Consider the following 57,671-nt stretch of genomic DNA (forward strand, 5'->3'; position numbering starts at 1 on the left):
TTTCTAGAATTATTAGGGAATTGACTAATTTCAACTGGAATATTCTTTTGAAATAATAAGGGGTGTAATGATGAATAGGAAATACAGGTGGTCAATATGCATTATCTCCGCATTTCTGACGCTCCCATTGAGGTGGCAGCGTTATACGAAAAACTGAAAGATCCAAAGTATGGTGGCATTGTCACCTTCGTTGGGACTGTCCGTCAGTGGACGGGTGAGATCGAGACGAAGTATATCGACTATTCTGCATACCATCCAATGGCTGAAAAACAGTTGGAAAAACTCGCTGACCCAATTGAAGCACAGGGCGCTCGAGTGGTCATTGCGCATCGAACCGGTCACCTAGAGCTCACGGATGAAGCGGTCTTTGTCGGTGTAGCAGCTGCCCACCGTAAAGATGCCTTCCGCTGGTGCGAGTATCTGATTGACACGCTTAAAAAAGACGTCCCGATCTGGAAAAAAGAAACGGACACCGACGCAGTAAGGTGGGGTGATTAGTGATGGAGATTCAAGTGAAACTGTTTGCAATGTTACAAGAACAGCTTGGGGATTCAGTGGCTGTCGAAGTGCCAGCGCAGCCAACCGCAGACCAGATCAAGGGTGCCGTTGGTCAATTGGCGCCAAACGTTCGGCAAATGGTCAGTACGGCGCGGTTAGCTGTCAACCAAGAATTTGCCGGTAACGGGCAATTAAAGCTCAGTGCGGCTGATGAAGTGGCGCTGATTCCACCGGTAAGCGGCGGTTAGGAGGAATAATATGGAAAAACTTTATGATAAGTATGATCGTTTGCACGATTACGTTCGACTTTCAATCACGGACCGTTGTAACTTACGGTGTGTCTACTGCATGCCCAAAGAAGGACTACCATTTTTCCCGACGGATAAGGTCTTATCACAAGACGAAATTGTTCAACTGATTCAAAACTTTGCTGAAATGGGCGTATCCAAGGTTCGAATCACGGGTGGTGAACCGCTGTTGCGAACCGATGTCGTCGATATTGTGCGACGAATTAAAGCGGTACCTGGTATCAATGATTTGTCGATTACCACGAACGGGTTATTTCTTGCCAAACAGGCTAAAGCACTTAAAGAAGCGGGCTTAGACCGCCTCAACATTAGTCTGGATACTTTCAAAGCTGATCGGTATAAGGAGATTACTCGTGGTGGCAACATTAATCAGGTATTGGAAGGTATTGAAGCAGCCAGCAAACTGCATTTTAAAAAAATCAAGCTTAACATTGTGCTCATTAAGGGTCAAAATGATGACGAGGTCTTAGATTTTCTGCGTTACACTAAAGACCACGACGTCAACGTGCGTTTCATCGAATTCATGCCAATTGGGAACTCCTTAAAAACCTGGAAGAAGGAGTACGTTGGTCTAAAGAACGTGTTTGACGTGGCGGATGAGAACGGAATGGTCTATCACCCCATCGAGTTAAGGGGCAACGGGCCCTCGGATAATTACCAGATCGAAGGGTACGAGGGTAGCTTTGGCTTGATTCACCCCATCAGTTCAAAGTTTTGCGAAAATTGTAACCGCCTTCGAATTACGGCGGATGGTTACGTGAAGGCCTGCCTATACTGGAACGAAGAGATTGATATCCGCTCAGCAATTCCGGATAAAAAAGCATTTCGTAAGCTGATTCAAAAAGCGTTGGATAACAAGCCGCTAAATCACGAGATGGCGATGTCTGAAACGGATCGAATTATTGACAAAGCACCCACTTGGCGTCATATGAGTCAAATAGGAGGATAAATTATGGCAACTCAACAAGATGTGGCACACGGCAGTCGTTACAACGCGTACATGGCGTTGTTCATGGCGACGGTAGCAATGATCGTTTGTTTTATGTCCTGGTCAAACTTTGCACCATTATCAGCACAGGTGGCAACCATGTTCCACTTGTCAGTCGGCCAGAAGACGTTACTGCTGGCAACACCAGTGTTATTAGGTTCGATTATGCGGATTCCAGTAGGGATTTTAAGTGACAAATACGGTGGCAAAAAAGTTTATATTATTCTGATGGTCTTTATCTTGATTCCGCTATTCATGATCACCAAAGTCCACACGTTTGGCATGTTACTGGTCGCAGCATTGTTAGTCGGAATGGCAGGGACGTCATTTGCGGTTGGTGTTTCGTACGCGTCCGTTTGGTTCCCGCCAGAACAGCAAGGATTCGCGTTAGGAATCGTGGCCATGGGGAACATGGGTAACGCTGTAGCCGCGTTGACTTTACCGAAGATCTCAGCATCGTATGGCTTCACAGCCGTTTACCATTTTCTGATGGTACTCACAGTGATCTTGATTATCCTCTTCGCCATTTTCTGTAAGGAGATGCCGACGAATAAGGAAAAAACGATCTCTGGCGCCCTGTCAGTGGCTAAGGAGAGCAGTACCTGGTACTTATCACTGTTTTACTTCTTAACTTTCGGGCTGTTCGTGTCGTTTACCAACTTAACACCGGTCTTTTTGGGTGATATTTTTGGGGTAAATGCAGTTACGGCGGGTCTTTATTCAGCCTTATTTGCCGCTTTATGTACCTTGATTCGACCGGTCGGCGGCTCAGCAGCTGACCATTTGCGGCCGATGTCGATGTTACAGTGGGTGTTCATATTAATTGCGATTTTTTCAGCCGTAATTATGTTATCATTTAAGTCACAAGCCATCTTTATTATTGGAATTGTTGGCACTGGCTTAGCAGCCGGTTGGGGCAATGGCGTTATCTTTAAAATGGTACCCTACGTTTCAAAGGGTAATACCGGAGCGGTTACGGGCTTCGTTGGCGCAGTTGGCGGTTTAGGTGGGTTCTTCCCGCCGTTGGTCGTTGGCTGGATCAAAGGCTGGACTGGCAGTTATGAAATTGGGATTGCACTGCTGATCATCACCGCATTAATCTGCTGGTACGTGTTACGCCGCCGCTTTATCAAGGGTGACGTGCACATTGTTCAATAATTCTGAATATATTTTGGAGGCACATAGTTATGGAAGTCTTATCACCAGATACAACCGTTTCAGAAGGTCCAGATCGGATGCTTTCCGAGCGTCATTTATCAATTGTTCGCTTGGTCTTACCTAAGGGGAAAACAATTAAACGTCACCGCTCAATGATGACAGTTACCGTTGTCGCCATTAAGGGTTCGATTCAGTTTCACACCGATGACGACGTCACCACTTTGACGCCGGGTAAGGCGGTGGTAATGCGTCCCGGTGAGTTTCACTGGTTAGAGGCACCGGATGAAGACGGTGAAGTAATGGTCGTCCATGGCGTACTGGCACAATAATTAGGAGGCAAAAATTATGGCAGAAGAAGTTGGCGAAAAATTTTCTCCCATTGAAAATAAAGTCATGACTGCACTGGAAGATGTGATCGACCCAGAACTGGGTATCGACATGGTCAACCTAGGTTTGATCTATGACATTAACGTTGATGATGATGGTAATTGCGTGGTGACGATGACGCTGACGACAATGGGTTGCCCACTGGGGAACCTGCTGGCGGATTCGATCACCGAAGCGGTGACTTCGGTAGACGGGGTTAAGACCTGTGATATTAACCTTGTCTGGGAACCTGCCTGGGACATGGATCGGATGAGTCGGTTCGCGAAGGTTGCTTTGGGTATTCATGGTTAAACAAGCTTTAAGATGGGATTGATTTCAAATGGACATCGCAAAATTTGTGGCGCGACGCAAATCGTTACGCATCTCACAGGTTAAAATGTGTGAAGGTATTTGCACACAATCAACACTTAGTAAGTTTGAAAGCGGCGGTCACGTACCGTCGCTGGCGATTCTAAGTAAACTTTGTGCGCGGATCGGCCTCACGATTGATGATTTAAACGACAGCAACTCGGTAAATGCTAATCAGTTACAAAGCGAGTTAGATGATTTAGAGCAGCGGTTAGTCATGGAAGACTACCGGGGCGTTTTGGCCGGTCTCAAAGAAATTGATGACCAGCAGATGGATTCAATCCTCTTAAAGATGCAGTTTTACTATCTCCGAGGCTTTCTGGGCGCCATGATCAATCAGCCACCAGAAGAAGTCCTCTACGATTTTTCGCAAATCTTAAACGAACTGGACGAATCTCATGAAACGATTTTTACCCAGTTGGTCTACGTGGGCTCAGGCGTGATGTATAGCCGGATGAATCAAGCTGACCGCGCGAATTTCTATTTCAAAAAGGTTCATGCCTTCATTCGAAACGTGCTGAAGGATGAGAAAATGTATTTTAATCGGGTCGGTGACAACTACCTCCGATTGTTAACGCTGGTGTTTTTCTCCGCAAGCTATTACAACGAAACACGGAAATTCAAACAGAGTGAGCAACTGGTCAACACCGGTGTGAAAATCTGCGCGCAACACCACGTCACCTACTACTTACCGCGACTGAAATTTTTAGCGGCTAAAAATGCGATTGAAGAAAAACAGGATAAGGCCGTTGTTGAGCGCTTGATCAATGAAGTGTTGGCCTTTGCCAGAATTAATGACAGTCAGGTGATTCAGGTCAAGGCTGCGGCTTTGAATACCAGATACGAAAAGGGTGAATCACTGACTGATTTAATCCCTTAATAGGGAGTTGAAGGACGCACTTGCTTGTTGAGTGCGTCTTTGCTATCTAGGGATTAAAAATGATGAGCACTTTAAAAATTAAAATGAGTCATTCAGGTTGTCGGTTGCCATCAGCCATTATGATTGCAATGGTTATTACACAGCTCTAAAATAATCAAATTTTTATGACTCAAAAAACGCCTCAGCTTATTGCTGAAGCGCTTTTGATATGTAGCTTGTTCACTAGAAATAACTTTGCCAAAATAGAAAGCCTGCTAATCCAAAGGCGGCAAATGCAATCAGTGTTCGAATCGGTTGAACGGGAACGTGGCGTACAACAACCGGTCCTAGATAGCCACCAATAAACATCCCCAAGCCTAATGGCACCACCATCCACCAGTAAACTTTAGTGGTGAAAGCGTAGATGAAAATCGACATGATATTCGTGACAAAGGTCGTGAAGTTTTTGATGGCATTGGTCACGGCAAAGTTTTTCTGTAGTGTGAAGATTAAAATTGCCAGCAGGATCATGCCAGCAGAAGCCCCGAAATAACCAATGTAGACTCCAACCAGAAAAATGGCCAGGTAGCGTAGAAAATTTTTCACGGGGTGCGGTTTTGACGTGGTTCGTTTCAGTGGCTTCTTTCGGAATTGAGACCAGAGCATTAAGATGCCAGCACCAAAAATCAAAAACGGAACGACTCGTTCAAAGGTCGACTCCGGCGCAAAAGCGAGGATCAAGGCACCCACGATGCCACCACACAAGGCGACCAAGGAAACCCTGGTCGTAATTCGACCGTTACCGTGCAGTTCCTTTGAAGAGGATAAAAGGGAACCGATCCCGGTGAATATTAAAGCAGCGGTATTGGTCGTATTAGCACTGACCGCTGGAAGTCCCAATGCCAGTAGGGTTGGGTAGGAAACTAAGGAGGCTAAGCCGGCAATCGTTGAAAGTAGTCCGGCAATAATACCCGCGATAATTAAAATGAGAATAATGAGCCATAATGACAAGTTACTGCCTTCCTTCAGTGGATGATTTATGTATTTAAATGCATACTGTTTATTATAAGGTAGGCATTAGCGAGTATTCAATAGTAATATTAAAAAATAGTTAGAAAATTAGAAAAACTAGATTAATTTGCGGATACAACGCCCAAAAGAGCCTCACTTTAAAATGAGACTCCTTTTTGCCATTTCTAAGAGGACTTATCAATACTATTCAAACGGGAATGATGTTTACCGATAACTCTGCCAAAATAAGTAGCCGGCTAAGCCAAAGGCAGCAAAAGCAATCACCGTTCGAACTGGTTGGACCGGAACGTGTCTGATGACTACGGGACCGGAATAGCCGCCAATAAACATCCCTAAGCCTAATGGAATGACCATCCACCAGTAGATTTTAGTAGTGAAGGCGTAGATGACTAGTGACAAAACGTTGGCTGAAAAGGAAGTGAAATTTTTGATTGCGTTAGTGACGGCAAAGTTTTTCTGCAACATTGCCAGTAGAATCGCTAATAGGATCATCCCAGCAGAGGCTCCAAAGTAGCCAATGTAGATTCCTACCAGGAAAATTGCGATGTAACGAAAAACGTTTTGAACCGGATGATGAGGCACAGTGGCTGTGATCACCTTTTTCTTTTTAAACTGAGTCCACAGCATCAGTGCGCCGGCGCCAAAAATTAGGAATGGCACGACCCTTTCAAACGTTTTTGCGGGGGCGAACGCTAGGATCAGGGCGCCAAAAACACTTCCAATGAGTGCCGTTGAGGCAACTTGAAGAGTAACCTTACCGTTACCTTTAAGCTCCTTGGTTGATGACATTAATGAACCGATTCCCGTAAAAATAAGTGCGGCGGTGTTGGTGGTATTGGCGCTGACTGCGGGCACCCCTAAGGCTAGCAGGGTGGGATAAGAAACTAATGAAGCTAGACCCGCAATGGAAGCCAGCAGCCCAGCAGCAATTCCAGCAACAAATAAAATTAGGACCATGACAAATAATGACAAGACTTCAACTTCCCCTTTAAGATATTTGATAGAATAATAATGATTATTATAGTTGAGAGCAGTCGGATTCTCAAATCGTTACCCACCGGAAGAACGAGGTTAGAAGCCAACACGATTCTATTTTTGAGGGAAGGTGAAAGCATGGCAGTTCAGAAGCAATCAGACAACTTAAGGCGTCAAAAAAGAGCCTTATTAGCTAAAATACAAAGTGTGCAAGCTCGGTTATCACTGACTAACCGGGCAGTGCTAGCCATGGAACATATATCACCAGAAAGGGAAATGACTTTTTACAAGGCGAGCGCTGATCTAGAAATATATACCCGAATACTGAGCACTCTTGAATTCATTTCACAGCAGCTAAAACGTTCCCCGGTCGACTTACCTGCTTATACCCAGCAACAGCGACAGCTGACTCTCCATAACATTTACCTGCGAAACCGGTACGCTTTTTGGCTGAGTAATTTTGTTACTGCAGGTGGTACGGCTGATTTTTTACGCCTGGAAGCACAGCAAAATGGCGATGCAATTATCAAACAAATCGTCTGGAGTGGTAATTTATTGATTAGTCGAAAAAAGGTGCGCCATTTACTAACTCACGCGAAACAGTTAAAGCCCATTTCTGATGCTGAATATGACATGATTGTTAATGTTATGAAGGAAGATTCGAATGCCCCGACGTTGTTTTACACGAACTTGGAGTTGATCCATTTGCAGCATAAGTTAACCGATGTTAAAGTCCATGATCAGTCTTGGGATAAGTTGATCGTGCTTCAGGCGGGTAATTCTCATGCCTGATCAGCCCGCGAGCTAAGTTGAAACAAATCGTCCAAGGCTATTTAGTACCCACCAACCGAATTCTACGATAAACTAAAACAAATAATAATATTTACCGGGGGCGGGTAGCATGGCTGAACTTATTTTTGATATTCAAGAACTAAATTATGTGGTTGGAGATCACCAGATTCTGCACAGTATGACCACTCAAATTGAAAAGGGGGCTAACCTGACCATTGAGGGACCATCTGGTTCAGGGAAGAGTACCTTTTTAAGACTATTGGCAACGTTATTAACACCCACGTCTGGGACGATTCTCTTCGAGGGTCGAAACCAGTTGGAATACCCGAAAATCAAGTATCGTCAGCAGGTTTCCTACTGCTTTCAACAGCCAACCCTTTTTGGAGAAACTGTTCGGGACAATTTAAAGTTTCCGTTCGAGATTCGCAATGCTGCATTTGACGAACAAAAGGTTTTAACATCACTAGAATCTGTTGAACTGAGTGCAGACATGATCGACCAGCAGATCACGAAGTTATCTGGCGGGGAAAAGCAGCGCGTGGCCCTCGTTCGCAACCTCCTTTTTACGCCTAAAGTGTTGTTACTCGACGAGATTTCAGCTGGCTTAGATGCGGATACAAAGGGCGTGGTTCACCGACTGATCCAATCCTATCGTGCTAGTGGGGTCACCGTGATCTCAGTGACCCATGATGAAACTGAAATTGCCGCAGCAGATGACCTGATTGAGATTCGTAATGGTCAATTGGGGGTGCCGAGCCATGAATAACAATCTGATTGTCAGTCCAACGGCGCTGGCCTTTGCGGTGGTGCTGGTCGTGATTGCCTTAGCCATTAATTTAAAGGAAAAGATCGGCCTCGAGCGTGACATGATCATTGGCGTTGTCAGAGCCATTATTCAGCTTACCATTGTTGGCTATGTGCTGACTTACATCATCAAATTTAATCGGGTTTGGCTAACGGCACTCATGGTGGCCATCATTATCTTTAATGCCGCTCAGAACGCAAAGGGGCGCGCGGATGGTATCCCACACGCCTTCTTGATTAGTTTACTGGCGATCGCCACGTCGACACTAGTCACGATTGCCCTGCTGATTTTTGCTGGGGCGGTCAAATTTGTGCCCAGTCAAATCGTGCCGGTATCTGGGATGATCGCTAGCAATGCCATGGTAGCGATTGGGTTATCCTACCGCAGTATGAATACTAGTTTTCATGATCAACGCCAAGGGGTTTTAGAACGATTGGCACTCGGGGCGACTCTAAAGCAAAGCTCAGCCCACATCGTGCAAATGGCGGTTCGAACCGGGATGGCGCCAACAATCGACTCGGCCAAAACGGTCGGTATTGTGAGTTTACCTGGAATGATGTCTGGTCTAATTTTTGCTGGCGTTGATCCAACCAAGGCCATCATGTACCAGATCATGGTCACGTTTATGCTGTTAGCGGCCACTAGTATTGGCAGCGTGATTGCGTGCTACCTTGCTTATCCACGGTTTTATAATGCGGATATGCAGTTGCGCTAGAGAGGGATCTATATTTTTTAAAATTCAGTTGTAGACAGATAAAGAGCTTGGCTCATTTCGAACCAAGCTCTTTAAATTGTCTCATCCAGTGTTGTCTGTCAATAAGGCCAACAGGTTAAAGGCTTTAACCCGTTACTATGTCAGAATTTGTTAATTAATTTTCGACTGGTACCCCAGCGTACAGCCGATCCATAATTGTTGCTACGGATTCAATCTTATTGATCTGTGAGATTCCCAAGCCAAACGAAGCATATCCCTGTGTTAGATCTCCGACCAGCATGCCTAAGCGCATCCCATCAAAAGCGTTGCTGGCTTTATAGATCTCCTCGCGGCTGGCACTGTCATTATCCATCTGAACCAGCTTATTTGGCAATTCACCTGGAAGGGAACGGTAATAAGCAGGTTCAGTGCGGTACATCACCAGATCATCTGCGTCTTCATCTAATGCTTGCTGCTTAATATTATCAGCCATTCGACTCTCTTCAGACATCATAAAGGCTGTACCAACGTAGAGGCCTTCTGCACCCAAATCAAAGACCGCCTTTGCGGTTCGAGCATCCACAATGCCACCTGCTGCCATCACTGGGACGTCTCCAGCTGCATCGACGATCATTGGGGTGACAGATAAGGTACCAATAACTTTATCAGGTACGGTCCCACCCTCGTCAAAGCCGGTGGCAACAATGATATCAGCACCAGCAGCCACAGCACGCTTAGTGATTTCTACCGATGGATTGAGTGGTCGGTAGACGATCGTGATGCCAGCGGCCTTGAGCTTATCAAATGCGGCTTGCGTGAAGTCACCTGCAGCGACTGCAACAGGCACTTTTTCGTCGATCATGACTTGCAGGGTTGGTTCAAAGAAGTCGTCGTCAATTGCTAGAATGTTGAGGCCAAATGGTTTGTTGGTCAGTGCCTTTACCTTTTGAATTTCAGCCCGTGTGCGATCCATGGTAACGTCAATCGAACGGGTCATTTCGGTTTGACCAGCATTAAAGCCTAAAGTTCCCAGTCCACCAGCATTACTTGCTGCGGCGACTAGCTTATCATCGGTCAACCAGAATAGTGGCGCCTGAATGATTGGCTTTTCAACTTTCAAAATTTCGGCAACTCGATTAGTCATAATTATTCACTCCAGTTATAGTTTAGTTACATTTAAATTGATTCATGTGCTATTATATTGTCATGTGTACATTATCTCCAATAACAAATACAATGTGAATTATTACTATTTAGATATAATTTTTAAAGGAGCCAAACATGAGTACTAATCGGACGCTACTGCACATTTTAAAAACGGTGGATTATTCACAAACTATCTCGGATATCGCTAATCGACTTTATTTAAGCCAGCCCTACATCAGCAAGCTTTTAAAGGAGACTGAAAGTCGCCACCATGTGGTGATGGTGAAACGCAGTAAGCCAATTGAATTGACGGAAGCAGGACGAACCATGATTCACGGGTTACAGTCAATCGTTGATGAAGAAGACCGGCTGAATGAAAATCTGACTGCAGTTGCCAATCCTGTGAAGCAACCCATTAAAATTGGGGTGACCGACCCCTTTATCAGTGGGACAATCAGCGAAGCGATGACGGATTATTACGTTAGCCACGATGAACAGCGGTTCAGTATCCGAATGCTGACGGATCTCAATGACCATCAGGAAACCATGAACAACACGGATATTTTAATTGGCAGGCGATTGACTGGTAGCCAATTTGAAAAATTGGACGTTCCAAACCGACAACTTAGTCTGTTTGTTACTAACCATTGCCGTGGGTATCAACCCGAACAGCTCTATCAGAAATTCAGTCCTGATATGATGGCAAATTTGGACCTGTCGACTTATGTGGGCCTGGCAGGGTGTAACGCATTCGAGTGCTATGTTGATTTGAGTTTTAGAAAAGAAAACATTGATTTAATTCGAGCCATCACCGTTCCAACCGCTGCAGATGCTTTGCGGACGGTTGACCGGTTACCGAAAGCAACGACGATCACAACGTTAACGACTGCTAAGCAAGTATTTCCTGAACTGGACTTTAATTTGATCCCACTGCCAGCTAGTTTTATCAGCTTGGAAACGAGCATTAACTATCGTCAAAATGCAAGTGCCAACGTGATCGACACGGCAGCGTATTTGCAGCGAGCCCTGGTGCATTTGGATGCCAAAGTGACGGTTTGAATTCCCAGAAATCTCAATCATTGGCGTAGTAAAGTGTCATTGGTTGAAACCTTTAGGGCTTTGAAAGCGTCATTACGCAAAAGACTAATCCTCTAATTTTAGGTTGTCAGAAGGGAGAATGATAGTGTCCCAAAAAGTTAAACTAACTTTTCAGTCTCCAGAGATCCAGTATCTTTGTCGTCAAGACAAGCACCTTGCAAAAGTGATTCACATGATCGGGCCAATTGAGTACGAGATCCAGCAAAACGGCTATGGCTTTTTGGTTGGCGAGATCATGGGTCAAATGGTGTCAAATAAAGTCGCCGCTATCTTCGTCCAACGGCTAAAGGCTAAGTGTGATCAAAGCATTACACCTGAACGAATTGAAACGCTATCAGACAAAGAGCTGCGTGACATTGGCATTTCCAATTCAAAAGTTAGCTATATTCGCAACGTGACGAAGGCTTTTAACGATGGTGAGATTTTAGCGACGAACTTTGAAAATAAAACTGATCAGGAAATTTTGGCTACCTTAACGTCTGTCAAAGGTATTGGCAACTGGTCGGCTAAAATGTACCTCATCTTTGTGCTAAATCGTCCCAATGTTTTGCCATATGAAGACTTGGCGTTTCTTCAGGGCTACGGTTGGATGTGGAATACTGACGATTATAGAAAACAGTCAGTCAGCAAAAGGTGCAAAAAATGGTCGCCCTATGCTTCAATTGCAGCCCGGTATATGTATCAAGCGCTAGACCGAGGGTATACTAAAGAGAAGTTTCATTTATTTAAAAAATAGGGCATGGTATTTTCGTAAAATAGACACGGAATTTGGTAATTAGGCTCAGTTTGCTTTTTTTTTAGTAGTCGGATTCAGATATTATTGACTTGTGGGGTGGGGTTGCCAATTGCAGGTTTTCTGAGGGAGTTTGGACAAGCACTTAAAGGAGTGGTTTTTAAGACTGACTAAACTGCGGCACATACTAATTAAATTGACAGTAAGCAGTAGGGCTCGTCATTTCTAACAATTTTGTGCTATTCTGAAAATAATCCGGGTAATTGCAGGCGATACCTGAACCAACATTGCCGTTGAAATGGAAAGGAATAATCATGAGAATTAACGTACTTCAACATACACCGAGCGAAGGTCCTGGTAGCATTGCAGACTGGGCTGCAGAGCGCGGTCATGATCTTTACATCTACCATCCCTACCAATTTAACGGTATCTTGCCAACTGCGGATGAAACTGATCTGCTGGTTGTACTGGGCGGACCAATTAGTCCGAATGACGATCTTGACTGGATCAAAGCAGAACGAGAATTGATTGCACAACTACTTAAAGCACATAAACCGATTTTTGGGGCCTGCTACGGTGCACAACAAATCGCTAAAACGCTAGGGTATCAAGTCGGGAAAGCCCCGCATAAAGAAGTTGGCTGGGCGCCAGTTTACCGTCAAAGCGATGTGATTCCTAACTTACCGGAGCAATTAACAGCGTTACACTGGCATGAAGAAATGTTCGAAGTTCCCAAGCAAGCTCAGTTGCTGTTTACCAGTGACTTAGTTCATAATCAAGGCTTTTTGCTGGGCAATAACGTGATCGGTCTACAATTTCACTTGGAGCCGAAGTTATTAAATGTCCGCACAATGACCATTAACGATGGGGCTTATGCGTTGACTAACAATGCGTTGCACCAAACCCCAGAAGAAATTAGAAATTTACCAGTGCCAAAGGAAAACCGTGAGATGATCTACCAGATGTTTGACTATATCACTAAAGCTTAGCGGAAATCAGAATTATATGTCATCATTATAGTAGGAACGGGCTGATGAACTGGTTTAATTCGTCCGTTTGTTGGTCGTTTAATGGTTAATCATTTAAGTTGCGTTAAAGAAGCGTACCTCACGAGTGGGTACGGCTTCTTTAACGTTTTTTGTCTTTTATTAGAAAGTCTATTGAGAAAAAGTCGTTAGTTAATTAAAGAGACTTTTGTCACGGCCTCATTTTGAGAATTTTAAAATGCGACGATTGCCAAATTGTTTTATTAACAAGAAGAACAATAACAAGCCCCAAAAGATACCGGTCGAGAAGCTTAATGCAGCGGTGAAAAACGTCGGGCGGTACGTTAATCGAAAGACGTTAACCCCTTTATTTAGGTGAATGATAGGTTGCTTCAAGGGGTTAAATTTAATCTTAGTCTTCGGTACTTGGTGGTTATTCAAAAATAGGCTAGAACGTCGGTACATGACCAGTGGCAGAATTTGATATTTTGCCTTCTTCATTTTGAATTTGACTAAGAGATTTCCCTTGGATGTGACCCTTTTAGTGAAGTGGCTATTGTCCACCTTGACTAGGTCCCAATACAAAGGATAAGCAAATCGAAGACTCTTTCCTGGGTGAGACGGAGTTAGCGAGTTAGTTGTGGGAAGATAATCTACGGAATTCTTCTTAATAGTAGTTAATCCTGCTTGGAGGTTTTGACTATTGAAAGCTTTCTTGATCGCGGCGTTATTAGCAAATTTCGTTACATTGTGTGAGTAGGACAGCACAGTATGCTCATTCCATGCCATGCTTTGTGTATTTACAAGGTAAGCGGCAACGCCAAGGTTAGCAAAACTGATGGCCAGTGCGATCGAATAAAAGGACTTTTTGAAATGAACATGGTTGTAATTTAAGCCAACCAAGATTGGGGTTAACAGCTCAGGAAGCACGTTTAGTCTCCTTGGAAATTGAAGTAAGACCTGTAGTGCGGGTAGATGATGACTAACCCAAGTCCAAGGAAAAATTGGCGAGGCAACTACGATAAAAACGACAATTGTTACTACAACGGATTTCGCTAATATGGAAGTTTGCTTCCAGTTCAGTATGCTGATTATTAATTGAGTGGTAATAAGTACCCAAAAAACGATACCGTGAGTGAACGCAAAATTAATGGTATTAGGTAATGAAAGGTTGAAAGTTGAGGTATAGTCTGCCATGTTGGCGTATGGCCACGGGGTTAAAAGGGTATTGGCAGGCATAATTTCCAACATAACACCCCAAACATTACCGGTTAGCAGAATAGTTTCAATGACTGCTAAAAGGCCATAACTTAGGCTTTTCTTGGTGTTTTTCTTTTGAAATAGGACCCCTATGATGATGGGCACGAGGGCAATTGTTGTGATGATTGCACTAAGGATATGCGTTTGAATTAAAATGGCCATGGGTATCGCTAATGCTAAGCTGTTTTTCCAGTTGATTTTTTGGTTGAAGAACGTGAAGGCACCTGCGAAGACGTACGGCATGAGTGCCGCTCCCCAACCAGTAAATTGTTGCGCTGTAATCCAAACAATGACGGCAGGACTGGTTGCGTACAGTGTAGCGGCTACGAGTTGTAGAAGCCTATTGAACTTTAGTTGTCGGCCAATCACCATCATGCCAAAAAACGCGACAACCATGAGCATGGCGCTCGACAGGACTTCATAGTGAAACCATGATCCAGCCATTAGCAACAGTGCGCCCTGAAGGTAAGCCATAACCGCACCATAGAGTGCATTAACAATTCGCCCCGTTTCATCGAAGCCAAAGTTCATCAAAAAGTAATTGTAATGACCGGTCTTAATTTGAGCCATCGTGTCGTAGAATCGATTGAAATGAAATATAGAATCGACGCCTAAAATCACACTGTGGGTATGAACTTGTGGCCAAAGCGTTATACAGATGACAATCGCCAGTACCACCACTGTTTCAATGAGAAATCTAAAATTTGACTTTGAAAGTGTCAATTCAATTCCTCCCGTTTTTGAGCCGGAGTTGATGTTTTTTCTCTAGTGGTGAAGGAAAGAGAGAACCATAAAGGCCATAGAACGAGTAAAATTTGAGCTGGCTGAAAATGCCAAACTGGACGGAAAAGCCAAGCAAATATTCCAAAATATTGTTGCTGTGGTGTAAAAAGGTTACCATTTGCTAAGCTAAACGTGTTACCAATGACACGCTTATCCAGCCAAATGAACCACCAATAGTAGAAACAGTTAGGGTACAGTATGAGACCAATGATCAGATACAATACAAAAATTGTGGCCACCAACGGATTGTACGGAATCAAAATCACGTGCCAACTGATCCAATGGTAAGTATTAACCCAAAACTGAGCAGTGAGTAGCAGAAATATCGGCACGCTTAGAAACTTTTTGAATATATCCCAAGGTGATCGATTTATCCAAAAATATTTCAACCAAAGCACTCCAAATTCAGCAATAGTTTTCATTATAATCCTCCCAAGCCCATGACATGTGTGCTACATCTCTAAGGCTCTGTGGTATCTCAAGTGCATTAACAGCAGTTTCTGTCATTGTATTCCATAAAAGAAGTTTTTCCAATTTTTCGTCATGTATTAATTAGACTAAATAAGTATTTGATTGTGGCAACATTAAATAGAAGTTATTAACCACACAAATGCAGGCTTATAATTCTGGCCTGAAGATCATAGAGGACACTTGTAAAAAAACGTCTAAAGTTAAAAATACCATTTAAGGTAAATTTTAAAAATTAATTTTGTAAATTGTGCATGAATGAGCTAAATGATTAGAAAAGAATCGCAATATCTGCTCAGTTGTATGCCTATCATGAAGCGATTTTCATGCTATATTTCATAGGATGAGACGGAAATTGCGGTCTGTTTACTATGTGAGAAAAATAACAATCACTAAGAATCTAACCAAAATTTAATTATTTATTTTACTGAAACCGCTTTATTTCTGCGTCAAAATGGTCTATAACAGAGTTGTTGAATGAATGAGAAGTAATTCACAAGTAATCAGATTGTTTCGGTGTTCTCATAATCGCCAACTAATGGAGGTTAAGCCCATAATTACTTGCCAATTAGTTTTCAGGTTGATTTTCAACAGATGTTAATTGGTTAATTAATTTTATGGAGATGACATGTTATGCGGATCAAAGCAGCAGTTGTTGATAAGCAAGGAAGTAATTTCGATATCAGAGATGACATTGAATTAGCAGACATGGGGGCTGATGATTTACAAGTCCACATGGTTGCCAGTGGGATTTGTCACTCAGATGAAGCTTTACGTAAAGGTGATGCCGTAATTGGCTATCCAATTATTTTAGGGCACGAAGGTTCTGGGATCGTTGAAAAGGTTGGTCCTGAAGTTAAGAACTTCAAGCCTGGTGATCACGTTGTTCTATCATTTTATAGCTGTGGTGCCTGTGACAATTGTCTGCAAGGTATTCCAACCCAATGCTTGAACTACGCTGCAAACAACCTGTCTGGTGTTCGTCCAGACGGCAGTGCTCACTTTACTGAAGGCGGCAAGCAGGTTGATGATATGTTTGATCAATCATCATTCACAACTACCACCATTGTTCGTGAAAGCAACGCCGTTAAAGTTGACAAAGATCTTGATCTTCGTAAGCTTGGACCTCTGGGCTGTGGCTACGTAACTGGTAGTGGTACTGTTTTGAACACCTTGAAGCCAAAGCCAGGTCAAACAATCGCCGTCTTTGGTACTGGTGCCGTTGGTTTAGCAGCCATGATGGCCGGCAAGATCTCTGGCTGCACCACTGTTATCGCTGTTGATGTTGTTGATTCACGGTTGGAGTTGGCTAAGGAATTAGGTGCCACTGACGTTATCAACAGCAGCAAAGAAGACGCCGTTGAAGTTATCAAGTCATTGACTGGTGGCTATGGTGTTAACTTCGCTGTTGACACAACTGGTGTTACCAAGGTCATGGAAGATTCCATCCAAGCCTTAGCACAAGGTGGGACTTCAGCTTGCATCGCCGTTACTCCTAACCACGTTGATTTGGATACTTGGAACGACCTTTGTGTCAGCGACCGTTCAGTAATCGGTGTTAACATGGGCGATTCAATTCCACAAATTGACATTCCTCGTTTGATTAAGTTCTACAAGGCCGGCATGTTCGACTTCGACAAGACCGAAAAGTTCTACGACTTCGATCAAATCAATGAAGCTAACGCAGATTCTGGTAGTGGTAAGACCATCAAACCAGTTTTGATCATCGACAAGGACTACGTTCCAGGCAAATAATTGCTTAGTTGGTTGATTTAATTTTAAAAATAAACTTGCATTTTGAAAGGAAGTAAATCTCATGTCACAAACAGTGAACAAGTTAAAGCATTATCAAATGTATGTTAACGGTGAGTTTAAGGATTCAAAATCAGGTAAATTATTAACGGTCATTAACCCATCGACTGGTGCAGAAATTTCAACTGTTCCTAGTGCAACCCGTGAAGAGACACAGGAAGCTATCGATGCCGCTTATGAAGCAGAAAAATCATGGAAGTTCGTTCCAGCCGCAACTCGTGGCCAGTACTTACATGAAGTTGCCGAAGCTGTTCGTGCCGATTCAGAGCACCTGATCGACATGCTGCAAGAAGAACAAGGTAAGATTCGTTCATTAGCACAAACCGAAATTTTGTTCTCAGCAGACTACTTCGATTACATGGCAGCCGCTGCACGGACTTATGAAGGTGAAATTCTTCAATCCGACAACGCTAATGAAAACATTATGATTACGAAGCAACCAATCGGTGTTGCAGCTGGGATTCTCCCATGGAACTTCCCATTCTTCCTGATTGCTCGTAAGATGGGCCCGGCTTTGGTAACTGGTAACACCATCGTTATGAAGCCAAGTTCAGACACACCAAACCTTGCTTTGGAATTCGCTAAGATCGTTGACAAAGTTGGTATTCCAAATGGTGTTGTTAACATCATTACTGGACCAGGTTCGGTTGTTGGTGACGAACTTTCCAAGAACAAGAAGATCGGCATTATTAGTTTGACCGGTTCCGTTGATTCTGGTAAGCGTGTCATGGCATCTGCATCAACTCACATGGCTAAGGTTTCACTGGAATTAGGTGGTAAAGCACCTGCCATTGTATGCAGCGATGCAGACATTGACTTGGCTGTTCAATCAATCATCGATTCACGTGTTGATAACAATGGTCAGTTGTGCAACAACTGTGAGCGTGTTTACGTTCAAGAAGATGTTGCCGATGAATTCATCAAGAAACTCAGTGATAAGATGTCAGCCATCAAAGTTGCTAACCCAATCGCTGACAAGGATTCAGGTATCGGCCCGCTGATCAACCAAGGCGCTTTGGACAAGGTTGCTGGCATGGTTGACCGGGCTGTTAAAGCAGGCGGCAAGGTTACTGCTGGTGGTCACAAAGTTCAGATCGAGAATGGCTACTACTACGAACCAACTGTTATTACCAACGTTAAACAAGATTCTGAGATTGTTCAGGACGAAATCTTCGGACCAGTTCTGCCAATCGTTACCTTCAAGACATTGGATGAAGCCATTGACATGGCTAACGACAGTGACTTCGGTTTGACAAGTTCAATCTTCACTAACAATATCGATAACGCACAACGTGCCGCTAACGAATTGGAAGATGGTGAAACTTACATCAACCGGTTCAACTTCGAAGCAATGAACGGTTCTCACTCCGGCTGGAAGGAATCAGGTATCGGTGGCGATGATGGTCGTCATGGTATCGATGAATTCTTGAACACCCACGTAATTTACTTACAAGGACACCCAGAAAAAGCTAAAGGTTAATCTTTAATTAGCTTTCACCTGTGAAAAGGCGCGTAGAGATGATTGTCTCTAGGTGCCTTTTCTGTTAAGATACGGGTGGAACCGTTTTCACAAACTGTATTTTCAAGGCTATTCTTCACAAGGGTGAAGGCACTGAAGTGGGAGAAGGCTGTAAAATGCAGTTTGAACGGCATTATCGAAATTGTTCAAATTGATAATGGAGTGGAGGAATGTGTTATGAGTATTGTGGTTTCTGCCTTAAAGGAAGAGCAGCCGCACGAAAAACGCGTTGCCATCGACCCTGAGGTGACTAAGCGATTAGTCAAAGCAGGCATGAAAGTGCTGATTGAAAAGGGGGCTGGCGAGGCATCTTACTATAACGACGATAGCTATACTAAAGCAGGCGCAGAAGTTGTTGACCGTCAGACAGCCTTAGCGCAGGGTAATATTATTGCTGTGATCAATTTACCAAGTGATGACACGTTGAATGCTTTGCAATCTGGTCAGGTGTTAATGGGCTTACTGAGCTCATTGATCAAGCCAGACAAGATGCAGCAATTAGCTGATAAGAAAGTCAGCGCGCTGTCGTTTGAGTTGCTGCCACGGACAATTAGTCGGGCACAAACGATGGATGTTTTGAGTTCACAAGCAAGTATCGCGGGCTACAAAGCCGCTTTGGTTGCCAGTGATATCTATCCAAAGTACTTTCCAATGATGATCACTGCTGCTGGGACTGTTAAACCAGCCAAGGTGCTTGTCTTAGGGACTGGGGTTGCCGGACTGCAAGCCATTGGGACTGCTAAGCGTTTAGGCGCCATCGTTTCGGGCTATGATGTTCGTCCTGCTTCTAAAGGTGAAGTTGAATCATTAGGGGCAACCTTTATGACCAGTTCAGTATCCAATGGTGCTGGTTCCGGTGGTTATGCCCGAGCCTTAACACCAGAAGAAACAAAGGCCCAACAAGAAGAGTTAGCTGGGTTCATTGCTGACAACGATGTCATTATTACCACGGCACAAGTGCCTGGTCATAAGCCACCTTTGATGGTGCCGCAAAGTAGTGTTGATAACGCTAAACCAGGCACGGTTTTCATTGATTTGGCAGCTAGTGACCTTGGTGGCAACGTGGCTGGCAGTAAGCCTGACGAGACCGTCACCACTGATAATCAAGTCATGGTCGTCGGTGGAAACAATCTTGCCAGTGAGCTTTCGAATTCAGCTTCTCAACTTTTTGCTAAGAACGTTCAAGCGGTTATTAACGCCATGGTCGACAAGGATGGTAATCTGTCCATTGATCCTAAAGATGACGTCTTTAGCGGTTTGACAGCAACGACAGGCGGAGAGATCATCAACGCCCGTCTACGAGAAGCTTTGAAACTAGAACCGCTACCTGAAGATCAACCGGCAAGTGACGCACCTGATAGCGCAGCTAGTGATCAGGCGGCACAACCGGCTGGAGAGAAAGGGGCGAAGTAGGATGAGTCAGGAATTATTTACGAACCTTGCAATCTTTGTTTTAAGTCTGCTGGTAGGCTTTGAAGTTATCAGTAAAATTCCTTCAACTTTGCACACACCGATGATGTCTGGTGCGAATGCCATTCACGGTGTCGTTGTTGTTGGGAGTATCCTAGTTGCTCTGGAGGCCAATTCGCCGCTCTTCTATACGATTGCCTTTATTGCGGCGGTCTTAGGAGCTATCAACGTTGCCGGTGGTTACGTTGTTACCGACCGGATGCTCGAAATGTTCTCAAAGCCAAAAAAGGATAATAATAACAAAGGAGGCGAACAATAATGTCAGGATTAATGACAACTGTTTCACTGTCATATCTGGTCAGTGCCGTCTGCTACGTTATGGGACTGCATATGATGCGGACGCCAAAGACCGCCAGAAATGGTAACCGACTTTCTTCAGTCGGGATGTTCTTAGCTGTGATCATGACGTTCATTGTTGCCTTAGTTAACCATAAAGCCTCGACTACGGCGTGGATCCTGTTAGTCATTGGACTGGTAATTGGTGTTGGCTACGGGGTTTGGAGAGCGCGAACCGTTCAGATGACTGACATGCCTCAACTGGTTAGTCTCTTCAACGCTGTGGGTGGTGGCGCCGCTGCTGCCATTGGTACGTTTGACTACCTGAGCCGGCCTAGTGGTGCAAGCTTAGCGTTTGCATTTTCATTCCCAGTCATCTTGGACCTGATCATTGGTAGTGTTACCTTCTCAGGTTCACTGATTGCCACTGGGAAGCTGGCTGGTAAAGTTTCTGGTAAGCCAATTACATTTCCTGGTGCGAAGTTGTTAAATGCCCTGGTAGTGCTGGTAATTTTAGCTGCCTTCGTTATGACGATCTGGTTCCCAGTTAATGTTTGGACCTTGGTAGTTGCGATCGTTGCTAGTTTGATCTTTGGTATCTTAATGACCATCCCAATTGGTGGTGCTGATATGCCTGTTGTGGTATCGCTACTGAACGCCTTCACTGGTTTAGCGGTTGCCATGGCCGGGTTCGTTATTGACAACCAAGTCTTGATCATTGCTGGTGCCTTAGTTGGTGCCGCTGGTACAATTTTGACGCTGCAAATGGCCGCAGCTATGAACCGTTCTGTTGCCAACATTATTGCCGGTGGTTTTGGTACTGGTGATAGTGGTGGTACGTCGACGGATGAAGTACCGGTTAACGTTAAGGAAACCAGTGCTGATGACGTTGGTGTTCAACTGGCTTATGCTAAGAACGTTATGATTGTTCCTGGGTATGGGCTGGCTGCTGCACAAGCTCAACATGAAGTTGCTGAGTTGGCAAAATTGTTGACGGATAATGGTATTAATGTCAACTATGCGATTCACCCGGTTGCGGGTCGTATGCCTGGTCATATGAACGTGCTGTTGGCGGAAGTCAATGTGCCATATGATCAAATGAAGCAGTTGGAAGAAGCTAACTCGATGTTTGAAACGACGGATGTTTCGTTGGTTATTGGTGCCAACGATGTTACTAATCCGGAGGCGCGTGAACCAAATACGGCAATTTCAGGAATGCCGATTTTGGATGTTGATAAGTCGAAGTCGATTGTTGTCATTAAGCGTTCAATGAGTACTGGGTATGCAGGTATTCAAAACCCATTGTTCTCAAATGATAAGACGAGCATGTTCTTCTCGGATGCGAAGAAGGGTCTGCAGGAGATCATTGCGTCGACGAAGGAGTATTTGGATCAATAGAGTGTGAAACAAGGCGCTTAAAGACTGGCGTATAAGGAGACCCGGACAGCATTCACGGTGGGTTTTACCGTGAATGCTGTCCGGGTCTCCTTATACATAGGTCTTTGCCTTGTTGAACACGTTTCGGCTAGGAGACAGGAACGAATGGACACGAACCTTATTTACGGTTGTTTTTACCGTGAATACGGTTCGTGTCTGCTTATAAATAGGTTTCTGCTTTGCTGATTGTTTAATGGTGAAACAAAAGTTTCAGTAAAGTTAAAACGTGAACCAAATAAAAATTGCGTTCATGTATTTGCATCTGGCTTTATACTGGGAACTGAAAGTATCTCAAAGAAATATGCAAACGATAAGCAGTTAGCAAAGGAGGTATCCTAATGAAAATTCAATCCCTAGATCACCTAGTTTTTAACCATCCAAAATATTGCCGATACTGTTCATTTTTACCACGATATATTAGGCATGACCGTCATTCACTTTGAAAATGGCCGGACAGCACTAACTTTTGGGAAACTGAAACTGAATTTGCATCAAGTAGGACATGAGTTTGAACCTAAAGCCGATTTTCCCACCCCTGGTTCAGAAGATTTTTGCCTGCTTACAGAGACGCCGCTGACAACGGTCATCAACGAACTTAAGGCGCAGCACGTGGTAATAGAAGAAGGGCCGGTCATTCGGCACGGCGCGACCGGACTTTTACGCTCAGTTTATGTACGGGATCCTGACCAGAACTTAGTCGAGATCAGTCAAAAAGAAACTGCTGATAATCAATGATTCCGGAGCATTATTGTGATTCTAAGCAGTGATTTAATTCTTAGCGTTCGTCAGTAATCGTGCTAATCTTAACAATAAAGGAAGGTGTAATAATGGCAAATGAAAGTATCATCATGCAGCGGCATTCAATTCGTGATTTTAGTGATCGGCAGGTTGATTCTGATTTGTTGAAAGCAGTTTTTGCTGAAGCACAACGCGCACCATCGGCAATGAATAAGCAGCCTTGGCGTGTATATGTGGCTACCGGTGAGGCGACAAAACGAATTAGGCAAGCCCATGCTAAGGCGTCTGATCAGGGTGGAACCGTCTTGTTTAACGCGCCGGTGCTAGTTTATATTACGGTGCCAAAAGGTTCGGCAAGCCTGACATACTACGATGCTGGAGCCTTTGGATACAGTGTGTTATTAGCGGCTGTGGACCACGGACTAAGCAGTATTCCAGCGTATCAGTTCGTTCGCTTCCCCGAAGAAGTTATTAAGGAATTCGATCTTCCCGCAAATGAAGAACTGGCGATGGGCCTTGGTTTGGGTTATCCTGCAGCCGATGCGGCCACGGGGAAAACACCACGGTTGCCGCTTGACCAAATTTTAACCGTGCATGAGTAGGGTTGAACTAACAAGTTAACGATTTTTTCTTTGTGACCCACGTCCAATGGCTTGGATGTTAAATTGGTCAACGAAACTGGGCTAAGCTGATTAGGCTTGGCCTTTTTGATTCGAGTTCAGGACTGCCAGCAAACTTCCAAGGGCGCAATCACTCAAGAAGTGTAAACACTTACGCGTAGTTAGTAACAGTGCTAGGTTAGAAAGTGGACTCATTAAGGAGAATGGTTATGATAGATAATAGCGTACAATTAAAGCGTCGTTCAGCACGTAATTTTAGTGATAAACCAGTGGACCTTGAAGTACTTAAACAAATCATTTCTGAGGCAACTCATGCGCCCTCTTGGGAAAACAGTCAACCATGGCAGATCTACTTAGCAGTTGGTGAGACCGCTAAACGCTTACGTCAGCACCACGCCGAGGCAACCAAGCAGCAGCAAAAAAGTTGGACAGAAGTTATGCCACCGCAAGATTGGGCGCAAAAGCCCAAGGCTAATATTGATCAGTGGGTCAAAAGTATGTCTGCTTTCATGGGCAGCGAGGTAAAAGAATTCTCGTCAGCCGGCCCTCAGCTTTTCAATGCCCCGGCGTTGGTTTACATGACAATGCCTAAAGAATCGACGAGTTATTCTGCGTATGATATTGGCGCTTTGGGCTACGGTATCTTATTGGCAGCTGAAGAACGCGGTATCAGTGGTATTCCGGCCTATGAATTTGTTCGTTATCCCAGTGAAGTGCGTCAGGAATTTGAAATACCTGAAAATGAAGCCATCTTTATGGGAATTGGGCTTGGGTACCCAACGGCCAAAAAGATGAATACAATGCAGACAACTCGTAATTCCATCGATGATATATTGCAAATTCGCGATTAAGTATTCTTAGCCATTTTGGATTAGTTATATTGCCGTTTAAGTGAGAGTGGGGCAAAACCTGGTTTGATCCAAGAATGTGAGCAAAGAGCGCTGCGGATTCCTGGTTTGGAATCTGCAGCGCTCTTTGCTTGATAGCCGGGATCTGAGTTTTGACGCCCGTTTAGACCACGTCCAGTCTTGGAGGCTAAGGAACGTGTTTAACTACCTCAGCTTCAAGAGATTAGTTCAATACTTACCAATGTTAACTTTTTGCCCAGCCTCCTTTTTATGCGTCAAAATTGTGTTAACCAGTGCCTTAAATTCCATTGTTAAGTACCCTTCGGTATATAATAAAAGTGTCAATTAACTGAGGGGAATGATAGCGATGTTAAAGCGACGTGTAAAACGGTTATTGATGTCGGTCATGACAGTTTTGATTTTCTTTGTGGGTGTGGGATCCTTTGGTATCGGTGCATTAGCGGCGCCAACTTCACAGCAGGTTAAAGCGCAGCAACAAGTGGTTAAAAAGCAACTTCAATCGTATCTAAACAAAGTTAGTCAGGATAAAACGGCAAGCGTGGCGTTCTATAATCTTGGTGCGCAGTCAGATACAGTCGCTGGTCAAACCGCTTCGGCTCCGTTTTACAAGTCTGGAGCCTTAGCTGTTTATAGTCCAAATGCGCACAAAACTTACACCAGTGCTAGTACTTATAAATTGTTTATCATTGCTAATATTTGTGCTCGTATTGATGCTGGGACTTTGAATAAGAAGGTACTAAGGAGTTCAGGCTTTGAACAAATGATTTTGCACAGTCGAAATGAATTTGCAGAAAATTACCTGAAGACTTACGGGGCAGCTAAAGTTAACTTGTTTTTACGAAAACTAGGTCTCTATTCCTACGTGTTTGCCTCCAATCGAGCAGCACGGACTACCGCTGCATCGCTTTCTTCGATCATGCGGCGGCTGGACCAGGGAAAGTATCCCTTTGATAACGCCAGCAATCGTCAGCGGGTTTTGTCGCTCATGCAACGGCAAGTGTATCGCTCGGGAATTCCTAAAGGTGCAGCACAAGCAATGCAGGGGGCTCGAGCAGCAGATAAGGTGGGGTGGCTGTGGTCGTACAACAACGATGCTGCAATCGTAACTTTACCAAATGGTCAACGTTACGTGCTCGTTGTAATGACTCACGGCCATGGTCAGCACGGTTTTAGTGGATTTCCTCGCATCGCAACCATTACTAAAAACGTCCAAAAGATTGTTTATGGCGGAACAACGACTAGTAAAATACAGTTGTTGTATGAGTAATTAAAGTTAAAACGACCAGTTATTTAAGATCCAGTCAAACGCGGCTTTCTCCAAAAGGAAAAGGCTGCGTTTTTACGTCTGGAATGAGAATTGATTACTTTTGAAGGCTATAGTTCATCTAAATGCTTCAGACCAACTGTCAGCATCCGTTCAAAACTAGCCGTTTCAGCCACTGTCTCATTTTTAAACCAACCGCTGCCAACATTCAGGATTTCGCCAATCACCAGATTACGAATCATTCGCGAAGCGTTTAGATGCTGTGTTGGTGTAAGTGACATGGTATCCAGCAACTGATTCAATAGGTTGCGAATCGACCAGTCGCTGGCATCCGCTTGGTTAGCTTGTAACTGTTCACGAGGGGTGGAAATCACAAATTGTGCAATTCGAAAGTGTTCTAGTGAATAGTTTCTGACTGAGATCGCATATCGGATAACAGCTGCCTTACCCGAGATACCGATAAGGGCACTCTGTAAGAAATTAAAGAGATCGGTACTATACAACTTGGCAATAGCGACGTTTAAAGATTTGACATCTGTAAAATAATTGTACAGCGCTTGTGAACGGGTGCCTAACTGCTTGCTGATATTAGTGAATGAAAGTGGGATCTGCTCGTTTATTAGTTGCATGGCAGTCCGCACAATTTTTTCAGGGTTTAAAGTTCGACTTGTCAAAAAATCACCTTCCAGACTTGTATTTTACAATTTATCATTTATAATTACAAGGTGTAAATAACTTTTGTGAGATGAAAGAAGTCCTTTTCGTGAATACGATAATTTTAGCCGTTGCTGGTGTGGTGATTGGCTTGTTCGTGATTTCTACCGGTGGCGGAGGGGCGGCCTTTTACCTCGGCATTTTAACTGGGGTGTTCAAGCTCGCCCCCGCCACGGCAGCCGCAACTTCGATTATCACCGCATTACCATCAATTATCATTGGCTCCTGGGGGTATTATCGACAACATTTGATTAATTTTCGAATCGGCAACTTAATGTTGATTTCGGCGGTTCCAGCGGTGATTGTCGGGGCCTTGATCTCGCCTTATATACCAGAAACGATTTACCGTTGGATCATCGGGATTATCCTAGTACTTTTAGGTGTTCGAATCTTTTTGCAGCGGGGTTCCAGCCGCAAGCCGCAGCACGGTAAAATGCTCGCTATTTTATACGGTATAATGAGCGGCCTAATGGTTGGGGTCGCTGGCTTGAGCGGTGGCGGTCCGATCATGGCTGGTGCTTTGATCCTTGGTCTGGACACTTTTCACGCGACCGCAACGTCTTCGTACGTCTTAGTTGGCATGTGCTTTTTAGGCGCCATTCTGCATTTAACCAACGGCAGCGTCGACTGGGCTGCCGGTTTGCCATTGATGTTAGGCGCAATCGTTGGTGCAACTATGGCACCGCTGCTGGTAAAGCGGATTTCTCAGTCTAAGCATAATGGCTGGGTGCAGCCGCTGATTGCAGTCTTGCTGATATTTATGGGGATCAATACGATTCGGTAGTCTTAGGGTCAAAGCTTGAGTGCTGTCGTAGAGCGATGAAAGTTACCGTTTCTAGACCTACAGTTTCAAACGTGATGCAGACGTCATTTCACACGGGGACGACCTAAAGTCGTATAATGAGAGTATTCTAATCATTAACGGAGGCACACATGGCAGAATTAAAGCATTTTTACGAGACTTTTCAACCTAGTCATTATAATTTATACCTTGATATCAACCGGGAAACGAAGCTAATTTCTGGTAAAACGACTATTACTGGGCATGCGAGTGAAACCGATATCGCACTCCATCAGAAATACTTAACTGTTTCGTCAGTTGAAGCCGACGATCAAACAGTTGAATTTGACCTTGATCAAAAGGCAGAAGCGATTCGAATTCACCTGAATCAGAGTGGCGAGACGACACTGACGGTGACCTATACAGCCCCGTTAACTGACACTATGATGGGTATTTACCCTTCGTACTATGAAGTGAATGGCGAAAGAAAGCAGATCATTGGCACTCAATTTGAGACGACCTTTGCTCGGCAAGCCTTTCCAAGCATTGACGAACCAGAAGCCAAAGCAACTTTTGATTTAGCAATTAAATTTGATGAACATCCCGGCGAAACGGTGATTAGCAACATGCCGGAAGTCCGAACAGAAAACGGTGTTCACTACTTTGATACCACCGTCAAAATGTCCACGTACCTCATTGCCTTTGCCTTTGGCGAACTGCAAAGTAAACAGACTAAGACAAAGAGTGGTGTGACCGTGGGCGTCTTTGGTACCAAGGCCCATCAAGCTAAGGAGCTGGACTTTGCCCTAGACATCGCGAAACGGTCCATCGAGTTTTATGAGGACTTTTACCACACCCCATATCCGTTACCTCATTCGTGGCAACTAGCACTGCCTGATTTCTCGGCAGGGGCGATGGAAAACTGGGGGCTGGTGACTTATCGGGAAGCCTATCTACTGTTAGATCCTGATAACACTGCGTTGGAAACAAAGCAGTTAGTCGCGACCGTCATTGCCCACGAACTGGCTCATCAATGGTTTGGTGATTTAGTCACCATGAAGTGGTGGGACGACCTGTGGTTAAATGAAAGCTTTGCTAACATGATGGAATACGTGGCAGTGGATGCCATTGAACCTGACTGGCACATTTGGGAAATGTTCCAGACCTCTGAGGCCCCGATGGCTTTAAACCGTGATGCTACGGATGGGGTTCAATCGGTGCACGTCAATGTTGAAGATCCAGCAGAAATTGATGCGATTTTCGATAGTGCGATCGTTTACGCCAAGGGTGCACGGATGTTAGTGATGGTTCGAGCGCTGATTGGCGATGATGCTTTGCGGCAGGGACTCAAACAATATTTTGCTGCTCACCGATACAGCAACGCTACCGGTGCTGATTTATGGTCAGCTCTTGGTGACGCCTCTCATTTAGACGTGGGTGCCATCATGAATTCCTGGCTGGAACAACCGGGTTATCCGGTAGTTGACGCTAAGGTTGATGATGGTCAACTGGTCTTGACTCAACAGCAATTCTTCATCGGTGATGGTCAGGATCAGAATCGTCGTTGGCAGATCCCACTGAACAGTAATGACCCACAGGCACCACTCATTTTCAAGGATGCTAAACTGTCCTTGGGTGATTATAACGATGTACGCCAGCGAATTGGGGAGCCATTCCGCGTGAACGTGGGGAACAATTCACACTTTATCGTTCACTATGACGAAACGCTTTTAAATGATATTTTGAACCATTTGGACGGCTTAGATGCAATCGCTCAGTTGCAGTTACTGCAAGATCTGAGACTATTGGCAGAAGGCAGCCGGATCTCCTATGCTAAAGTTGTGCCTCTGCTAAGCCGCTTTGCCAACAGTCAGGCAACCGTTGTGATCACGGCGCTATACACGATGGCCAATAATCTCAAAAAGTTTGTTACATCAGATTCACCTGAGGAAAAGGCCTTGAAAAATCTGTTTGGTATTTTAAGCAGCGACCAGGTGACGCGTTTAGGCTGGTTACCAAAGGCTGGCGAATCAAATGACGATCAGTTGGCTCGACCGACAATTTTAAGTGCTGCCCTGTACGCTCAAAATAGTGAAGCGGTCAAAGCAGCCCACCAAATTTTTACCGATAATAAGGCTCAGTTGGAGACACTATCGGCAGATATTCGTGGATTAGTACTGACAAACGAGGTCAAACATTACGGTTCTGAGGCCCTCTTCAATCAACTATTAGAGACCTATCGAAAGACCTCGGATGCCAGTTATAAATCCAGTATTCGTGTTGCCTTGACTAGTACGCCGGATGCGCAATTAATTGGTAAACTTATCGGTAAGTTCGAAGATGCAGATACCATCAAGCCTCAAGATTTGCGAGGGTGGTACCGAGGGGTGCTAGCTAATTCACACGGCGAGCAAGCAGCTTGGGACTGGATCCGTAATGATTGGCAGTGGTTGGAAGATACCGTGGGTGGTGACATGGAATTTGCCACTTACATTACCGTTACGACGGGGATCTTTAAGACACCAGAACGGTTAGCAGAGTTTAAAGCGTTCTTTGAACCAAAGATCAATACGCCGGGTTTGACTCGTGAAATCAAGATGGATATTAAGATCGTGACGACGCGGGTAGCCTTGATTGAAGCTGAGAAGACGGCTGTTAATGCAGCGATTGCAAAGGCGGTTCATTAATGAGCAGTCAAAACTTATTGAGACGTAGTTTATGATGCGAGCTTTTGAATTTCTTCAATGATATATATTGAAGAATTAGACGGGATTAAAACCGAATTAAATAGGACTGGTTCAAATGAGTTTTCAATCTGAAAACTCATCTGGAACAGTCCTATTTTGGTTATTTTTGGAAACCATGATTCAACCTTTTGTCAAGGGCTTCGTTGATGGTTATCATTCGGATTAATAGTCGGATATGAAACCAACTGCATTATAGACAATAAAATGCATTAAACAGCAACTGGACTATTATTTGTTGCTTTACCTGTGATATCATAATCGTTATGAATTAATTCAGGGGATGATCGCTATTATTGAGTTATTTGAAAAAGCACCAATACCAAAAGCCTATTTTACGCTGGCATTACCGGTGGTTTTAGGGACCGTCGTTTCCATGATCTATAACTTAACGGATACTTTTTTCATTGCTCAAACTCAAAATGCCAATTTAGTTGCCGGTATTACATTATGTACACCACTTTTTTCGATGATGATTGCACTGGGTGATATGTTCGGCCTCGGGGGTAGTTCTGCTATCTCGCGGTTGCTTGGGCAAAAGAAGTATCAGTTAGCCGGACGCATCAACAGTTTTTGTTTTTACGGCGCTCTATTGCTGGGTGTCGTGGTGATGATTTGCTTATTCGTGTTTAAAAAGCAGGGCTTAGGTCTCTTAGGGGTCACACCCCAGACTTATCAGTATGCCAACATTTTCTATGAAATTATGGCGGTGGCCAGCGTCTTGATTATTGTCTCTTTGGTACCAATTAATACATTGCGAACAGAAGGACTGGCAGTGCAGTCCATGATCGGTACAGCTTCTGGGACAGTTTTGAAAATTTTTCTGGATCCCTTGTTTATTTTTGGCTTTCATTTGGGGGCAGCAGGTGCCGCTTTAGCAACGGTCGTCGGTTATCTCGTTACTGATTCGATTTTGATTGGCTACACCATTTTTCGAGCTAGATACCTTCACCTACATATTCGAAAAAGCCGAATCCCGTTTGTTGAAATTAAGGACGTTTTGATGATTGGCCTACCCGCATCAATGACTAACTTTATGACGATGTTAGGAACGGCTTTAATGAATAATTTCCTGATTGTTTACGGCGCTAATAAAGTCGCCGGATTTGGGATCGCCATCAAAGTCGAAACCATTGTGATCATGGTGCTGGTCGGTTTTTGTTTCGGCTCACAAGCCTTGATCGGTTATAATTACGGGGCTAGAAATAAGGAACGACTCAAGAAAATTATTCAGTTTGATTTGTTAGTCAACGTTGGTTTTGCCTTTATCATCGCCCTGGGATTAATGGTGATTGCACCAGGATTATGTGGCCTATTCATGAAAAATCAGGGGGTCGTCAGTGCGGCTAGTTATATGTTACGGTGGTTTCTGATTACGACGCCTTTCATTGGCGCAGCGATGGTTTTCACTACGATGTTTCAATCAGTCAATCAACCACTGGATGCGTTTATTATGTCAATTTCTCGTCAAGGAGTCGTCTTCACAGTGGTGATTATTATCACAGCGGCACTAATGGGTTATCAAGGCGTCATCGTCTCACAGCCGATTGCGGACGTTATCACAGCCGTAATTGGACTTGGCTTGTATTATCGGCAATTTGGGCCACACGGTAAGGTGGTTAAAAACTGGTAGTGTCATCAAATTAAATTTGCGCTGGGAGCAGTCTGTTGATCATTATTTGATGATTAGCAAACTGCTTTTTAATGCCAGCAAAAAAGCCCTGCCAAAGCAGGGTTGATTCATGATAAATTATATTTTGAAATCAGAGGCAATCAAATGATTTTTAAACCGTATTGTCATGGAAAAATAATGTGTAATTTCTGCATAATTGTCGGCAATTTTTGGTGAAATAAGGTATTCTATTAGCATTAAATAAAAGGGCAGGGACCTGCCTCGATGCTATTCTTCTTCACCACCAAAGTTCAATTCTGACATTGAATCTTCCAATTCCTCAAGCAAATCGGTTTGCTCCATGAAGTTGACCCATGCTTGCCGAGTATGTTCACCACGAATCTGGCTAGCAATCTTACTGTTGACGTCATCTAGAACCTGGTCGAATAATTTGTCGGCTTGTCGTTGAACCATGGTGTCATTATAACGGCGGGCTGGTGCACGCTTCAGGTTTTCTTGATTCAAGTAAGCTAGCGCTTTTTCCATAAAGCGTTCTTCCACTTGGCTATTTTCCTTTAGGTAAGTTTGTAATTCTGAATTATCCAATATATCATCTCCATTCATGAACCAATATTGCTTATTAGTATAACTGAGAAACCAGAATAGATAAACAGGAGGAGTTATGAAACGCTTTTGGCTCATCGTGATGTTCGTCAGCATAACTGTATTTATCCAAGGCTGTGCGGCGCGTCATGATTCAACCGCCATTTCCCACCAACAGACTGCTGTCCTTTTACCCTCGACGCACTATAGCACGCATACGCAACAAGTCGATGACCTAGCAGGCTTTGTCAAAGCACAATTAGTGACTCCAAAAGGTATTTACAGTCAAAATCAAGTTGGCAATCAACCTAATTTCTTGCTGTCAGAATCCGCTGGTCTTTGGCTCATATATCTAGCCAATACCGGTCAGTTTCAAGAATATCGACGATTTTATCAACAGACGGTAACCACTTTTGGGCAAGAAGGAATCCTCATGTATCGCGTGACAACACCAAACCAGACACGGGCAACTGTTAACGCGACGCTGGACGACCTGCGTGTGATCCGCAGTCTTGGCCTCTACTCAGCAAAAACGCACAGTCATGTTTATCTGAAGAAGGCAACCACGCGATTTGCTAGATTGTGGCAAAAAGTTGGCGTCGGTGATTATTGGCATGATTTGTACGATGTCAAGGATCACCAAGTTTCACCCCTCAGTTCTCTGGCCTACTATGATTTACTCACCCTGAAGGTTTTCGACCGCACGTTAAAGGACGGCAAGCAGCGTTATCAACGTCAGCTGAAGTTTGTCCAAAACGGATTCTTGGGGCATAGTTTACCATTGTATGCGGTGAATTATAATTGGCAAAATCACCGCTATTCCAGGGCTTCATTGAACACTTCTGAAGCTTTATTGACTTTGCTGCACTTAGCAGAGGTTCATAAGCTTCGTTCTGATTCCTTGATGTGGTTACGCCAACGAATCAATGCTGCTAAATTGTATAATGGCTACAATGTGCAAGGAGAGGTGACTGATTGGGGACAGTCTGCGGCGAATTACGCGATTGCGGCTCAGATTTTCGCCACAGTCAAACAACGTGGCTTGTATAATCAAGCCATGAATCAAGTTTGGCGGTTTCAAATTAAGCTTCCCAGCTCAAAATTGAGCGGATCTTTAGGTGACTCAAAGCATCATGTCAGTTATGCTTTCAATGACTTAGAGGCTCTCCAGGCATCTGTGTATTGATTGTAATCGCTTTAATAATTTATCTCCCAACATGGTAGAATAAAGGTAACAACTATGAGGAGGGCGAATTTCATGGCACAGATGAAAGCATCACAGGCACTTGTGAAGGAATTATCAAATTGGCAAATTAAACACGTTTACGGGATCCCAGCAGATTCTTTGATCGATGGGTTTGCGGCTGAGCACGACCTGGTGCGTTATATTCAAGTTCGGCATGAAGAGGTTGGCGCGTTAGCAGCAGTGGCGGAAGCTAAGTTGACTGGAAAAATTGGTGTAGCAATGGCTTCAGTCGGCCCTGGAGCTCTGCATTTACTTTATGGTCTCTACGACGCCAAAATGGACCATACGCCAATGCTGGTGATAATTAGTAATGTGGCGACTGGAATGATCAATACGCATTACCTGCAAGACATGGACGAAGACGAACTTTTCTCCAGTCTGGATACTTTCCACCGCCAGGTCAGCGATGCGCGTCAGATTCCGCAGACGATTCGCGCCGCTATTCAATCAGCTTATGAAAATCAAGCACCCTCAGTGGTTATTATTCCGGATGATCTGGCTAATCAGACAATCGAATATGACGCATTGCCGATTCAACATCAAACGCGGCAGGTGCTTAAGGGATCAAAAGAGCAAGCAGTTGCTACGGCTTCGCTAATCAAACAAGCAAAACGACCGGTCATGTTAATTGGTAACGGTGTGCGCCACGCCCAAGACGAAGTGGTTGAATTCTCCAAACGATTTAGCTTACCAGTGGTTGTGACGGCACCCGCAGTTGGTTATCTGCCGAGCAACTTTGAAAATAATATGGGGCCACAAGGTGAAATTGGGACGCAACCGGCTTACGAGGCGATGCATATGGCCGATCTGGTCATCATGGTCGGCACCAGTTATCCATTTATGCGTTTTATGCCATCTGATATTAAAACGGTTCAAATAAATTGTGATGGCGAGGCCTTAGGTGAGCAATTTCCAGCCATTCAAATGGTTCAAGCGGATGCTAAAACCTACTTGAAACAGGTGCTCGATCAACAAAATGAACCGTTACCGGTTTCCAAGTTTTTGCGAGCCTGTCAGCAAGCGCGTGTTAACTGGCTCCACTACTTAGACGCGCGAGTGGCTGCCCGACCAGATGGCTTACTGACCCCGGAAGCAGTTTTACGTGCGGCTAATGAGCTGGTCACACCAGACACCGTTTACGGCCTCGATATTGGGAACAACACGGTCTGGTCTACCAGAATGCTGCCATTTGGCGACGGTCAGACGATGACCATGTCCTCGTGGTTGGGTGCCATGGGCTACGCGGTTTCCGCGGGTATTGCTGCTAAAATGAGCTATCCTAATAAACGCGTACTGACGGTTTCTGGTGATGGTGGCTTTTCAATGGTCGTTCAGGATATCTTGACTCAGGTTCAGTATCATTTGCCCGTGATCAATATTGTGCTTGAAAACGGCGGCTATGGGTTTATTCGACAAGAAAAGGCCATGACTGGTCAATCTGATTACGCGCTGAAATTTATGAACGCTAATTGGGCTGGCGTGGCTGAGAACATGGGTGCTGTTGGTCTGCGAGTCACTGATGATGCATCGTTAAAACATGCCATTGCGGCCGTTAAGGAACACCTAGCTAGCGGCAGTGACCGTCCAGTTGTTTTAGATGCAGTTGTCACGGATGAGGCACCTTTGAACACAACCTCCATGAAACTTGATCCTGATAAATATTCTGATAAAATGATTGGGCAGTTTAGAGCCAAATACCAGTTGGATAGTGATCACTACCCTGCACTGCGCTCAATTATGAATGATTTAGATTAAACGATAGGAATGATTCAAAGTATGAAATTTTCATGGTCTGCTAAACTAGGTGATGCCACAGCCAAACAAGTGCTGACTCATCATGGTGTGAGTCACCGCATGTTTACCCAAATCAATCAAAATAATGGTCAAATTTTAGTCGGTGAAAAACTGGTTAAGCCAGCAACAAAGGTCAAACCAGGAGACCGGGTGACACTAATTGTTCCCGCTGAAACTGCGGATCCCAATGTGCCGGTCAGTCATCAGCCACTGACAGTGGTCTATGAAGATGCGCATGTTCTGGTGGTCTTAAAACCAGCTGGCTTAACCTCGGTTCCTGGGCCCAGCAATCGGGAAGACACACTGGTAAACCGAGTTAAGGGACATTTGGTGGCTGGACAAGAAGAGAACCTGGTACCGCATATTGTGACTCGGTTAGATCGTGATACTAGCGGACTGGTATTGGTGGCTAAGCATCGGCTAGCTAATTCCTGGTTAAATCAGCAATTGGCGGATGGTCGTCTGCAAAAACGTTATTTAGCAATCGTTAGCGGCAATATCACAACTGATCACGGGATGATCGACGCTCCGATTCGTCGGGCGACTGATGGCTTTAATCAAATCGTAGCAGATGATGGTAAGTCAGCGCAGACTGAATACTGGGTGCGCCAACGTGGAACAGGATGGACGCTGGTAGCTGTTTTACTGCATACCGGACGGACGCATCAGATTCGCGTGCATTTCCAATCGATTGGGCACCCATTATTGGGAGACGAACTTTATGGTGGCCCTAGAGAGCTGATTAAGCGGCAAGCTCTTCATGCTTACCAACTAACTTACGAAGATCCGATCACGGGTGCACCACGACAATTTACGGCCAAAATGCCTGCGGACATGGCACAAGTGATACAACGAGCAAATTGAAAATTCATCCGAATTCATGAATGAATATCTGAGGGTTACATGTTAAAAAATAGGGTATCATTAGAATTCATCTCATAGTGAGCTTTTTTCGAGAATAATGCTTGATATTTAAAAATAATTCGGTATTATGGCTACTGTAAAAACTACTAAGGAGTGAATATGATGACAGGTAATGATGAGTCACAGCAGCAGGCAATTGCAAAAATTTTGAATCAAATGGATGAAAACCTTTCGGAATTGTCATGGTTTGACTGCGACTTAAAGGATGACCAATTTGCTAAGCACGTGGCGGAAATGAAAGCCTCTTTGAATGCTGCAAAGAAACCATTTGCTGCACGTGATCTGGTTAGTGAATAACCCCGTTTTTGACACCTGTTTGTTGCCTTGAATTTGTACCATTGTACTCAAACGATTTTTAACGCCACCCAACACGAAACAGACGTTTTGTGTTGGGTGGTTTTGTTGTAAACTAAGAATTATAAAGGAGTGAAGAACATGTCAGAAAATTTGGCGGTGCCATGCATTGTGGACGGGAAGACCTATCGCGTGGAAGAAGGCATGTATCTGGCCGATCTGTCAACGTCGATTCGTCAGCGGGTTAAGCAAGATTACCCCAAGGCCAAGGTGACCGATTTTATATGTAGTCATCATTTACTCAAGTACCGGTTAGCCAGCGTTGATTCGATGATCAATTCAGATTTAAAGCAGAGTCAAAAAATTAACCGGAAGCTGACCCGAGCGATGCAGAGTGACGATTATGAAATCACTGACGTCAACGAAACGCTGACAAAGAGTCTGACATTTGGCGAGCGGGTGGCTGATAATGTTGCGCGTTTTGGCGGTAGTTGGGGCTTTATTGGTGTTTTCGTCTTTGTCTTGATCGCGTGGATGGCAGTTAATAGTTTGCAATTATTTGGGATTCATTTTGACCACTATCCTTTCATCCTGTTAAATCTTTGTTTAAGCTGTATTTCAGCCATTCAGGCCCCCATTATTATGATGAGTCAAAACCGATCAGCAGACAGGGACCGAATGGACGCTGAAAATGATTTTCACGTGAATTTAAAATCGGAACACGAACTACGAATTCTGCACGCCAAGTTGGATCATTTGTCCCAGAATCAAATTCCGCACACACTTGAAATTGAAAAGCTGCAAATCGAGATCTTATCTGAAATTCGATCGGAATTAGCGGAGTTACGGGACAGACAATAGTTAGACTTTAGAATTAGGATAAAGATGGGACACCTAAGAAGGTAAAATAATGGTTTAGCAGAAATTTTGACAACCTAACCGATTTCATGTATGCTCTTAGCATCATGATAGGAGGATTTTTGTGATTACGATACGAGAGGCCAACCAGGATGATGCTGGCCAGATAGCACCCTTAATCGGTTTGATTTTTGATGAGATGCAACTTGAGGAACTTGACGACGTTCCCGAACCCGACTTAGAGAAGGTCATTACGATGGCTTACCGGACGCATAGTTACTTGTCTGGTGATGCAACCACCGTGGTGGCCGAGGCCGATGGTCAAGTTGTTGGAGTAGCTTTTGGTTACCCCGGCGAAAAAGAAGCACGGGTTGACGAAGTGTTAAGGCGCTTATCCGATAAAAGCGCCGCCTTTGAGACACCATTCGAAGCTGAATCGGAAACCGACGGCGGAGAGTGGTACTTAGATTCGATCGCGGTTTCCCCTGATTATCAGGGTCACGGCATTGGTAAACGTTTGCTGGCAGCCCTGCCAGCTTATGTTCACCGTGATGATGAAAATGTGATGGGATTGATCGTGGATTTTGATAATCCTGGTGCCATGGCACTTTACGAACGGGTCGGTTTTGAAGTGGTGGGTACTAAAATGGTGGGCGATCACCAGTACTACCATATGCAACGACGCCTTCAAGTGCCGGAAATGGTGCATTAAATGAACTAAAAAAATAAAAAACGAGCGCGGCTCTCATTGAGAACCACGCTTGTTTTGTAAGTTTTAATCGTCAAAGGTTTTTAGTTTGCCACGAAAATCATCAATTGTTTCGTAACCCTTATGTGCCATAATTTCCGTTAGTTCTTGTGAAACCCGGTCAAATACCCGGGTACCTTCATAACCAAATTGCGTCCCAATTTGAACCATTGAAGCGCCACAAAGAATGTGCTCAAAGGCGTCTTGCCCATTTAAAATGCCGCCGGTACCAACAATGCTGATTTCGGGTTTTAAACGTAAGGCTAAGCCGCGGACGTTGGCCAAGGCGGTTGGTTTTACAGAGATTCCACCGATTCCGCCGAAACCACCTTTTGGCTTGATGACGACTTTTTCAGTTTCAGGATCGACCACTAGACCATTACCAATACTGTTGATCGTGTTCACAAATGTTAAGGGATATTGATTAAGGATCTCCGCAATTTGATCAAAATGGACGAGGTCAAAATAGGGTGGTAGTTTGACACCTAATGGTTTAGTGAAGAACTGAAAGACTTCGTTAAGGACGGTATTCACCCGGTCAAAATCGTAGCCAACTTGGGGCTTTCCCGGGACATTCGGGCAGGATAGGTTAAGTTCTACAAAGCCGTTAAAGTTAGAATCTTGCACCTGGTGCAGCATGGCAAGGTTATCTTCTAAACTAGTCCCTGCTACTGAAAGAAAGTTAGTGCTATCAGGACGTTTTTGCTCGTCTTCCACCACATAGTTCAAATAATAATCTAAGCCGTTGTTGGGCAGCCCCATTGAATTAATGCTGCCAAGGTGCAGTTCATGCATCCGCGGAGCCGGATTTCCTGCTCGTTTATGCGGTGTGGCGCTCTTGGTCACGTAGGCGCCCGCCTTCGATGCCACGAGGGCGTCTAAATCTTTATTTGTTTGGCAACGAATGCCGGCTGCATTCATCATGCAGTTGTCAAAATGTCGTCCGCCAATGGTCGTTTCTAAAGTAATCATCAAATGTCAGCTCCCTGTCTGATTTTATTTGCTGTTCAATTGCCGTTAACTGTACAGGAAAATGTGGAGGTCGTCAAGGTGAAAATACGGCGGATAAGCAAGCTGTATTTTGCCAAAAACGGTGCTAGAACTGGTATGATAGAAGTTAAATAAACGCGAGGAGGATTCACATTTGAGCGAAAATAAGGACGTCAGCTTAAAACTGGGTGACGAGAAATTTACTGAAATGATGCTGTTTTTAAAAACGCCCATCAATCAGCAAAACCACAGAGATTATAAATTTGACGATGCGGAACTGCGTGAGTTGCAGCCAGGAATCTGGGCGATGCCAGCCTACTTAAAAGAGGGTGATGCATACAGCCTCTTTTTCCTGTTTACGACGATTGATACGGGCGATATGGTAGTGGCCTTTGCGGAGGGTGAACCCCTTGAGAAGCGATTGGCATTGGGCAAACCGATGACTACTGGGGCTGGCTTGAACAGCTTATTTGCCCAGCAGGAGAAGCGCGCCCAACGTGTGTTGAAATTTTTAAATGATATTTCGCGGGCGGATGAAGCAGAATGGCGACAAATTATTTAATTGCTCAACGTTGATTTGCTCCGGACTTAAAGTCTTTTAATTGCTGTAGATTATCTTGACACGGTTACTAAACTTACCTATACTCAAAATTAAATAACAACCTTTTAACTTAGTCCCGTGAGGCTAATAAGGGGTCGGTGCTGGCGACAGCTGCAAACGACACCTCTATACCTGCGGGCATAGGGGTGTTTTTACGTTGAATAAGGAGGAAATCATGGCAAAACAAACGCGTTACCGTAATCCGGATGCGGTTTTGGACATTTGGGAACGGCCATCCTTCATGCAGTGGGTTGGCTTATCGATTCAGCACTTATTTTCAATGTTTGGTTCAACGGTTTTAGTGCCCATTCTAGTTGGCTTAAATCCTGGTATTGCGCTCTTTAGTTCGGGTGTTGGGACACTGATGTATATCTTGATCACCAAGGGCAAGATTCCCGCTTATATGGGTTCCAGTTTTTCGTTTATCGTGGTCATGCAAAGTCTGATGAAGCAGGCTGGCTATCCGTCGATTGCTCAAGGAACCCTGGCCGTTGGTGTGGTTTATCTGATCGTGAGTGTTTTAGTTTCATTGATTGGTTCCGACTGGATCGATAAGGCGTTACCGCCGATCGTTGTCGGACCAATCATTATGGTGATTGGGTTATCACTAGCTGGTAGTGCCGCCACGAACGCTACGATGGTTTCCGGTCACTACAGTTTAGTGTCCTTTGCCATTGCCATGGCAACCCTGCTCATTACCGTTTTCTTTAACATGTTTTTGAAGGGCTTTTTGGGCCTGATCCCTATTTTGCTGGGAATCGTCTGCGGTTACATTTTTGCAGTGCTGGCTGGGGTCGTGGACTTTGGCCCGGTCATGTCGGCACCCTGGTTTAAACTACCGGCTTTTGAAATTCCAATTTTAAGCTATCCCTTGACTTGGCATATTGATGCCATCTTGAGCATGGCTCCAATTGCATTTGTCACGATGACTGAACACATGGGACACATCATGGTGCTTAATAAATTAACGCACCGAAACTTCTTCAAGGATCCGGGCTTAAACCATACTCTAGCTGGGGATGGAACGGCATCGATCATTGCCAGTTTAGTTGGTGGCCCGCCAATTACTAGTTATGGTGAAAATATTGGTGTGCTGGCGATTACCCGGGTTCATTCGGTCTATATGCTTGGTGGAGCAGCACTCTTTGCGGTGCTCTTCTCCTTCATTGGTAAGTTAAGTGCACTGATTGAAAGTATTCCGTCACCAGTGATTGGTGGGATCAGTTTTCTCTTGTTTGGTGTGATTGCTTCTAGCGGGCTGCGAGTTCTCGTTGATAATCACATCGATTTTAACGAAAAACGGAACCTCATCATTTCCGCCACAATTTTGGTCATTGGGATTGGAAATGCAACTTTACAGATTGGCGGTTTAACCTTTTCTGGTTTGTCGATCGTCACGGTGCTTGGAATCGTTTTGAATCTGATCCTACCAAAGCACGCTGTCAACGAAGCAGATTAGGAGATGTGAAAATTGGCTAAGAATGGTTTAGGGCAAGTGCCAGCAATTCCTATGGCTTCTCGGCACATGTCGTACTGGGATATGTTTGCAACGTGGGTTGGTGCTAATGCCAATAATGGAACTTGGTATATCGGTGGTGTGATTGCCGCCTGTGGTTTTCTAACAGCTTCAACTACGCTGATCATTTCAGGAATCGTTTCATACTTATTGCTGGCAGCCGCAAGCTTTATGGGCTATAAGACTGGTTTGACGGCAATGACTCTGACCCGGGCATCGTTTGGCCTGCGGGGCAGTTTGTTACCTTCAGTCATTAATTTAGTGCAATTTATTGGCTGGGCGGCTGTAAACACGTTTATTGCGGCAACTTCCATGAGCTTTCTATTTCATGACCTCTTTGGTTGGCCAGTGTTTGGCAAACCAGGTGGCACGATGGGTCTAGCCGTGGGCATCTTCGTCATGAGTATTTTTCATCTGCTCAGTATTTCGCTTGGGCAGCGTTCGGTGCAGATGATCGAACGAATCGGGATCGTCTTAGTTTTCATTTTCGTTATCTGGGAATCGATCGTCGTTTTTAAAACTGTTTCGTTTCATCAAATTGTGACCTGGCGTGCTCCCCGAAATTTGCGGATGACACCGGGAGCAGCGATTGATGTTTTAGCTGCCTTCAACTTGGCTTGGGTCACTGCGGCAAGTGACTTTTCGAGATTCACTGGGGTCCGCAAAAACGCGACTCAAGCATCATTTTTGGGTGCGAATCTTGGGCTGTTTTGGTTTGCATTTATCGGTGTCATCGCAACGATTGGGACAGCCATCACCCTTAATCACTTCGACCCCAACAATTCTGACCCCAGTACGATTGCCAGTAAGCTGGGTCTTGGCTTCTTAGCAATGATTGTCATCATTTTAACTAGTACTACGGCAAATGCAGTTAATTTGATGTCTGCAGGATCTGCTCTAACGAATATGACCCGGCGATTAAGTTTGACCGTCAGTTTATGGGTTGTGACGTTGGTTGCAACAGCGGTGACGTTTCTACCGATTTTTGTGGCTTCGTTCTTAACGGTTTTCACGGCCTTTCTAGATGGAATTGGCATGGTGCTAGGTCCAGAGATTGGTATTTTTCTGGTTGATTTCTTCTGGCTACGTAAGCAACGTTATGAGATTGAGGACTTCACCAAGGTGCATGGTCAGTATTGGTATCGCGGTGGGGTCAACTGGATCGCGATTTTTGTCTGGGCGGTTTCGGTGGCCTGCTATATTGGTTTGAAGCATGTGCCAATGGTTGCAGATACGATTGGGGCGACTTTCGTGGTGATTTTGATCAGCATGATTTTATACGGACTGCTAATGAATTTCGCACAAAAGAGGGCTTAATCTGTTCCCAAGTGCGGTTGATAATGTTATTCTTACAGTAGTGGTAGGCACGATTGGCTAATACTGGAAATACTTTTGAAGTTTGTCTTTAAATGTAGTTTGATAAACGTCGCTAGTCGCTAAACTTGACAAATATGCCATGGATGGCGCTTCAATGCGCTTTGAGTGCTCAGTGTAAGCTGAGCCAGTAATCGTATTCTGATTGACGGGTAAGTGAAAATTAAGAAATTGATTTTCTCAGTGCTAGCCAGTCAACCTACTACTAGGGAAGCCCTGCCAGATTAAACTGGTGGGGTTTTTCAGTAGAGCGCAAAGCAAGGCGTTAAGAGACCGGCGTAGAAGGCCCTAATAGCGAAAACCCCGGGTTTGGGTTTTGGCTATTAGGGCCTTCTACATAGGTCTCTGCCTTGCTTTGCGCGTTTCGGCTATATAAAAGGCAACCACGCCGAAAACCCCGGGTTTGGGTTTTGGCTATTCGGGCCTTCTACATAGGTCTCTGCCTTGCTTTGCGCGTTTCGGCAATATAAAAGGCAACCATGCCGAAAACCCCGGGTTTGGGTTTTGGCTATTAGGGCCTTCTACATCGGTCTCTGCCTTACTTTGCGCGTTTCGAGACAGGACCCTGGAGTCTCTCTAAAGTAATAATCAAAAGAAGTAAATCATTTAAAAGCGACCCAAGGATAATTCAATCAAGTTAGTAGCTAATACTTCAATTAAATTGGTATTCTTTGTGAATTTCCACAAATATTTCATGCTATAAAGGCGATTATTACCTGTTAAATGATGCTTTTATAAAATGTGAAATTAATTTTGCATGACGCTTTCATTCCTGAAATATCAACCCCATAAAATTAGAAAGCTCTTAATGAAATTATTAGGATATTTTTGAAGGATTTTGGTAGACTTTCGCGCTTATTCGCGTTAAGATATCAAAATCTTGTGAAATAAAAGGGGTGGAACAAATGTATTTACGTCGCGCAGAAATGAAAGATTTATCACAAATCGAATCAATCATCCAGGATGGCAAAAAGCACCTGGCGGCTCAACACATTGATCAATGGCAGGGGGGATACCCGAATACCAACGTGCTGGTGGACGATATTCAAAACGGCCACACGATGGTCCTTGTCGAAGGCTATGAAGTTTTAGGGACGGCTGCGGTCATTCCAGCACCGGACGAAAGCTATCAAGTCATTGATGGTGAGTGGCTGACGCGTGGTGATAATTACGTTGCCATCCACCGAGTTGCTGTATCAGCAAATCACCGTGGCCAAGGCCTTTCAGGCAAGTTGTTTGCGGCTATCTTTAAAGAAATTGAAGAACACTCTTCAGTCAAAGGTATCCGAATTGATACGCATCCTGATAATAAGGGCATGCAGCACGTCATTAAAAAGTCTGGTTTCACTTCAACAGGCACTGTTGAAGTACTGGCCGATGAACAAACTTCAGTTCACGATTTTGCTTATGAAAAGCTGACTAGGGCAGGTTCATTAGTAAACGCACAGTAACTGACTTTGATAATCTTAAAAAACGCATTGCATTAAAATTTTGATAAAATAAGCCATTGGCAAATGAAATCTCAGTTGGGAGGTCGTTTGTCAATGGCTTATTTTAATTTTACAAAGGTGACTTCACAGCTGTTAAAAGATTTTAATTTGTAATGCCTAACTCGCTAGCACAATTCCCCTAAAAATGCGATAATGGATGCGCTAGGAGGAATTGGTATGGCAGACAGCAAAGAAATGACAGGTAAAAAATTCTTCTCGGTCACAATGTTGAATGCTGGTATTACGCTGGTGGAAGCAATTGGTGGCATATTTTCCGGCAGTTTATCGTTGGTTTCAGACGCCTTTCACAACCTTGGTGACACCTTTTCCATTGTAATCAGCTACATTGCCCACCGAATTAGTCAACGTGATGAAGATGAACGCAATACGTTTGGCTATGGTCGAGCTCAAATTTTAGCCGCCATGTTGAACGCTCTTTTGCTGATCGTACTATCCGTTTTTTTGGTGGTTGAAGCTGCCAAACGGCTGAGTCACCCGGAGACCATCAACGGCGAATTGATGATGGTAGTCGCGGTGATTGGTCTAGCTGCCAATTTAGCCTCCGCTATTTTGATGCATCGCGGTGCCAAACATAACATGAATATGAAAGCAACGTACTTGCATCTACTGAGTGATACATTATCATCAGTTGGTGTTATCTTCGGTGCGCTGATGATTCAGTGGTACAATGTTACCATGATTGACCCGATTATTACGATTATCGTTGCAATCTACATTACTTTTGAATCTTGGCCAATTGTGCGCAATTCCATCACGATTTTAATGCAGGGTGCGCCACAGATGGATTATGATGCGATCAAGGCTGATTTAATGTCGATTGACGGTATCACCAACGTCCATCACATTCACATTTGGATGATTGATGAGAATCGGATCATGTTTTCAGCCCACATTAACATGCGCGATATGTTACTGAGTGAAGCGGAACCGATTTACCGTCAAATTGAACGATTGCTGGCCACGAAGTACGGTATTTGTCACGTGACCCTTCAGGCAGAGGACGTGCGTGGACGTGATGAGGACATGATTTTGAATGAGGACTTGGAACAGCAATTAAAGACTAGGCAACAGGGAAATAGCAAGGAGTAAGATAAGTATGACCCCAATGAAAGAGGATTATTTAAAAATTATCTTCGAACTCGGTGGCACGAGTGAGAAAGTATCAAATAAACAGATCGCCATCAGTTTAAACATTGCGGCGGGCTCGGTAACAGAAATGATTAATAAAATGGCTGAAGAGGGCTTAGTCGTTCACGAACCGTACGCGGGAATTTCGCTAACGTCAACGGGACGTGATTTAGCAGTTACACTGGTTCGCAAGCATCGACTATGGGAAACTTTTTTGGTTAAAAAGCTCAATTTTGCTTTACCAGATTTGGATGTAGAAGCTGAAAAGTTGGAACACGTGACGAGTGAGAAGTTGGCAAATGCCTTGGATGACGCTTTGAATCATCCAAAAAAGTGTCCGCATGGCGGCACAATTCCAGATCGTCATGGAAAGTTTGCCGGCGAATCTCATTTGATTTTAAATGACGTGAAGGACGGTCAAACGGTCACGGTGGCAAGGTTTATTGATAATCATGATTTGTTAACATATCTCGGTGATATTAAGTTGGATATTGGTGATAAGTTAACGGTTAATAAGCATGATCCGTTTGAGGGACCGGTACTGGTCACGAACCTAACGGATGATCAGGATCTGACGATTGGGTATAAGGCAGCGCATTATATATTTGTAGACTAGAGCGCAAAGCAAGGCGGTTAAAGACCGGCGTAGAAGGCCCCAATAGCGAAAACCCCGGGTTTGGGTTTTGGCTATTGGGGCCTTCTACATAGGTCTTTGCCTTGCGGAGCGCGTTTCGGCTAGATGACAGGCAACCACAGGAAAACCCCGGGTTTGGGTTTTGGCTATTGGGGCCTTCTACATAGGTCTTTGCCTTGCGGAGCGCGTTTCGGCAGTATTTTCAATTTGTAGTAATATCGATGGTCTAACGGCTGCTTTCAAAGTATAATCAGAATAGAAACGGATGGAACGGAGGAATCAGTCATGTCGAATAATCGGGGACACTTGATGATCAAGACAGCGCTTCATGCAGGGCGGATCATGATTGAAAGTGGTTCAGAAGTTGCGCGGGTCGAAGATACGATCAACCGAATTGCTATCAATGCTGGTTTTCCAGATAGTAAGGTCTACGTTACAATCACCGGAATGATGATGTCCATTTCTGGTGAAGAAAATGCCCAGATTGAGCCCGTCTCTTCGCGAACCATTGATTTGGAAAAGATTTCATTAGTTAACGATTATTCACGACAGTTTGCTGCAGGCAGCATTTCTCTAGAACAATTTGATGACTTGCTAACTAAACTCGAGCAAAATCCTCCTTATTTTTCGTTTTGGCTGCAACTGATATCGGCCGGCTTAGTGAGTGGCACTCTGGAAGTTGTTTTTCGAAATAATTATCAGGATTTTCTCATTACATGTGTCATCGGATTGATTGGTTGGGCAGTCTTTTATGGTGTTAATCAGTTAGCACGGGTTCGATTTCTGAGCGAGTTTTTAGCATCTGTCGCAATTGGAGCAATGGCGATTCTTGCTGTGCGCGCTAATTTAGGCAACAGCGTGGATGATATTATTATTGGAAGTGTCATGCCTCTAGTTCCTGGTGTTCCGTTGACTAATGCGGTGCGTGATATCTTAGCTGGCGACCTGGTCAGCGGGATTGCTAGAGGTATTGAAGCACTGATGAGTGCGATTGCTATTGGCAGCGGGATCGCCATGATCCTTCAAGTGTTGTGAGGACGAATGAATGATTGAATTAGTGACAGATTTAATACTAACTTACATCGCCACAATTACTTTTGGTATTTTGCTCAACGTTCCCAGACGAGGCCTGAACATGGCCGGCTGGATCGGTACCCTGAGTTATTTGGCCTACAAGTTGTGTATGCTCACTTCTTTAGGCATGGCGCTGTCCAATCTTATTGGTGCCTTACTGATTGGTATCTTGAGTATGCAGACTGCTCGTTTTAAGAAGATGCCAGTGATCAACTTTAACATTCCGGCATTGGTGCCATTTGTTCCTGGTGGACAAGCTTACCAGATGGTTAAGAACTTTGCGCTGGGTGATAATTCGCTGGCACTGAGTTACCTATTGCAGGTTGTCATCATTGCCGGGGCAATTGCGTTTGGCTTTTTACTGGCAGAGTTATTTAACCGGCTGCAAGCCCGTTTGATGCTCAAGCTATCTAGCCGTTGGCGACATGAGAATCGGCATAATCCAAGGTTGTAAGTCAATATATTCTAGGAACTCGATTAAAATGATAAAAAGCGGTACTAGATAAATTTCTCCCATTGAGAATTTATCTAGTACCGCTTTTGTGGTCGAATTTAGTATCTAAATTCAGTCTTGGATTCACTATGTGACGTATTGATACTTTAAAATCAATCTTTAAACTGTATGACCAATGATAAAACTAATACATAAAATGATCAGTACAGACGTTGTGATCCAGACGTAGAGCGTGTCATGCTCCTTGTAAAAGGCGTAGATTGAAACGACAACACGAAGTACCGGCGTTAAAATTAAGCAAAACATGCCGACCATCATAACGGCGTAGGGTTTGAGTGCAATAGTCCCCAGCAAAATTGATTTGATCGTCGTTGGTTGGTGACCAACAGGGTAGCCCCCATTGCCACCATGGACTAACAAGAGAATCAGGCCCAGTAACATGATGATTGCGGCAACGATGACACCAATTTGCAGAATGCGACCGATCATGATCTCAATGTGTTCCATTTCTTTTTCGGTGGCACTTGATTGTTTTTCTGGCATCTGGTTAACCTCCAATTCCCTTATAGAGCATTTGTAAACCGATAAATAAAATGACCGGAATAAAGATGATTCGAATCACCCGTGCTGGCAAGACCTGCATAATTCTTGAGCCAAGTACGGCACCAACTAAAATTCCCAAAGCCAACGGTACCGCGATATTGGGCAGAATCGAACCGTTAAAAAAGTACACCGTGGCACTGGCAGCTGCTGTCACACCCATCATTAAATTACTGGTGGCCGAGGAAGGCTTTAAAGGCATCTTCATGAAAGTATCCATTGCAGTGACTTTGAACGCACCGGACCCAATTCCAAGCATGCCACTGGCTAGGCCAGCACCGAGCATGACAAGAAAACCTTGAGGAACCTGTTCAACTTGGTAATGAACTTCCTTGAATTCGGCTTTGTCGAAGTAGCTGCCGTTAAGTTTTAGCTTAGTGGCAATTGGGTCAGCTTTGACGTTAGCCAGATTTTCCTGTCCGCGGCGAAGCTTGCGCCACATGTTCCAGCCAGAAAAGACCAGCAGGGCACCGAATAGCAAATACAAATACTTTGGGTTCAAGACACCAGTCAGTAACGCGCCAGCAATCCCACCGATAGTCGTGGCAATTTCCAAAAACATTGCAACCCTTAAATTGAGGACCTCATCTCGCAGGTAGGCAATTGTCGAGCCTGAACTGGTGGCGATAACAGCAATGATACTGGCACCAATCGCATATTTGATATCTAACCCCATTGCCAGGGTTAAAACGGGTGTGATGATAATACCACCGCCGAGGCCTAAAATAGCGCCTGCAATCCCGGCAAATAGACCAACACCAATCATTAGTAGCATTGTTTGAATCATGTCAAATTCCTCTCTTGATTAAGGTCAAAATAATAGCAATTAAAATAATCCTCAACAACTTTAGCATATTTTGGAGTGACTTAAAATGCCTGATTAAATTGAATGCGGATACATTTAAGGCAAACCTTTTTTAATATTCTACTAACAATCAAGACTTCATATCAGACGTGCAATAATGTATGCTATACTCAATTTTGCAGTGCGAATTCGTAAATAATGGGAGGAAGTAACAATGATCATTGAACAAGAACGCGACCGACCGTATCGTTTGTTGGTTAGCGGAGGCTTGTTTGCTTTTCTAGCGGCTGTTGTAATGGCCCAATCAGGTCTATTAAACTTCATTGATAGTGTTTTTATTGGTGTGATTCAAAAACATCAGACGAATTTTAAAGCAACAATTATGACGGTCGTATCCTTTCTTGGTAGTCCAACGATGGATATTATATGGATCCTTATCATTGCTTTTCTATTGTGGGGGTTCAAGTTTAAGATTCCGGCTTTATGGGCCATTGGCACTATCATCGGCGGCGACATTGTTGCAACCCTCGCTAAGGATATTGTCCAACGGGCCCGTCCATTTGGTCATTTAGCAGCAGACAATGGTTACAGTTTCCCCAGTGGCCATGTATTCGGCATGACGCTAGTTCTCGCCGTTTTGTGGATCGTTGTAACACCAATGATCCAGACTGATTGGAAACTGATTCTAACGCGGACAGTAATGGTATTGTGGTTGCTTTTACTAGCAGTTTCGCGTATTTATCTCGGTGCGCACTACCCCTCGGATACCTTGGGGGCAATGTTACTAGCCTACGCATGGCTCCAAATCAGTGAATGGTTATATTTGTGGTTGGCGCCGAAACTGATCAAGATGAGGTTTTTAGCAAATTCATATTACTGATCATGATTTAATAAACAATAAAGAAGTCTGATTTTCAGTATTTACTGAAAGTCAGGCTTCTTTTTGAGACTTAAATTTACAGTGTGTCGTTCAACCATTCCTCAACTAATGTAACCCAGTGGGCAACGTGCGGCTGATTGGCTTCGCGCTTCCAGGCTGTCAAATGGTTGGCGAGTGCTAATCCATGTGGACCGTGGCGGAAGACGTGTAATTCATAGGGTACTTTGGCTTGGCTAAGTGCAGTGGCGTACGCCAAACTATTTGTCGATGGCACTAAGGGATCATCAGCTGTGACCCAGATGAAAGTTGGCGCGTTTGTCGCAGTCACATGTTCATCTGCAGCTAGTGAATCTGGGTCATCGGTCCACTGTTCAAGCATCCCTTCTTTAACCGGGAAGCCAAGCTTTGGACTGATTTCAGGGTAGCCCAAAATAACGGCAGCTGGTTTGAACTCTTCACTCTTTGCACCGGCCTGTTCAGCCAACCAAGGCGCATCCCAGTAATCATTGTAAAGGGCTGCCACCTGTCCACCGACTGAGAAGCCTGCTACGGCCACTCGGTCGAAATCGACGTGCCAGTCAGCGCTTTTAGCTCGTAGCATGCTAAATGACTTTGCCAGTTCTACCAGTGGTGCTGGATAGAGTGGCTGCTTTTCATCAACTACGCTGTAACGCAGGAAAAAGGCCTGATAGCCAAGGTTAAAAAAGGCCAGTGCTAATGTTTCAGTTTGCGGTTGCGGAATGTGCGTATACGAACCGCCTGGAATGATGATGACAGCTGGTAAAGTCTGGTCATCATCGTCAGGGTTTGTGGCGCGCAAGTATCCTTGTAAGTAAGCAGCGGTATCACTGCCGAGTGATTCTTTAACAATTTGCATAGTCATCATCCTAATTGTAATCTATAATTAAATCAGCTAAAAAAGTGTAGTGTCAAAAACCGATATCCTTATTTTAACGCATTTTGCACTTCTGTAAAAAGGGAACGATCAAATGATGGAAAATATTCAGACCAAACGACTGCTTTTGCGGCCATTTGTGGAATCTGACCTGGCTGATTTTTACGCCTTTGTGGGTGATGCCCAAAGTGCTCATTCAGCAGGTTTTCAGTACGCACACAGTGAATCAGATGCCGCTTATATGTTAAAAAGTCTGACGAAAAAGAAAATTTTTGCAATCGTTGAACTTCGGACACAGCGAGTCATTGGCAGTATTGGGTTGTACCCGCGGATGGGAAATGATGGTTTGCAGGAACCTCGCACAGCCGATTTAGGATACGTTTTGAACCGTTCATATTGGGGTCAGGGTTATATGACTGAAGCTGGTCAAGCGTTGATCAAGGCTCTGTTTGACCAAAATGAGTTAGATACGATTTGGGCGAGCCATCTTCAGGATAACCAGCGGTCTAAACGAGTGATCCAAAAGTTGGGTTTCCACTATGTTGACGCGTTTACCCATTCCCAAACCGCCTTATTTCAACCTGGAGCAACCGAATTGATCTACCGGCGGGATCGGGAATAAAAATACATTTTGAAAGCTGGAGGTTATTAAATCAATTTGACTTTTTGTGGCGCTATTGACTTCGAGTGGCAGTGTTTTGACGACGAATGTTCACGAGAGTCACAAGTTGCATTTTAGTCACGTTTTATCCGCCGAAACGTGTTAATTAGCTTAGTGACACACTTATACTTGGCGCTAGCATTCGCTGCAGACCCGGGGTTGCATTTTAAAGTCGCACGGGTTAGTATTGAAACATCAAAAAAGAAGAGGCGCGAATCAAAAGAGTCGCTTGCGTGAGAACTGTCAGGTTCGATGATTGCAAGTCAAAGGGTGGTTCGCCGAAGCCGGCTGTAGCTGATAGTACAGGAGGCTGGGACCTGTCTTAAGAAGACTGGGACTGTCGCAACGATGTGTTGCGGAGAGCTTCCTACGTTAGAATGATCATTCGGGTCGTCTCGCAGGTAAGCTGCGTGCGGCTCTTTTTTATTGGCAAAATGAACGTGAAAGTGAGTGTAAAAAATGGCAGATCGAACAAGTGACAACGAAGTGAAACGTGAACTAAAAACGCGACACATTTCAATGATTGCCTTGGGCGGCAGTATTGGAACTGGCCTTTTCGTCGCAAGTGGTTCGGCAATTTCAAAGGCTGGACCGGGCGGTGCCCTGTTAGCCTACGTTGCTTTAGGGGTCATGGTTTATTTTTTGATGACCTCCCTTGGTGAAATGGCAACTAATATGCCGGTTTCCGGTTCCTTTGCAACTTACTCAACCAAGTACGTTGATCCGGCGTTAGGTTTTGCGATGGGTTGGAACTACTGGTTCAACTGGGCGATCACACTGGCTGTGGATATTAGTACTGCGGCGTTAGTAATGAAATTTTGGCTGCCAAATATTCCTGGATGGATCTGGAGTACGATCGTTCTAATTTTAATTTTTCTAATTAATGCGCTGACAGTTAAGGCATTTGGTGAAACCGAATACTGGATGGCGATGATTAAAGTCGTCACAGTTGTGATCTTCCTGATCGTTGGTGTGTTGACGATTGTTGGTATTTTGGGTGGGCACGCAACTGGTTTAGAGAACTTTACCTATAAGAAAGCACCATTTGTTGGTGGTGTTCCGGCAACTTTAAGTGTCTTCGTTGTGGCTGGATTCTCATTCCAAGGCACTGAACTGGTTGGCATCACTGCTGGCGAGTCGGCCACTCCTGAAAAGAGTGTGCCCAAAGCAATTAACCAGGTCTTTTGGCGAATCCTGTTATTCTATATTTTAGCGATTTTCGTCATTGCTTGCCTGATTCCGTACACCAGTCCTAAACTATTAGGATCGTCGGCTTCAGACGTCTCCATCAGTCCGTTTACACTCGTTTTCCAACGTGCAGGTCTGGCAGCAGCAGCAAGTGTCATGAACGCCGTTATTTTGACTTCCGTCATGTCGGCAGCAAATTCAGGCATGTATGCTTCCTCAAGAATGCTTTATTCGTTGTCGCTTGACCACTTTGCACCTAAATATTTCCAGCACACGACTAAAAACGGGGTGCCATTACGAGCGCAGGTTGCGACTACCATCATTGGTGCGTTGACCTTCATTACGGGAATCACCGGTCCAGAAGTTTACACCTGGCTGGTTGCTGCGTCTGGGTTAACTGGCTTCATTGCTTGGCTGGGGATCGCGATTTCCCACTTTCGGTTCCGGCGGGCGTTCATTAAGCAGGGTCACGATTTGTCCGAATTGAAGTATCATGCTAAGTGGTTCCCGTTTGGCCCAATTTTGGCACTGATTTTGTGTATCGTGGTCATTGCTGGTCAAAATGTTTCGGCGTTTGCAAACTTCGATTGGGAACAAATTGGTGTCACCTATTTGAGTGTGCCGCTGTTCTTTATCCTGTATTTTTACTACAAAATTCGTTATCATACCCACCTCATTCCGTTGGATCAGGTGGATGTAAAACCACATAAAGAAACTAAGATTTGAATCGTTTAGTGTTGGTGGAAATATTTTCCATCGGCACTTTTTTAAATTTAAAATGCCGAAAATACTTTCCTTTTAACTCTAAATTTGGCTTTCAAAGTTTGAATTGCATGGTTTTATTGAAACGGGGTTAAGATGTTTATCTACTACATGTTGCATTTAACAATTGCAATGATACAATATAAAGTACTGAGTTTTAAAGCTAAAGGAGAAATATTTGATGATTGTACTTTCAGGAACTATTGGTGCTGGGAAAACTAGCCTGACCAACTTACTTGCGGAACATCTGCACAAACCTGCTTTTTATGAATCAGTGGATGATAACAAAATTTTGCCGCTATTTTATAAGGACCCGAAAAAATATGGTTTTTTGCTCCAAATTTACTTTCTGAATAAGCGTCTGGAAAGTATCAAAGCGGCCTCAAAAGATGATGAGTCAGTGTTGGATCGCTCAATCTTTGAAGATTCCCTGTTGTTTAAGCTAAATGCCGATTTGGGTCGTGCGACGCAAACCGAATCTGACATTTATAATTCACTTTTAAGCAATATGATGGAGGAGTTACCGAATACCCATCATCGTAAGAATCCTGACCTACTGATTCACATCAACATTTCCTTTAAGACGATGCTATCACGAATTAAAAAACGTGGGCGCTCTTATGAACAGGTGGATAAGGACCCCAGCCTTTATGATTACTACCAAGAGTTAGACGCTCGGTATTCGGACTGGTATAGCCACTACGACAAATCACCAAAGATGCAGATCGATGGCGATAAGTTGGACTTTGTTGAAGATGCTTCAGCCCAAAAGAAAGTGCTGGCATTAGTCGATCAAAAAATAACTGAGCTTGACCTTTAACCCAGTTGCTTTCTAGGGATAAATCATTTACAATGAATGCAATTAGCAAACGCAATGTACCTTTAAGTAGATGTTCAGAGAGACGGGTTGCTGTGAACCGTTCATCGAAACTCCAGTACATGAAAGCGGACAGGTAATGCTGTACGGTTGATCACCGTTACCGATATTTGAGTGTACAGTTATGCTGTAAACTTGGGTGGTACCGCGAGCTTTCGTCCCAATTTTTGGGGCGAAAGCTTTTTTTGCGGGCCAAATAAAGAGAGGAGCAACATGATGATCGATTTAAAATTAGTTAGGACAGAAACGGATTTTGTAAAAGAAAAGCTCGCGACTCGTGGTATTGAAGCTGCTGAGATCGATGATCTGGTCAATTTAGATCAAAAACGACGTGACTTGATCGTTAAAAGTGAAACGATGAAAGCTGAACGCAACCAGGTGTCAGATGAGATTTCACAATTGAAACGTAACAAGGAAGACGCATCTGGTAAGATCAATCAGATGAAGCAGGTCAGTGCTGATATTAAAGCAATGGACGAGCAACTCACTCAGATTGCAGAAGACGTCCACGATAAAGCATCTAGATTACCAAACATCCCCAACGACAACGTTCCCGTTGGCCTAACTGAGGATGGGTCTGTCGAACTGCGAAAGTGGGGCGACATTCCCACTTTTGATTTTAAGCCAAAATCACATTGGGACATTGGAGAGGCATTAGGTATCCTGGATTTTGAACGTGGTGCTAAAGTTTCAGGCAGTCGCTTTTTGTACTATATCGGCCAGGGAGCTCGTTTGGAACGTGCCCTGTATAACTTCTTTCTTGATGAAAATGAGAAGGCTGGTTTTACGGAAGTTCTGCCACCGTACATGGTCAACAGTGATTCAATGTACGGTACTGGTCAATTTCCAAAGTTTACCGAAGATGTTTATTCATTAAAAGAGGCTGACGAAACACTGATTCCAACTGCCGAAGTACCGCTAGTCAACTATTACCGCGATGAGGTGATCGATACTGAAAAATTACCAGTGAAGTTTACGGCTTTAACGCCAGCGTTCCGTTCAGAAGCAGGAAGTGCTGGGCGAGATACCCGTGGCCTTATTCGGTTACACCAATTTAATAAGGTTGAAATGGTTCAGTTTACGAAGCCAGAGCATTCATGGGATGCCTTGGAAAAAATGACTAACCACGCCGAGGACTTACTAAAGAAACTGGGGATTGCGCATCATGTTATCACTTTGACCACCAGTGACATGAGCTTTACTGCTGCGATGACTCATGACCTGGAAGTCTGGTTACCGTTCCAAGATAAGTATCGGGAAATTTCAAGCTGTTCAAACTGTACCGACTTTCAGGCTCGTCGGGCGCATATCCAATACCGTGACGAGAACGGGAAACTTCAATATGTTCATACGTTGAATGGCTCTGGTCTGGCTGTTGGACGGACTGTGGCGGCGATTTTGGAAAACTATCAAAATGCCGATGGCACCGTCAACATTCCTGAAGTATTACAGCCATACATGGGCGGTCAAACCAAGATTGTGAAGGAAAAGTAAACGGTCTAGTGGGCACCAAAAATTGGTTAGCGCACAGAGTATAGTGAGATCAAGAGTGGGTTTCCCGATTGTTTGGGAACCCACCTTTTATAGTGTTATCCAGTCGGGACTGGAGGCCCACCCCCATTAATCTTGGTTGATCCCTGATTTAGCATTTATTCAGTCAATTAATGCCCTGGGTCGTTAACTTCAATGTTAATTACATTTTTATAAAACCAAACAGCAAACTTATTCATTATCAAGAGTGCTAATATTTAAAATCTCTCATGGCCTCTTAGTTGGTATTTGGTCGTGAATTGATGAACCTAATGAGAATGATAGCAGTAGTTCAGAGTGTTGAAATACAGTTAAATAAATTAAAAAAAGGACTAGCTTTTTTATTCAAATACGTGTAATATAGTTCTTGCAGTTTGTTGGACGCATAATTATTTCTGGATAACTATTCATTCAATTTTAAAAAGTTGTTGACAGTAATTTCACAGGATGATAAACTGTAATAGTTGTTTCGAAGAGGTCGATCGTAATTGTTCACCTTTTGAGCATCATGGAGGATTAGCTCAGTTGGGAGAGCGTCTGCCTTACAAGCAGAGGGTCACAGGTTCGAGCCCTGTATCCTCCATTGAGCCGTTAGCTCAGTTGGTAGAGCATCTGACTTTTAATCAGAGGGTCGACAGTTCGAGACTGTCACGGCTCATTAACCAGGATCACCATGCGGGTGTGGCGGAACTGGCAGACGCGCTAGATTTAGGTTCTAGTGTCTTACGACGTGGGGGTTCGAGTCCCTTCACCCGCATTTAACGCAAATATAAACATCACTTTCGCCGACTTAGCTCAGTTGGCAGAGCATCTCACTAGTAATGAGGAGGTCGGAGGTTCGAATCCTCTAGTCGGCATTGTGCGGAAGTAGTTCAGTGGTAGAACATCACCTTGCCATGGTGGGGGTCGCGGGTTCGAATCCCGTCTTCCGCTTTTTGCGTTTATTCCTGCCGGGGTGGCGGAATTGGCAGACGCACAGGACTTAAAATCCTGCGGTCAGTGATGACCGTACCGGTTCGATCCCGGTCCTCGGCATTAAGTTAATATTATTTGCACCCATAGCGCAACTGGATAGAGTGTCTGACTACGAATCAGAAGGTTGTAGGTTCGACTCCTACTGGGTGCATTTTTGTTGTTATACTGACAGCAAACGGGAAGTAGCTCAGCTTGGTAGAGCACTACGTTCGGGACGTAGGGGTCGCAGGTTCAAATCCTGTTTTCCCGATTATAAAAGTTCGAGCGTAGATTGAAGTCATCTAATTTGATGGCTTTTTTATTTTGTCGATAGTTTGAGATGATTCTTAACTTAATGGTGTTCGGATAGTCAACAAGATAATCTAAAGTCTGCTCTGCTGGTGCTACGGCTTGGCTGACTTGAATGACTCTCGAGTCGAATTTGAGCAGATGAACAGCTTTATGGAAAACACATAAATAAAAACGGCGTATCACTATCTGACGAGGAGTCTCGCTTTATAGTGATGCGCCGTTCTTAAATCTGGGATCTTAAAACAGATATTTAATTTAAAAACTTTTCCTATTTTATTTGTCTGAATCTAACTAATTGATCTTTGGTCGTCTTGATCGGATAGCCAAAATAGCTGCTGGCACTAAGGAAATCACGACGATTGCCATCATAATCAATTCAAAATGGGTCTGAACTCCAGGAATATTACCAAATAAGTAACCTGATAAAACTGCTACGGTTACCCAACTGACCCCGCCTAAAACGTTGAAGAGGATAAACTTGCGGTAAGGCATTTTACTGATACCAGCTGTGAAGGGAATCAGCGTTCGGATAATCGGCATGAAGCGACCTAAAAATATGGCGAGGCTACCATACCGTTGGTAGAAGTTACTTGCTTGTTCCAGACGTTTTGGCTTGATTAGTTTTTGCCAGCGTGGATTTTTAAGGTGGTGACCAAAGCGTTTACCGATTTCAAAATTGAGGCTGTCACCTGCTATTGCTGCGACAGATAGTAGTAAAATTAAAACCAGATGGTTGAGTGAATGGGTGCTGAGGGCTGCCAGTGAACCACTTAAGAAGAGTAGGGAATCACCTGGTAGAAATGGCAGTATGACGACGCCCGTTTCGATAAAGATCACTAAAAACAAACCCCCATATACTAAGCTGCCGTACTGAGCAATCAGTGCAGGCAGGAGGTGTTGAACATTTAAGACTGATGCAAGTAGCGCTGTTAACATGGGGTATCAACCTCTTTTCTCTTGAATACCTGAATCATAATTGATTTTAAACAGGAGAAATAGCGGGTTTAGATGTGGAAGTTCTTATAATTTCTCAGAAACAGGATTAATTAAAACAGGCAACGGTCATCTGCTAGTTATTTAAACAAATATGAGAAAATCACAGGACTTTTTTCGCTAAGTCCTTTATGATAAAAAAGAAGGTTCTTAGCTATTTAAAATGGAATTAAACGGGGTGAACAAGATGTCGACTTCCCTACTCCTAGTTGAGGATGAAGCGGGTTTGACGGATTATTTAAAAACGGAGCTTCAATTCGAAGATTATGTTATCTTTACGGCTCAAGACGG

At 44.2% G+C, this 57,671-nt stretch carries 57 protein-coding genes, 8 tRNA genes and 1 riboswitch (1 of these 66 running past the window's edge); of the genes, 53 read left to right on the forward strand and 12 right to left on the reverse strand.

Going from position 1 to position 57,671, the window contains the following annotated elements:
• Nucleotides 1-96 precede the first annotated feature (96 nt).
• From GM612_RS03995 to GM612_RS04025, 7 genes are read left to right on the forward strand one after another with little or no spacing between them, the layout of a single operon-like run.
• The gene (locus GM612_RS03995; RefSeq protein ID WP_155431110.1) at nt 97-498 is read left to right on the forward strand and encodes a molybdenum cofactor biosynthesis protein MoaE; all 402 of its coding nucleotides are present in this window, start codon (nt 97-99) and stop codon (nt 496-498) included.
• A 2-nt stretch (nt 499-500) separates the two neighbouring features.
• The gene (locus tag GM612_RS04000; RefSeq protein WP_155431271.1) at nt 501-746 is read left to right on the forward strand and encodes a MoaD/ThiS family protein; all 246 of its coding nucleotides are present in this window, start codon (nt 501-503) and stop codon (nt 744-746) included.
• 10 nt (nt 747-756) lie between these two features.
• Nucleotides 757-1,755 (forward strand): GTP 3',8-cyclase MoaA, encoded by a 999-nt coding sequence (moaA, locus tag GM612_RS04005; RefSeq protein ID WP_155431111.1) that lies wholly within the window; start codon nt 757-759, stop codon nt 1,753-1,755.
• A gap of 3 nt (nt 1,756-1,758) precedes the next feature.
• A complete protein-coding gene (locus tag GM612_RS04010; RefSeq protein WP_155431112.1) occupies nt 1,759-2,952 on the forward strand; it encodes a nitrate/nitrite transporter in 1,194 nt (397 codons plus the stop codon).
• 29 nt (nt 2,953-2,981) lie between these two features.
• The gene (locus GM612_RS04015; protein ID WP_155431113.1) at nt 2,982-3,281 is read left to right on the forward strand and encodes a cupin domain-containing protein; all 300 of its coding nucleotides are present in this window, start codon (nt 2,982-2,984) and stop codon (nt 3,279-3,281) included.
• A gap of 16 nt (nt 3,282-3,297) precedes the next feature.
• Nucleotides 3,298-3,630 (forward strand): metal-sulfur cluster assembly factor, encoded by a 333-nt coding sequence (locus tag GM612_RS04020; RefSeq protein ID WP_155431114.1) that lies wholly within the window; start codon nt 3,298-3,300, stop codon nt 3,628-3,630.
• Nucleotides 3,631-3,658: 28 nt separating this feature from the next.
• Nucleotides 3,659-4,567, forward strand: a complete 909-nt coding sequence (locus GM612_RS04025; RefSeq protein ID WP_155431115.1) for a helix-turn-helix domain-containing protein — start codon at nt 3,659-3,661, stop codon at nt 4,565-4,567.
• Between the two features lie 222 nt (nt 4,568-4,789).
• Here the strand turns inward: GM612_RS04025 and GM612_RS04030 are convergent, their stop codons facing one another.
• Nucleotides 4,790-5,557 carry a sulfite exporter TauE/SafE family protein gene (locus GM612_RS04030; protein WP_155431116.1) on the reverse strand — a complete coding sequence of 256 codons (768 nt, stop codon included), beginning with the start codon at nt 5,555-5,557 and terminating at the stop codon, nt 4,790-4,792.
• A 225-nt stretch (nt 5,558-5,782) separates the two neighbouring features.
• Nucleotides 5,783-6,535, reverse strand: coding sequence for a sulfite exporter TauE/SafE family protein (locus GM612_RS04035; protein WP_173021225.1), 753 nt, complete (start codon nt 6,533-6,535; stop codon nt 5,783-5,785).
• A 156-nt stretch (nt 6,536-6,691) separates the two neighbouring features.
• Between GM612_RS04035 and GM612_RS04040 the strand changes: the two genes are divergently transcribed.
• The 3 genes from GM612_RS04040 to GM612_RS04050 all read left to right on the forward strand — a co-directional run bounded on the left by GM612_RS04040 (nt 6,692) and on the right by GM612_RS04050 (nt 8,865).
• Nucleotides 6,692-7,345, forward strand: a complete 654-nt coding sequence (locus tag GM612_RS04040) for a hypothetical protein (RefSeq protein WP_155431118.1) — start codon at nt 6,692-6,694, stop codon at nt 7,343-7,345.
• Nucleotides 7,346-7,454: 109 nt separating this feature from the next.
• Nucleotides 7,455-8,111: an ABC transporter ATP-binding protein gene (locus GM612_RS04045; RefSeq protein ID WP_155431119.1), complete on the forward strand. Its 657-nt coding sequence runs from the start codon at nt 7,455-7,457 to the stop codon at nt 8,109-8,111.
• On the forward strand, nt 8,104-8,865 hold the full coding sequence (locus tag GM612_RS04050; RefSeq protein ID WP_155431120.1) for an ABC transporter permease: 762 nt from the start codon (nt 8,104-8,106) through the stop codon (nt 8,863-8,865). Before GM612_RS04045 ends, GM612_RS04050 begins: the two co-directional genes overlap by 8 nt.
• 154 nt (nt 8,866-9,019) lie before the next feature.
• Here the strand turns inward: GM612_RS04050 and GM612_RS04055 are convergent, their stop codons facing one another.
• Nucleotides 9,020-9,988 (reverse strand): NAD(P)H-dependent flavin oxidoreductase, encoded by a 969-nt coding sequence (locus GM612_RS04055; RefSeq protein WP_155431121.1) that lies wholly within the window; start codon nt 9,986-9,988, stop codon nt 9,020-9,022.
• 137 nt (nt 9,989-10,125) lie between these two features.
• Here GM612_RS04055 and GM612_RS04060 point away from each other — a divergent pair, with 137 nt between their 5' ends.
• From GM612_RS04060 to GM612_RS04070, 3 genes are all read left to right on the forward strand, one after another.
• Nucleotides 10,126-11,049, forward strand: coding sequence for a LysR family transcriptional regulator (locus GM612_RS04060; RefSeq protein ID WP_155431122.1), 924 nt, complete (start codon nt 10,126-10,128; stop codon nt 11,047-11,049).
• Nucleotides 11,050-11,173: 124 nt separating this feature from the next.
• Nucleotides 11,174-11,824: a DNA-3-methyladenine glycosylase family protein gene (locus GM612_RS04065; protein ID WP_425500329.1), complete on the forward strand. Its 651-nt coding sequence runs from the start codon at nt 11,174-11,176 to the stop codon at nt 11,822-11,824.
• 311 nt (nt 11,825-12,135) lie between these two features.
• Nucleotides 12,136-12,810 (forward strand): type 1 glutamine amidotransferase, encoded by a 675-nt coding sequence (locus tag GM612_RS04070; RefSeq protein WP_155431124.1) that lies wholly within the window; start codon nt 12,136-12,138, stop codon nt 12,808-12,810.
• A gap of 216 nt (nt 12,811-13,026) precedes the next feature.
• On the opposite strand, the gene GM612_RS04075 is transcribed toward GM612_RS04070, so the two are convergent.
• Both GM612_RS04075 and GM612_RS04080 read right to left on the reverse strand, forming a co-directional pair.
• On the reverse strand, nt 13,027-14,790 hold the full coding sequence (locus GM612_RS04075) for a hypothetical protein (protein WP_155431125.1): 1,764 nt from the start codon (nt 14,788-14,790) through the stop codon (nt 13,027-13,029).
• Entirely contained in the window at nt 14,787-15,272 is a 486-nt protein-coding gene (locus GM612_RS04080) for a hypothetical protein (RefSeq protein WP_155431126.1), read from the reverse strand. The genes GM612_RS04075 and GM612_RS04080 overlap by 4 nt, the downstream gene beginning before the upstream one ends.
• Nucleotides 15,273-15,951: 679 nt before the next feature.
• Here GM612_RS04080 and GM612_RS04085 point away from each other — a divergent pair.
• From GM612_RS04085 to GM612_RS04125, 9 genes are all read left to right on the forward strand, one after another.
• Nucleotides 15,952-17,073 (forward strand): NAD(P)-dependent alcohol dehydrogenase, encoded by a 1,122-nt coding sequence (locus GM612_RS04085; RefSeq protein WP_155431127.1) that lies wholly within the window; start codon nt 15,952-15,954, stop codon nt 17,071-17,073.
• 61 nt (nt 17,074-17,134) lie between these two features.
• Nucleotides 17,135-18,610: an aldehyde dehydrogenase gene (gene aldA / locus GM612_RS04090; RefSeq protein ID WP_155431128.1), complete on the forward strand. Its 1,476-nt coding sequence runs from the start codon at nt 17,135-17,137 to the stop codon at nt 18,608-18,610.
• 216 nt (nt 18,611-18,826) lie between these two features.
• A complete protein-coding gene (locus tag GM612_RS04095) occupies nt 18,827-20,062 on the forward strand; it encodes an NAD(P) transhydrogenase subunit alpha (RefSeq protein WP_155431129.1) in 1,236 nt (411 codons plus the stop codon).
• Nucleotide 20,063: 1 nt separating this feature from the next.
• The gene (locus tag GM612_RS04100; RefSeq protein WP_155431130.1) at nt 20,064-20,378 is read left to right on the forward strand and encodes an NAD(P) transhydrogenase subunit alpha part 2; all 315 of its coding nucleotides are present in this window, start codon (nt 20,064-20,066) and stop codon (nt 20,376-20,378) included.
• On the forward strand, nt 20,378-21,793 hold the full coding sequence (locus GM612_RS04105; protein ID WP_155431131.1) for an NAD(P)(+) transhydrogenase (Re/Si-specific) subunit beta: 1,416 nt from the start codon (nt 20,378-20,380) through the stop codon (nt 21,791-21,793). Before GM612_RS04100 ends, GM612_RS04105 begins: the two co-directional genes overlap by 1 nt.
• Nucleotides 21,794-22,255: 462 nt before the next feature.
• On the forward strand, nt 22,256-22,567 hold the full coding sequence (locus tag GM612_RS04110) for a VOC family protein (protein ID WP_246147555.1): 312 nt from the start codon (nt 22,256-22,258) through the stop codon (nt 22,565-22,567).
• A gap of 92 nt (nt 22,568-22,659) precedes the next feature.
• On the forward strand, nt 22,660-23,172 hold the full coding sequence (locus tag GM612_RS04115) for a nitroreductase (protein WP_155431132.1): 513 nt from the start codon (nt 22,660-22,662) through the stop codon (nt 23,170-23,172).
• Nucleotides 23,173-23,399: 227 nt separating this feature from the next.
• Nucleotides 23,400-24,041 (forward strand): nitroreductase, encoded by a 642-nt coding sequence (locus GM612_RS04120; RefSeq protein WP_155431133.1) that lies wholly within the window; start codon nt 23,400-23,402, stop codon nt 24,039-24,041.
• A 364-nt stretch (nt 24,042-24,405) separates the two neighbouring features.
• A complete protein-coding gene (locus GM612_RS04125; protein ID WP_173021221.1) occupies nt 24,406-25,326 on the forward strand; it encodes a serine hydrolase in 921 nt (306 codons plus the stop codon).
• Nucleotides 25,327-25,433: 107 nt separating this feature from the next.
• Here the strand turns inward: GM612_RS04125 and GM612_RS04130 are convergent, their stop codons facing one another.
• Nucleotides 25,434-25,997, reverse strand: coding sequence for a TetR/AcrR family transcriptional regulator (locus GM612_RS04130; protein ID WP_155431135.1), 564 nt, complete (start codon nt 25,995-25,997; stop codon nt 25,434-25,436).
• An 89-nt stretch (nt 25,998-26,086) separates the two neighbouring features.
• Here GM612_RS04130 and GM612_RS04135 point away from each other — a divergent pair, with 89 nt between their 5' ends.
• The 3 genes from GM612_RS04135 to GM612_RS04145 all read left to right on the forward strand — a co-directional run bounded on the left by GM612_RS04135 (nt 26,087) and on the right by GM612_RS04145 (nt 31,195).
• Nucleotides 26,087-26,821 (forward strand): sulfite exporter TauE/SafE family protein, encoded by a 735-nt coding sequence (locus GM612_RS04135; protein WP_343031793.1) that lies wholly within the window; start codon nt 26,087-26,089, stop codon nt 26,819-26,821.
• A gap of 149 nt (nt 26,822-26,970) precedes the next feature.
• Nucleotides 26,971-29,505: a M1 family metallopeptidase gene (locus GM612_RS04140; protein WP_155431137.1), complete on the forward strand. Its 2,535-nt coding sequence runs from the start codon at nt 26,971-26,973 to the stop codon at nt 29,503-29,505.
• A 340-nt stretch (nt 29,506-29,845) separates the two neighbouring features.
• Nucleotides 29,846-31,195: an MATE family efflux transporter gene (locus GM612_RS04145; protein WP_155431138.1), complete on the forward strand. Its 1,350-nt coding sequence runs from the start codon at nt 29,846-29,848 to the stop codon at nt 31,193-31,195.
• Between the two features lie 267 nt (nt 31,196-31,462).
• On the opposite strand, the gene GM612_RS04150 is transcribed toward GM612_RS04145, so the two are convergent.
• On the reverse strand, nt 31,463-31,780 hold the full coding sequence (locus tag GM612_RS04150) for a hypothetical protein (protein WP_155431139.1): 318 nt from the start codon (nt 31,778-31,780) through the stop codon (nt 31,463-31,465).
• Between the two features lie 76 nt (nt 31,781-31,856).
• Between GM612_RS04150 and GM612_RS04155 the strand changes: the two genes are divergently transcribed.
• The 6 genes from GM612_RS04155 to GM612_RS04180 all read left to right on the forward strand — a co-directional run bounded on the left by GM612_RS04155 (nt 31,857) and on the right by GM612_RS04180 (nt 37,605).
• The gene (locus GM612_RS04155) at nt 31,857-32,963 is read left to right on the forward strand and encodes a hypothetical protein (protein ID WP_155431140.1); all 1,107 of its coding nucleotides are present in this window, start codon (nt 31,857-31,859) and stop codon (nt 32,961-32,963) included.
• A gap of 72 nt (nt 32,964-33,035) precedes the next feature.
• Nucleotides 33,036-34,778 (forward strand): thiamine pyrophosphate-dependent enzyme, encoded by a 1,743-nt coding sequence (locus GM612_RS04160; protein ID WP_155431141.1) that lies wholly within the window; start codon nt 33,036-33,038, stop codon nt 34,776-34,778.
• Nucleotides 34,779-34,799: 21 nt separating this feature from the next.
• Nucleotides 34,800-35,681: an RluA family pseudouridine synthase gene (locus GM612_RS04165; RefSeq protein WP_155431142.1), complete on the forward strand. Its 882-nt coding sequence runs from the start codon at nt 34,800-34,802 to the stop codon at nt 35,679-35,681.
• 162 nt (nt 35,682-35,843) lie between these two features.
• Nucleotides 35,844-36,038, forward strand: coding sequence for a hypothetical protein (locus GM612_RS04170; protein WP_155431143.1), 195 nt, complete (start codon nt 35,844-35,846; stop codon nt 36,036-36,038).
• 138 nt (nt 36,039-36,176) lie between these two features.
• Nucleotides 36,177-36,896 (forward strand): DUF1003 domain-containing protein, encoded by a 720-nt coding sequence (locus GM612_RS04175; protein WP_155431144.1) that lies wholly within the window; start codon nt 36,177-36,179, stop codon nt 36,894-36,896.
• 121 nt (nt 36,897-37,017) lie between these two features.
• Nucleotides 37,018-37,605 (forward strand): GNAT family N-acetyltransferase, encoded by a 588-nt coding sequence (locus tag GM612_RS04180; protein ID WP_343031794.1) that lies wholly within the window; start codon nt 37,018-37,020, stop codon nt 37,603-37,605.
• A gap of 63 nt (nt 37,606-37,668) precedes the next feature.
• On the opposite strand, the gene GM612_RS04185 is transcribed toward GM612_RS04180, so the two are convergent.
• The gene (locus tag GM612_RS04185; protein WP_155431145.1) at nt 37,669-38,613 is read right to left on the reverse strand and encodes a dihydroorotate oxidase; all 945 of its coding nucleotides are present in this window, start codon (nt 38,611-38,613) and stop codon (nt 37,669-37,671) included.
• Between the two features lie 172 nt (nt 38,614-38,785).
• Here GM612_RS04185 and GM612_RS04190 point away from each other — a divergent pair, with 172 nt between their 5' ends.
• The 8 genes from GM612_RS04190 (at nt 38,786) to GM612_RS04225 (ending at nt 46,923) form a co-directional block, all read left to right on the forward strand.
• Nucleotides 38,786-39,193, forward strand: coding sequence for a hypothetical protein (locus tag GM612_RS04190; RefSeq protein ID WP_246147557.1), 408 nt, complete (start codon nt 38,786-38,788; stop codon nt 39,191-39,193).
• 214 nt (nt 39,194-39,407) lie between these two features.
• Nucleotides 39,408-40,691 (forward strand): uracil-xanthine permease family protein, encoded by a 1,284-nt coding sequence (locus GM612_RS04195; RefSeq protein ID WP_155431146.1) that lies wholly within the window; start codon nt 39,408-39,410, stop codon nt 40,689-40,691.
• Between the two features lie 12 nt (nt 40,692-40,703).
• Complete coding sequence (locus tag GM612_RS04200) at nt 40,704-42,065, forward strand: cytosine permease (protein ID WP_425500330.1); 1,362 nt, start codon at nt 40,704-40,706, stop codon at nt 42,063-42,065.
• 962 nt (nt 42,066-43,027) lie between these two features.
• Nucleotides 43,028-43,573 carry a GNAT family N-acetyltransferase gene (locus GM612_RS04205; RefSeq protein ID WP_155431147.1) on the forward strand — a complete coding sequence of 182 codons (546 nt, stop codon included), beginning with the start codon at nt 43,028-43,030 and terminating at the stop codon, nt 43,571-43,573.
• Nucleotides 43,574-43,789: 216 nt separating this feature from the next.
• Nucleotides 43,790-44,722 carry a cation diffusion facilitator family transporter gene (locus GM612_RS04210; protein ID WP_155431148.1) on the forward strand — a complete coding sequence of 311 codons (933 nt, stop codon included), beginning with the start codon at nt 43,790-43,792 and terminating at the stop codon, nt 44,720-44,722.
• Between the two features lie 7 nt (nt 44,723-44,729).
• Nucleotides 44,730-45,377, forward strand: coding sequence for a metal-dependent transcriptional regulator (locus GM612_RS04215; protein ID WP_155431149.1), 648 nt, complete (start codon nt 44,730-44,732; stop codon nt 45,375-45,377).
• A 303-nt stretch (nt 45,378-45,680) separates the two neighbouring features.
• Complete coding sequence (locus tag GM612_RS04220; protein WP_155431150.1) at nt 45,681-46,430, forward strand: threonine/serine exporter family protein; 750 nt, start codon at nt 45,681-45,683, stop codon at nt 46,428-46,430.
• A gap of 10 nt (nt 46,431-46,440) precedes the next feature.
• Nucleotides 46,441-46,923 carry a threonine/serine exporter family protein gene (locus GM612_RS04225; protein WP_155431151.1) on the forward strand — a complete coding sequence of 161 codons (483 nt, stop codon included), beginning with the start codon at nt 46,441-46,443 and terminating at the stop codon, nt 46,921-46,923.
• A gap of 159 nt (nt 46,924-47,082) precedes the next feature.
• On the opposite strand, the gene GM612_RS04230 is transcribed toward GM612_RS04225, so the two are convergent.
• Nucleotides 47,083-47,466 carry a DUF1634 domain-containing protein gene (locus tag GM612_RS04230; protein WP_155431152.1) on the reverse strand — a complete coding sequence of 128 codons (384 nt, stop codon included), beginning with the start codon at nt 47,464-47,466 and terminating at the stop codon, nt 47,083-47,085.
• A gap of 4 nt (nt 47,467-47,470) precedes the next feature.
• Nucleotides 47,471-48,310, reverse strand: coding sequence for a sulfite exporter TauE/SafE family protein (locus GM612_RS04235; protein WP_155431153.1), 840 nt, complete (start codon nt 48,308-48,310; stop codon nt 47,471-47,473).
• 232 nt (nt 48,311-48,542) lie between these two features.
• On the opposite strand from GM612_RS04235, the gene GM612_RS04240 reads away from it, so the two are divergent.
• Nucleotides 48,543-49,208, forward strand: a complete 666-nt coding sequence (locus tag GM612_RS04240; RefSeq protein WP_155431154.1) for a phosphatase PAP2 family protein — start codon at nt 48,543-48,545, stop codon at nt 49,206-49,208.
• 76 nt (nt 49,209-49,284) lie between these two features.
• Here the strand turns inward: GM612_RS04240 and GM612_RS04245 are convergent, their stop codons facing one another.
• Nucleotides 49,285-50,085, reverse strand: coding sequence for a lp_1002 family arylesterase (locus tag GM612_RS04245; protein ID WP_155431155.1), 801 nt, complete (start codon nt 50,083-50,085; stop codon nt 49,285-49,287).
• A 112-nt stretch (nt 50,086-50,197) separates the two neighbouring features.
• Between GM612_RS04245 and GM612_RS04250 the strand changes: the two genes are divergently transcribed.
• The 12 genes from GM612_RS04250 (at nt 50,198) to GM612_RS04305 (ending at nt 56,346) form a co-directional block, all read left to right on the forward strand.
• Nucleotides 50,198-50,725 (forward strand): GNAT family N-acetyltransferase, encoded by a 528-nt coding sequence (locus GM612_RS04250; RefSeq protein ID WP_155431156.1) that lies wholly within the window; start codon nt 50,198-50,200, stop codon nt 50,723-50,725.
• Between the two features lie 235 nt (nt 50,726-50,960).
• Nucleotides 50,961-51,138: riboswitch (Lysine riboswitch) on the forward strand.
• An 85-nt stretch (nt 51,139-51,223) separates the two neighbouring features.
• Entirely contained in the window at nt 51,224-52,678 is a 1,455-nt protein-coding gene (locus GM612_RS04255) for an amino acid permease (RefSeq protein ID WP_155431157.1), read from the forward strand.
• A 217-nt stretch (nt 52,679-52,895) separates the two neighbouring features.
• Nucleotides 52,896-53,534, forward strand: coding sequence for a deoxynucleoside kinase (locus tag GM612_RS04260; RefSeq protein WP_155431158.1), 639 nt, complete (start codon nt 52,896-52,898; stop codon nt 53,532-53,534).
• Between the two features lie 273 nt (nt 53,535-53,807).
• Nucleotides 53,808-55,085, forward strand: a complete 1,278-nt coding sequence (gene serS, locus GM612_RS04265; RefSeq protein ID WP_155431275.1) for a serine--tRNA ligase — start codon at nt 53,808-53,810, stop codon at nt 55,083-55,085.
• Nucleotides 55,086-55,631: 546 nt separating this feature from the next.
• Nucleotides 55,632-55,704 (forward strand) — tRNA-Val (locus GM612_RS04270).
• 2 nt (nt 55,705-55,706) lie between these two features.
• Nucleotides 55,707-55,779: transfer RNA gene (locus tag GM612_RS04275), tRNA-Lys, on the forward strand.
• A 17-nt stretch (nt 55,780-55,796) separates the two neighbouring features.
• A tRNA-Leu gene (locus GM612_RS04280) sits at nt 55,797-55,878 on the forward strand.
• Between the two features lie 27 nt (nt 55,879-55,905).
• Nucleotides 55,906-55,978 (forward strand) — tRNA-Thr (locus tag GM612_RS04285).
• 4 nt (nt 55,979-55,982) lie between these two features.
• Nucleotides 55,983-56,054 (forward strand) — tRNA-Gly (locus GM612_RS04290).
• A gap of 16 nt (nt 56,055-56,070) precedes the next feature.
• Nucleotides 56,071-56,156 (forward strand) — tRNA-Leu (locus tag GM612_RS04295).
• Nucleotides 56,157-56,173: 17 nt separating this feature from the next.
• Nucleotides 56,174-56,247 (forward strand) — tRNA-Arg (locus GM612_RS04300).
• Between the two features lie 25 nt (nt 56,248-56,272).
• Nucleotides 56,273-56,346, forward strand: a tRNA-Pro gene (locus GM612_RS04305).
• A gap of 332 nt (nt 56,347-56,678) precedes the next feature.
• On the opposite strand, the gene GM612_RS04310 is transcribed toward GM612_RS04305, so the two are convergent.
• Entirely contained in the window at nt 56,679-57,323 is a 645-nt protein-coding gene (locus GM612_RS04310) for a VTT domain-containing protein (protein WP_155431159.1), read from the reverse strand.
• 244 nt (nt 57,324-57,567) lie between these two features.
• Between GM612_RS04310 and GM612_RS04315 the strand changes: the two genes are divergently transcribed.
• Nucleotides 57,568-57,671, forward strand: the 5' portion of a protein-coding gene (locus tag GM612_RS04315; protein WP_155431160.1) for a response regulator transcription factor. 598 nt of this gene lie beyond the right edge of the window; 104 of the gene's 702 nt are visible here — the first part of the coding sequence; its start codon is at nt 57,568-57,570; the stop codon falls past the right edge of the window.

This window comes from Secundilactobacillus folii (genome assembly GCF_009720675.1).
GTDB lineage: Bacteria > Bacillota > Bacilli > Lactobacillales > Lactobacillaceae > Secundilactobacillus > Secundilactobacillus folii.

Excerpts from the sequence above, each read along its gene's own strand:
- GM612_RS03995 (WP_155431110.1), top strand. The coding sequence starts at position 97 with ATGCATTATCTCCGCATTTCTGACGCTCCCATTGAGGTGGCAGCGTTA.
- GM612_RS04000 (WP_155431271.1), top strand. The coding sequence starts at position 501 with ATGGAGATTCAAGTGAAACTGTTTGCAATGTTACAAGAACAGCTTGGG.
- moaA (WP_155431111.1), top strand. The coding sequence starts at position 757 with ATGGAAAAACTTTATGATAAGTATGATCGTTTGCACGATTACGTTCGA.
- GM612_RS04010 (WP_155431112.1), top strand. The coding sequence starts at position 1,759 with ATGGCAACTCAACAAGATGTGGCACACGGCAGTCGTTACAACGCGTAC.
- GM612_RS04015 (WP_155431113.1), top strand. The coding sequence starts at position 2,982 with ATGGAAGTCTTATCACCAGATACAACCGTTTCAGAAGGTCCAGATCGG.
- GM612_RS04020 (WP_155431114.1), top strand. The coding sequence starts at position 3,298 with ATGGCAGAAGAAGTTGGCGAAAAATTTTCTCCCATTGAAAATAAAGTC.
- GM612_RS04025 (WP_155431115.1), top strand. The coding sequence starts at position 3,659 with ATGGACATCGCAAAATTTGTGGCGCGACGCAAATCGTTACGCATCTCA.
- GM612_RS04035 (WP_173021225.1), bottom strand. The coding sequence starts at position 6,535 with ATGGTCCTAATTTTATTTGTTGCTGGAATTGCTGCTGGGCTGCTGGCT.
- GM612_RS04040 (WP_155431118.1), top strand. The coding sequence starts at position 6,692 with ATGGCAGTTCAGAAGCAATCAGACAACTTAAGGCGTCAAAAAAGAGCC.
- GM612_RS04045 (WP_155431119.1), top strand. The coding sequence starts at position 7,455 with ATGGCTGAACTTATTTTTGATATTCAAGAACTAAATTATGTGGTTGGA.
- GM612_RS04050 (WP_155431120.1), top strand. The coding sequence starts at position 8,104 with ATGAATAACAATCTGATTGTCAGTCCAACGGCGCTGGCCTTTGCGGTG.
- GM612_RS04055 (WP_155431121.1), bottom strand. The coding sequence starts at position 9,988 with ATGACTAATCGAGTTGCCGAAATTTTGAAAGTTGAAAAGCCAATCATT.
- GM612_RS04060 (WP_155431122.1), top strand. The coding sequence starts at position 10,126 with ATGAGTACTAATCGGACGCTACTGCACATTTTAAAAACGGTGGATTAT.
- GM612_RS04070 (WP_155431124.1), top strand. The coding sequence starts at position 12,136 with ATGAGAATTAACGTACTTCAACATACACCGAGCGAAGGTCCTGGTAGC.
- GM612_RS04080 (WP_155431126.1), bottom strand. The coding sequence starts at position 15,272 with ATGAAAACTATTGCTGAATTTGGAGTGCTTTGGTTGAAATATTTTTGG.
- GM612_RS04085 (WP_155431127.1), top strand. The coding sequence starts at position 15,952 with ATGCGGATCAAAGCAGCAGTTGTTGATAAGCAAGGAAGTAATTTCGAT.
- aldA (WP_155431128.1), top strand. The coding sequence starts at position 17,135 with ATGTCACAAACAGTGAACAAGTTAAAGCATTATCAAATGTATGTTAAC.
- GM612_RS04095 (WP_155431129.1), top strand. The coding sequence starts at position 18,827 with ATGAGTATTGTGGTTTCTGCCTTAAAGGAAGAGCAGCCGCACGAAAAA.
- GM612_RS04100 (WP_155431130.1), top strand. The coding sequence starts at position 20,064 with ATGAGTCAGGAATTATTTACGAACCTTGCAATCTTTGTTTTAAGTCTG.
- GM612_RS04105 (WP_155431131.1), top strand. The coding sequence starts at position 20,378 with ATGTCAGGATTAATGACAACTGTTTCACTGTCATATCTGGTCAGTGCC.
- GM612_RS04110 (WP_246147555.1), top strand. The coding sequence starts at position 22,256 with ATGACCGTCATTCACTTTGAAAATGGCCGGACAGCACTAACTTTTGGG.
- GM612_RS04115 (WP_155431132.1), top strand. The coding sequence starts at position 22,660 with ATGGCAAATGAAAGTATCATCATGCAGCGGCATTCAATTCGTGATTTT.
- GM612_RS04120 (WP_155431133.1), top strand. The coding sequence starts at position 23,400 with ATGATAGATAATAGCGTACAATTAAAGCGTCGTTCAGCACGTAATTTT.
- GM612_RS04125 (WP_173021221.1), top strand. The coding sequence starts at position 24,406 with ATGTTAAAGCGACGTGTAAAACGGTTATTGATGTCGGTCATGACAGTT.
- GM612_RS04140 (WP_155431137.1), top strand. The coding sequence starts at position 26,971 with ATGGCAGAATTAAAGCATTTTTACGAGACTTTTCAACCTAGTCATTAT.
- GM612_RS04145 (WP_155431138.1), top strand. The coding sequence starts at position 29,846 with ATGATCGCTATTATTGAGTTATTTGAAAAAGCACCAATACCAAAAGCC.
- GM612_RS04155 (WP_155431140.1), top strand. The coding sequence starts at position 31,857 with ATGAAACGCTTTTGGCTCATCGTGATGTTCGTCAGCATAACTGTATTT.
- GM612_RS04160 (WP_155431141.1), top strand. The coding sequence starts at position 33,036 with ATGGCACAGATGAAAGCATCACAGGCACTTGTGAAGGAATTATCAAAT.
- GM612_RS04165 (WP_155431142.1), top strand. The coding sequence starts at position 34,800 with ATGAAATTTTCATGGTCTGCTAAACTAGGTGATGCCACAGCCAAACAA.
- GM612_RS04170 (WP_155431143.1), top strand. The coding sequence starts at position 35,844 with ATGACAGGTAATGATGAGTCACAGCAGCAGGCAATTGCAAAAATTTTG.
- GM612_RS04175 (WP_155431144.1), top strand. The coding sequence starts at position 36,177 with ATGTCAGAAAATTTGGCGGTGCCATGCATTGTGGACGGGAAGACCTAT.
- GM612_RS04185 (WP_155431145.1), bottom strand. The coding sequence starts at position 38,613 with ATGATTACTTTAGAAACGACCATTGGCGGACGACATTTTGACAACTGC.
- GM612_RS04195 (WP_155431146.1), top strand. The coding sequence starts at position 39,408 with ATGGCAAAACAAACGCGTTACCGTAATCCGGATGCGGTTTTGGACATT.
- GM612_RS04205 (WP_155431147.1), top strand. The coding sequence starts at position 43,028 with ATGTATTTACGTCGCGCAGAAATGAAAGATTTATCACAAATCGAATCA.
- GM612_RS04210 (WP_155431148.1), top strand. The coding sequence starts at position 43,790 with ATGGCAGACAGCAAAGAAATGACAGGTAAAAAATTCTTCTCGGTCACA.
- GM612_RS04215 (WP_155431149.1), top strand. The coding sequence starts at position 44,730 with ATGACCCCAATGAAAGAGGATTATTTAAAAATTATCTTCGAACTCGGT.
- GM612_RS04220 (WP_155431150.1), top strand. The coding sequence starts at position 45,681 with ATGTCGAATAATCGGGGACACTTGATGATCAAGACAGCGCTTCATGCA.
- GM612_RS04225 (WP_155431151.1), top strand. The coding sequence starts at position 46,441 with ATGATTGAATTAGTGACAGATTTAATACTAACTTACATCGCCACAATT.
- GM612_RS04230 (WP_155431152.1), bottom strand. The coding sequence starts at position 47,466 with ATGCCAGAAAAACAATCAAGTGCCACCGAAAAAGAAATGGAACACATT.
- GM612_RS04235 (WP_155431153.1), bottom strand. The coding sequence starts at position 48,310 with ATGATTCAAACAATGCTACTAATGATTGGTGTTGGTCTATTTGCCGGG.
- GM612_RS04240 (WP_155431154.1), top strand. The coding sequence starts at position 48,543 with ATGATCATTGAACAAGAACGCGACCGACCGTATCGTTTGTTGGTTAGC.
- GM612_RS04245 (WP_155431155.1), bottom strand. The coding sequence starts at position 50,085 with ATGCAAATTGTTAAAGAATCACTCGGCAGTGATACCGCTGCTTACTTA.
- GM612_RS04250 (WP_155431156.1), top strand. The coding sequence starts at position 50,198 with ATGATGGAAAATATTCAGACCAAACGACTGCTTTTGCGGCCATTTGTG.
- GM612_RS04255 (WP_155431157.1), top strand. The coding sequence starts at position 51,224 with ATGGCAGATCGAACAAGTGACAACGAAGTGAAACGTGAACTAAAAACG.
- GM612_RS04260 (WP_155431158.1), top strand. The coding sequence starts at position 52,896 with ATGATTGTACTTTCAGGAACTATTGGTGCTGGGAAAACTAGCCTGACC.
- serS (WP_155431275.1), top strand. The coding sequence starts at position 53,808 with ATGATCGATTTAAAATTAGTTAGGACAGAAACGGATTTTGTAAAAGAA.
- GM612_RS04310 (WP_155431159.1), bottom strand. The coding sequence starts at position 57,323 with ATGTTAACAGCGCTACTTGCATCAGTCTTAAATGTTCAACACCTCCTG.